Raw genomic sequence first — 57,671 nt, 5'->3', positions numbered from 1 at the left:
GAGCTGATGGAGGCGAGACGGCACCTGTACGAGGAGGTCGCCACGGCCGTCGTACCGACCGACGGCCGCACCCCCGAAGAGGTCACCCAAGCAGTCCTGGACGCACTGGAGTTGAAGGAAGCATGAGCGAGGCAGTCACCCGCATCCAGGTCTCCGGCACCGCGGGCACCGACCCGTACGAGGTGCTGGTCGGCCGGCAACTGCTCGGCGAACTGGCCGGGTTGGTCGGGCAGAGGGCCAAGCGGGTTGCGGTGATCCATCCCGAGGCGCTGGCCGGGACCGGTGACGCGCTCCGCGCCGACCTGGCCGAGCAGGGGTATGAGGCCGTGGCCATCCAGGTGCCCAACGCCGAGGAGGCCAAGACCGCCGAGGTCGCCGCCTACTGCTGGAAGGCGCTCGGCCAGTCGGGTTTCACCCGCACCGACGTGATCGTCGGGGTCGGCGGCGGCGCCACGACCGACCTCGCCGGTTTCGTGGCCGCGACCTGGCTGCGCGGGGTGCGCTGGGTCGCCATCCCGACGACCGTACTCGCGATGGTCGACGCGGCGGTCGGCGGAAAGACCGGTATCAACACCGCCGAGGGCAAGAACCTGGTGGGTGCCTTCCACCCGCCGGCCGGTGTGCTGTGCGACCTGGCCGCGCTGGACTCCCTGTCGGTGAACGACTACGTCTCCGGGCTCGCCGAGGTCATCAAGGCGGGCTTCATCGCCGACCCGGTGATCCTGGACCTGATCGAGCACGACCCGCAGGCTGCCCGGACGCCAGCGGGTCCGCACACGGCCGAGCTGATCGAACGCTCGATCCGGGTGAAGGCGGATGTGGTCTCCGCCGACCTGAAGGAGTCGGGCCTGCGGGAGATCCTCAACTACGGCCACACGCTCGGCCACGCCATCGAGAAGAACGAGCGCTACACGTGGCGGCACGGCGCGGCGGTGTCGGTCGGTATGCACTTCGCCGCCGAACTGGGCCGCCTGGCGGGCCGGCTGGACGACGCGACGGCGGATCGGCACCGCGCGATCCTGGACTCCGTGGGGCTGCCGCTGCACTACCGTCACGACCAGTGGCCCAGGCTGCTGGAGACGATGAGGGTGGACAAGAAGTCCCGTGGTGACGTGCTGCGCTTCATCGTGCTGGACGGCCTGGCCAAGCCGACCGTCCTGGAGGGCCCCGACCCGGCCGTCCTGCTCGCCGCGTACGGAGAAGTGAGCCAGTAGGACCCGGGCCGTCCCGAACAACCGTTGTTGCGTCATCCGAATTCCTTTGCCGGCCTGGCACTTCGGGCCGTTCCCGGCCGTTGCACCGAACGACGGTCCGGGACGGTACCGTTCCGGGGGCAGCGGGGCGATCGCCCCGCTGCCGGCACCATCTGCCTGTACGAGACGGAGTGGCAACGGATGCAGCACGCAGGGGGGTCTCCGCTGCCGCCGCCCCACCAGCCGGGGCAGGGGCCGCACGCCGGCCGGGCTTCCACCGCACAGCATCCGGGCCCGCCCCCGGGAGCCTCCCGGGGCACCGGCCCCGTTCCCCCGCCACCCCCGGTACCCGGCTTCCCGGCTCCGTCCGGCGGCCCGCTGCCGCCGGCACCCCAGCAACCTCCGCAACCTCCTGGGCCCCCGCACGCACCCGCCGTACCGGCCCCGGATACCACTGGCCACGTACCTCTGCCACCCGGAGGCCCGGTCGGTGTCCCGGCGACCGGTGTCCCGGCGACCGGGCCCGCCGCTGCCGCGGTCCCCGACCCTACGACCACCACCCTGGCCGTTCTGCTGATCGGCCCCGCCGGCGCGGGCAAGACCAGCGTCGCCAGGTACTGGGCGGACCACCGACACGTACCCACCGCCCACATCAGCTTGGACGACGTCCGTGAATGGGTCCGCTCGGGCTTTTCCGACCCCCGCTCCGGCTGGAACGAGAACTCCGAGGCCCAGTACCGCCTGGCCCGTCGCACCTGCGGTTTCGCCGCCCGCAACTTCCTCGCCAACGGCATCTCCTGCATCCTGGACGACGCCGTCTTCCCGGACCGTCCCGTCGTGGGCCTCGGCGGCTGGAAGCGTCACGTGGGTCCCGGTCTGCTCCCGGTCGTGCTGCTCCCGGGCCTGGACGTCGTCTTGGAACGCAATGCCGAACGCACCGGCAACCGCCGCCTCACCGACGAGGAGGTGGCCCGCATCCACGGACGCATGGCCGGCTGGTACGGCTCCGGTCTCCCGATCATCGACAACTCCCAGCTGGACGTCCCGGGCACGGCACAGGTCCTGGACGAAGTCCTGGCGAGGGCGATAGCGAGCCCACTGAGCTGGTAGCCGGCACCGCATCCACCCCACTCGGCCCTCACCAATCGGCACAAACCGGATAGACCTCCTAGGCTCATCACATGTCAGAGGTGTACGCGAACCGCCGATCCCGGCTGAGGGACCACTTCACCGCGGCCGGCGCCGCGGCAGCGCTCGTCACCCACCCCGCCAACGTGCGCTACCTCGCGGCTGCGGCCCCGCAGGGAGCTGCCCTGCTGCTGGGTGGATGCGAGGACCTCCTGGTGTGTGCGGGTCCGCTGGACGACCGGCCCGGTGAAGGCCGACCGGACGAGAGTCTGCGGGTGCACGCCCTGCCTGGCCCCGGAGCCGACCCGGCGGTCACCGCGGCCGGTCTCGCTGCGGCTCAGGGATCGGATTCCCTGGCCGTGGAGGAACACCACCTCACGGTCAGCCGGCACCGGGGCCTGGCCGCGGGCGCCCCGGCGCTCCGTCTCACCGACCTCGGCGGAGCGGTGGAGCAGCTCCGCGTGGTCAAGGACGAAGAGGAGATCTCCTGCCTCCGTATCGGGGCGGAGATCGGCGACCAGGCGCTCGGTGAACTGCTGGAGTCCATCCTGGTCGGTCGCACCGAGCGGCACCTCGCGCTGGAGCTGGAGCGACGTCTGGTCGACCACGGTGCCGACGGGCCGGCCTTCCCGACCTCGGTGGCCACCGGCCCGAACGCCGGCCGCCGTGGCCACCGGCCCACCGACCGGCGTGTGGAGGAGGGCGACTTCCTCTCCGTCTGTCTCGGTGCGACGTACCGCGGCTATCGCTGCGAGATCGGCCGTACCTTCGTCATCGGCACCTCGCCCGCGGACTGGCAGATCGAGCTGTACGACCTCGTCTTCGCTGCCCAGCGCGCCGGACGCGAGTCCCTGGCGCCGGGAGCCGCCTACCGTGACGTGGACCGTGCGGCGCGCCAGGTACTGGACTCCGCGGGCTATGCGCAGGCCCTGCCGCCGCTGAGCGGACACGGCGTCGGACTCGAAATCGATGAGGACCCGCAGTTGGCGCCCGCGGCAATGGGTAAACTGGACGCTTGCGTGCCGGTCACCGTCGAACCGGGGGTTCACCTCCCGGGCCGGGGCGGTGTCCGGATCGATGACACGCTCGTCGTGCGCCCCGAGGCGGACGGCGGACCCGAGCTACTCACCATCACGACCAAGGAGCTGCTCGCGCTGTAGCGCGTGATCCGGGGTCGTACGTCAGTCCAGGAGATTCCGCAACCGTGGCTTCCACGAACGACCTCAAGAACGGCATGGTGCTCAAGCTCGAAGGCGGCCAGCTCTGGTCCGTCGTCGAGTTCCAGCACGTCAAGCCCGGCAAGGGCCCGGCCTTCGTGCGCACCAAGCTCAAGAACGTGCTCTCCGGCAAGGTCGTCGACAAGACCTTCAACGCCGGTGTCAAGGTCGAGACGGCCACTGTCGACAAGCGCGACATGCAGTTCTCGTACATGGATGGCGACTACTTCGTCTTCATGGACATGGAGACCTACGACCAGCTGCACATCGACCGCAAGGTCGTCGGTAACGCGGCCAATTTCCTGGTCGAGGGCTTCGAGGCCACCGTCGCCCGACACGAGGGCGAGGTGCTCTTCGTGGAGCTGCCGGCCGCCGTCGAGCTGACGGTCGCCGAGACTGAGCCGGGCGTCCAGGGTGACCGCTCCACCGGTGGTACCAAGCCCGCCACCCTGGAGACCGGCCACCAGATCCAGGTCCCGCTCTTCATCACGACCGGCGAGAAGATCAAGGTTGACACCCGTACGAGCGACTACCTCGGCCGGGTGAACAGCTAACCGTGGCTGCCCGCAACACGGCTCGCAAGCGTGCCTTCCAGATCCTCTTCGAGGGCGACCAGCGCGGTGCCGACGTCCTGACGGTCCTCGCGGACTGGATCCGGCTCTCCCGTTCCGACACCCGGCAGCCCCCGGTCAGCGAGTACACGATGCAGCTGGTCGAGGGTTACGCGGAGCACGCGAGGCGGATCGACGAGCTGATCGCCCAGTACGCGGTGGGCTGGACGCTTGACCGCATGCCGGTCGTCGACCGCAACATCCTGCGGCTGGGTGCGTACGAGTTGATCTGGGTCGACGACACCCCGGACGCCGTCGTCCTGGACGAGATGGTGCAGCTGGCGAAGGAGTTCTCCACGGACGAGTCGCCCTCGTTCGTCAACGGCCTGCTGGGCCGGCTCAAGGAACTCAAGTCGACGCTGCGCCGGGACGAGGCGTAGCCGGCCGGTACGACATCGCCGGAGGGCCTGCAGCGCATTCGCTGCAGGCCCTCCGGCGCATGGGGGTGTCCCCGATGCCCCTCGATGCCCTTGGGGCTTTTCGGGACTCTCTTGGGGCTCTTGTGGGGCTTGTGAAAAGCCGCCGGGGTGGCCGGAACCGTAGAGTTCCGGCCACCCCGGCGGCACGTTTCTGCTAGGTCCTCCGCGTGTTCACGCCTCTTCGTGCGTGGCCACCGCCCGGCGCGCGTCCGCGTCCAGGACGCCCCAGCTGATCAGCTGCTCGGTGAGGACCGAGGGGGACTGGTCGTAGATCACGGCCAGCGTGCGCAGGTCGTCCTGGCGGATCGACAACACCTTGCCGTTGTAGTCACCGCGCTGGGACTGGATCGTCGCCGCGTAGCGCTGCAGGGGGCCCGCCTTCTCGGCCGGCACGGTGGCCAGCCGCTCCAGGTCCAGGACCAGCTTCGGCGGCGGCTCGGCGGCTCCGCCCGGCGTGGTGCCCGGCAGGAGCTCCTGCACGGGAACGCCATAGAAGTCGGCCAGCTCGGCGAGACGCTGCACGGTCACCGCGCGGTCGCCGCGCTCGTACGAACCGACCACCACGGCCTTCCAGCGCCCCTGGGACTTTTCCTCGACACCGTGGAGGGAAAGGCCCTGCTGGGTGCGGATGGCCCGGAGCTTGGCCCCGAGCTGTTTGGCGTATTCGCTGGACATATAGCTCCCCGGACACTGTGTCGACGCGGCCGACTGTGTTGCCCACCGCGCGTCTGGTAACTCACTGTGAGGTTACGCAGCGTGACTCTCGTGCGTCAAGCCGAATGGTCCACACCGACTCTTCCGTGGTGGCGGCGACCGATTAGACCAAGGGGGTGATCGAGGGGTTCCCCGATACCTGCTACGGTGGGTGGCGCAAACCCGACATCCTTTAAGGTCCGTCCCGTGAGGCGGAGAAGGAGGTCCGTTTCGTATGGACACGCACGCCAACGCACACACCAGCGATGCGCGGCCCGTTCTCGAAGGCCCTGACATCGCGCGGGTGCTGACCCGTATCGCCCATGAGATCGTCGAGCGTGCCAAGGGCGCCGACGACGTGGTGCTCCTCGGTATTCCGACCCGGGGCGTCTACCTCGCCCAGCGGCTCGCGGCCAAGCTGGCGCAGATCACCGACCGCAAGGTCCCCGTCGGCTCGCTCGACATCACCATGTACCGCGACGACCTGCGCATGCACCCGCCGCGCGCACTGGCCCGCACCGAGATCCCCGGTGACGGCATCGAGGGCAAGTTGGTCGTCCTCGTCGACGACGTGCTCTTCTCGGGCCGCACCATCCGCGCCGCCCTTGACGCCCTGAACGACATCGGGCGCCCGCGCGCGGTCCAGCTCGCGGTCCTGGTCGACCGCGGACACCGCGAACTGCCCATTCGCGCCGACTACGTCGGCAAGAACCTCCCCACGTCGCTGCGGGAGACGGTCAAGGTCCAGCTCGCCGAGGAGGACGGTCGTGACACCGTGCTGCTCGGTGTGAAGGCCGACCAGTAGCACGCCGGGCCCCCGGCCGCTGCGGCGTGCCGGCACATGCGCCCGTCTGCCCCAATTCTCCCGAATGAACTGCCTTACGGAGCCTGACAGATGCAGCGTCATCTCATCTCGGCCGCCGACCTCACCCGTGACGACGCCGTCCTGATCCTCGACACCGCCGAGGAGATGGCCCGGGTGGCCGACCGACCGATCAAGAAGCTGCCGACCCTGCGCGGCCGGACGATCGTCAACCTCTTCTTCGAGGACTCCACGCGTACACGGATCTCCTTCGAGGCCGCCGAGAAGCGCCTCTCCGCCGACGTCATCAACTTCTCCGCCAAGGGATCGAGCGTGTCCAAGGGCGAGTCCCTGAAGGACACCGCCCAGACCTTGGAAGCCATGGGCGTCGACGCCGTGGTCATCCGGCACGGCGCCTCCGGAGCTCCCTACCGCCTCGCCAACTCGGGCTGGATCGACGCGGCCGTCGTCAACGCCGGGGACGGTACCCACCAGCACCCCACCCAGGCTCTCCTGGACGCCTTCACCATGCGCCGCCGGCTGATCGGCTGCGACGCCGGCCTGGGCCAGGACCTGTCTGGCAAGCGCATCACCATCGTCGGTGACGTCCTGCACAGCCGGGTCGCCCGCTCCAACGTGGACCTGCTGCACACCCTCGGGGCCGAGGTCACCCTGGTCGCCCCGCCCACCCTGCTGCCGGTCGGGATCGAGTCCTGGCCGTGCGCGGTGTCGTACGACCTCGACAGCACACTGTCCAAGTGCGATGCCGTGATGATGCTGCGCGTCCAGCGTGAACGCATGCACGCCGCCTTCTTTCCCACCGAGCGCGAGTACTCGCGGCGCTACGGCCTCGACGGCGAGCGCATGGCAAAGCTGCCCGAGCACGCCATCGTCATGCACCCCGGCCCGATGGTCCGCGGCATGGAGATCACCGCCGAGGTCGCCGACTCCAGCCGCTGCACCGTCGTCGAACAGGTCGCCAACGGAGTCTCGATCCGGATGGCCGTGCTCTACCTACTCCTCGGCGGCAACGAGCCCGCCGCCGCCCACCCGTCGTCCACCGCCGCCGTTGCTCCGACGCACTCCGCGGCCGCCTCCGCATCCCGTACCGAGGAGAAGTAAGACCCATGAGCAAGATCTTGATCCGTGGTGCGAAGGTGCTCGGCGGCGAGCCGCAGGACGTGCTGATCGACGGCGAGACGATCGCCGAGGTGGGCGCGGACCTGAGGGCGGAGGGCGCCGAGGTCATCGAGGCCGACGGCAAGGTGCTGCTGCCCGGCCTGGTCGATCTGCACACCCACCTGCGCGAGCCCGGCCGCGAGGACTCCGAGACGGTCCTCACCGGCACCCGGGCGGCCGCATCCGGCGGTTACACGGCGGTCTTCGCCATGGCCAACACCTTCCCGGTCGCCGACACCGCCGGTGTGGTCGAGCAGGTCTGGCGACTCGGCCAGGAGCACGGCTACTGCGACGTCCAGCCCATTGGTGCCGTCACCGTCGGTCTGGAGGGCAGGAAGCTCGCCGAGCTGGGCGCCATGCACGAGTCCGCCGCCGGGGTCACCGTCTTCTCGGACGACGGCAAATGCGTGGACGACGCGGTGATCATGCGTCGCGCGCTGGAGTACGTGAAGGCGTTCGGCGGTGTCGTCGCCCAGCACGCGCAGGAACCGCGGCTCACCGAGGGTGCCCAGATGAACGAGGGCGTCGTCTCCGCCGAGCTGGGCTTGGGCGGCTGGCCGGCCGTCGCGGAGGAGTCGATCATCGCGCGGGACGTCCTGCTCGCCGAACACGTCGGCTCCCGCGTCCACATCTGCCACCTGTCGACCGCCGGAAGCGTGGAGATCGTCCGCTGGGCCAAGTCCCGCGGCATCCAGGTCACCGCCGAGGTCACCCCGCACCACCTGTTGCTCACCGACGAGCTGGTGCGGACGTACAACCCCGTCTACAAGGTCAACCCGCCGCTGCGCACCGAGCGCGACGTGCTCGCCCTGCGCGAGGCGCTCGCCGACGGCACGATCGACATCGTCGCCACCGACCACGCCCCGCACCCGCACGAGGACAAGGACTGCGAGTGGGCTGCTGCGGCCATGGGCATGGTCGGCCTGGAGACCGCGTTGGCGGTGGTGCAGGAGACCATGGTGAGCACGGGCCTGCTGGACTGGGCCGGCGTCGCCGACCGCATGTCCGTCAAGCCCGCGCAGATCGGACGGGCCACCGGGCACGGCCGTCCCGTCTCGGCCGGTGAGCCGGCCAACCTCACGCTCGTCGACACGGCCTACCGTGGCCAGGTAGATCCCGCGGGCTTCGCCTCGCGCAGCCGCAACACCCCGTACGAGGGGCGTGAGCTGCCGGGCCGTGTGACGCACACGTGGCTGCGGGGCAAGGCCACGCTCGTCGACGGGAAGCTCACGTGACACCTGTAATCCTGCTGGCCGAGGCCAAGAAATCGGCCGAGGTCACCGACTGGGGGGCGCGCATCGGCTGGCTCGTCGGCCTCGCCCTGTTCGTCCTGCTCGTCTACTGGCTGATGCGCGAGGGCTGGAAGTGGCGCGGCACCCTCCAGGGTGACCTGCCTGCGCTGCACAGCGCGCCGGAGGAGACCGGTCCGGCGAAACTGGTCTTGAGTGGCCGCTACCACGGCTCCACCACCGCCGGGCAGTGGCTGGACCGCATCGTGGCCCACGGCCTCGGCACCCGCAGCCGGGTCGAGTTGACGCTGACGGACCAAGGCCTGGAGGTCGAACGCCCCGGAGCGACCGACTTCTTCATCCCCGCCGCCGCACTGCGCGGCGCCCGGCTGGACAAGGGCATCGCGGGCAAGGTCCTCACCGAGGGCGGACTGCTGGTGGTGACCTGGGCGCACGGCGACAAGCTGATCGACTCCGGCTTCCGCTCCGACCACGCGGCCGAGCACACCGAGTGGGTCGGCACCTTGAACCAGATGATCAACGACACGGAAGGCGCACGATGACGACCTCCACCAGGGGAAGCTCCTCGCAGAGGACCAGGGCGCTTCCCGCCGTACTCGTCCTGGAGGACGGCCGCGCCTTCCGCGGCCGTGCCTACGGGGCCGTGGGGGAGACCTTCGGCGAGGCCGTGTTCTCCACCGGCATGACCGGCTACCAGGAGACCCTCACCGACCCGTCGTACGACCGCCAGATCGTCGTCGCGACGGCGCCGCAGATCGGCAACACCGGCTGGAACGACGAGGACGACGAGTCGAGCCGCATCTGGGTCTCCGGTTACGTCGTGCGCGATCCCGCACGCGTGCCGTCCAACTGGCGGGCCAAGCGCTCCCTGGACGACGAACTGGAACGGCAGGGCGTGGTCGGCATCTCCGGCATCGACACCCGGGCCCTCACCCGCCACCTGCGCGAGCGCGGCTCCATGCGGGCCGGGATCTTCTCCGGCGAGGCGATCGTGGCTGAGGCCGAACTCCTCACCCGTGTGCAGGCGCAGCCGCACATGAAGGGCGCGAGCCTCTACGAGGAGGTCGCCACGAAGGAGGCCTACGTGGTCCCGGCGATCGGCGAGAAGAAGTTCACCGTCGCCGCCATCGACCTCGGCATCAAGGGCATGACCCCGCACCGTATGGCCGAGCGCGGCATCGAGGTGCACGTACTGCCCGCCACCGCCACGGTCGACGACGTGTACGCCATCGAGCCGGACGGTGTGTTCTTCTCCAACGGCCCCGGCGACCCGGCGACCGCCGACGGCCCGGTCGCGCTCATGACCGCCGTGCTGGAGCGCAGGACGCCGCTGTTCGGCATCTGCTTCGGAAACCAGATCCTCGGCCGTGCGCTCGGCTTCGGCACCTACAAACTGAAGTACGGCCACCGCGGCATCAACCAGCCGGTCCAGGACCGTACGACCGGCAAGGTCGAGGTCACCGCCCACAACCACGGCTTCGCCGTGGACGCACCGCTCGACAAGACCAGCGAGACGAGGTTCGGCCGCGCCGAGGTCTCGCACGTCTGCCTGAACGACAACGTTGTGGAGGGGCTGCACCTGCTCGACCAGCCCGCCTTCTCCGTCCAGTACCACCCCGAAGCGGCAGCGGGCCCGCACGACGCCGCCTACCTGTTCGACCGCTTCGTCTCCCTGATGGAGGGCCAGCGTGCCTAAGCGCACCGATATCCAGTCCGTCCTGGTCATCGGCTCCGGCCCGATCGTCATTGGCCAGGCCGCCGAGTTCGACTACTCCGGCACCCAGGCGTGCCGCGTGCTCAAGTCGGAGGGCCTGCGTGTGGTCCTCGTCAACTCCAATCCGGCGACGATCATGACCGACCCGGAGATTGCCGACGCCACCTACGTCGAGCCGATCACCCCCGAGTTCGTCGAGAAGATCATCGCCAAGGAGCGCCCCGACGCCCTGCTGCCCACCCTGGGTGGCCAGACCGCCCTGAACACTGCCATCTCGCTGCACGACAGCGGTGCCCTCGCCAAGTACGGCGTCGAACTGATCGGTGCCAAGCCCGAGGCCATCCACAAGGGCGAGGACCGCGACCAGTTCAAGGAGGTCGTGGAGGAGGTCCGGCGCAAGACCGGGCACGGCGAGTCCGCCCGCTCGGTCATCTGCCACTCCATGGACGACGTCCTCAAGGGCGTGGACGAGCTCGGCGGCTACCCGGTCGTCGTCCGCCCGTCCTTCACCATGGGGGGAGCCGGCTCGGGCTTCGCCCACGACGAGGACGAACTGCGCCGCATCGCGGGCCAGGGCCTCACCCTCTCGCCGACCACCGAGGTGCTCCTGGAGGAGTCCATCCTCGGCTGGAAGGAGTACGAGCTGGAGCTGATGCGCGACAAGCACGACAACGTCGTGGTCGTCTGCTCCATCGAGAACTTCGACCCGATGGGCGTGCACACCGGTGACTCGATCACCGTCGCACCCGCGATGACGCTGACCGACCGCGAGTACCAGATCCTGCGGGACATCGGCATCGCCGTCATCCGCGAGGTCGGCGTCGACACCGGCGGCTGCAACATCCAGTTCGCGGTGAACCCGGCCGACGGCCGCGTCATCGTCATCGAGATGAACCCCCGCGTGTCGCGGTCCTCGGCGCTCGCGTCCAAGGCGACCGGTTTCCCGATCGCCAAGATCGCCGCGAAGCTGGCCGTCGGGTACACCCTCGACGAGATCCCGAACGACATCACGCAGGAGACTCCTGCCTCCTTCGAGCCCACGCTCGACTACGTGGTCGTCAAGGCCCCGCGGTTCGCCTTCGAGAAGTTCCCGCAGGCCGACTCCACACTGACCACCACCATGAAGTCGGTCGGTGAGGCCATGGCCATCGGCCGCAACTTCCCCGAGGCATTCCAGAAGGCGCTGCGCTCGCTGGAGAAGAAGGGCAGCCAATTCACCTTCGTCGGCGAGCCCGGGGACAAGGACGCGCTGCTGCGCGAGGCCGTGCGGCCCACCGACGGCCGGATCAACACCGTCATGCAGGCCATCCGCGCGGGCGCCACGCCCGAGGAGGTCTTCGCGCACACGAAGATCGACCCGTGGTTCGTGGACCAGCTCTTCCTGATCAAGGAGATCGCGGATGGACTGGCTGAGGCGCCCGAGCTGACCGGTGAACTGCTGGCCGAGGCCAAGCGGCACGGCTTCTCCGACCAGCAGGTCAGCGAGATCCGAGGCCTGCGCGAGGACGTGGTCCGCGAGGTCCGGCACGCGCTCGGCATCCGCCCGGTCTACAAGACGGTCGACACCTGCGCCGCCGAGTTCGCCGCGAGGACGCCGTACTTCTACTCCTCCTACGACGAGGAGTCCGAGGTCGCGCAGCGCGAGAAGCCCGCGGTGATCATCCTGGGCTCCGGCCCGAACCGCATCGGCCAGGGCATCGAGTTCGACTACTCGTGCGTCCACGCCTCCTTCGCCCTGTCCGATGCCGGGTACGAGACCGTGATGGTCAACTGCAACCCGGAGACCGTCTCCACCGACTACGACACCTCCGACCGCCTGTACTTCGAGCCGCTGACGCTGGAAGACGTGCTGGAGATCGTGCATGCGGAATCCCTCGCCGGCCCGATCGCCGGTGTCATCGTCCAACTGGGTGGCCAAACCCCGCTCGGCCTCTCGCAGGCACTGAAGGACAACGGAGTGCCGGTCGTCGGCACGTCCCCGGAGGCCATCCACGCGGCAGAGGACCGTGGCGCTTTCGGCCGTGTGCTGAAGGAGGCGGGCCTGCCGGCCCCGAAGCACGGTACGGCCACCACGTTCGGCGAGGCCAAGGCCATCGCGGACGAGATCGGCTACCCGGTCCTGGTTCGCCCCTCCTACGTCCTCGGCGGGCGCGGCATGGAGATCGTCTACGACGAGACCCGACTCGCCGCCTACATCGCCGAGTCGACCGAGATCAGTCCCTCCCGGCCGGTCCTGGTCGACCGCTTCCTGGACGACGCCATCGAGATCGACGTCGACGCCCTCTACGACGGCGAGGAGCTGTACCTCGGCGGTGTGATGGAGCACATCGAGGAAGCCGGCATCCACTCCGGCGACTCGGCCTGTGCCCTGCCCCCGATCACGCTCGGCGGCTTCGACATCAAGCGGCTGCGCGCCTCCACCGAGGCCATCGCCAAGGGCGTCGGCGTCCGCGGCCTGATCAACATCCAGTTCGCGATGGCGGGCGACATCCTCTACGTGCTGGAGGCGAACCCGCGCGCCTCGCGTACGGTGCCCTTCACCTCGAAGGCGACCGCGGTGCCGCTCGCGAAGGCCGCCGCCCGGATCTCGCTGGGCGCGACGATCGCCGAACTGCGCGCCGAAGGCATGCTGCCCGGGTCCGGTGACGGCGGTGAGCTGCCGCTGGACGCGCCGATCTCCGTCAAGGAGGCCGTCATGCCGTGGTCGCGGTTCCGCGACATCCAGGGCCGTGGCGTCGACACCGTCCTCGGCCCGGAGATGCGCTCCACGGGTGAGGTCATGGGCATCGACTCCGTCTTCGGCACGGCGTACGCCAAGTCGCAGGCGGGTGCCTACGGTCCGCTGCCCACCAAGGGCCGTGCCTTCATCTCGGTCGCCAACCGCGACAAGCGCTCGATGATCTTCCCGGCCCGGGAGCTGGTCGCCCACGGCTTCGAACTGTTGGCGACCTCCGGTACCGCAGAGGTCCTCAAGCGCAACGGCATCAACGCCAAGGTCGTGCGCAAACAGTCCGAGGGCACCGGCCCGAACGGTGAGAGGACCATCGTCCAGCTCATCCACGACGGCGAGGTCGACCTCATCGTGAACACCCCGTACGGCACCGGCGGCCGTCTCGACGGCTACGACATCCGCACGGCGGCGGTGGCGCGTTCGGTCCCGTGCCTGACGACCGTCCAGGCGCTCGCGGCGGCCGTCCAGGGCATCGATGCCCTCAACCACGGTGACGTGGGCGTCCGCTCGCTCCAGGAACACGCGGAACACCTGACCGCGGCCCGCGACTAGCAGCCGAAGAGGGGGACACCGGATACGGTGTCCCCCTCTTCGTGAGGACGGGCACCCGTCTTCACGAGGATCCCTGAGGACTTTCCGAGATGTACACACTCTTCTTCCGCCTGGTTTTCACCCGGATGGATCCGGAGCGGGCCCACCACCTGGCCTTCCGCTGGATCCGCCGCGCGGTCCGCGTCCCGGTGCTCCGCACCCTCGTCGCGGCCGTGCTCGCCCCCCGTCACAAGGAACTGCGCACGGAGGCCTTCGGGTTGCGCATGCACGGTCCCTTCGGGCTCGCCGCAGGCTTCGACAAGAACGCCGCCGCGATCGACGGGATGGCAATGCTGGGCTTCGACCACGTCGAGATCGGCACGGTGACGGGCGAGCCGCAGCCCGGCAACCCCAAGAAGCGGCTGTTCCGCCTCGTCGCGGACCGCGCGTTGATCAACCGCATGGGTTTCAACAACGACGGCTCGCTGGCCGTCGCGGCCCGCCTCGCCACCCGTGAACCGGTGTTCAGGACGATCGTGGGTGTCAACATCGGCAAGACGAAGGTCGTGCCGGAGGCGGAGGCCGCCGGCGACTACGTGAAGTCGGCCGAGCGCCTGGCGCCGTACGCCGACTACCTGGTCGTCAACGTCTCCTCGCCGAACACGCCCGGCCTGCGCAATCTGCAAGCGGTCGATCACCTGCGCCCGCTGCTGTCCGCCGTCCGCGAGGCCGCCGACCGCACGGTCGCGAGCCGGCGCGTCCCGCTCTTGGTGAAGATCGCCCCGGACCTCGCCGACGAGGACATCGACGCCGTGGCCGACCTGGCCGTGGAGCTCGGCCTGGACGGAATCATCGCCACCAACACCACCATCGCGCGTGAGGGCCTCGGCCTCAGGTCGGCCGCCTCGCTGGTGAAGGAGTCCGGTGGCCTGTCCGGTGCCCCGCTCAAGGAACGGTCTCTTGAGGTCCTGCGGCGCCTGTACGCGCGCGTGGGCGACCGGATCACCCTGGTGGGCGTCGGCGGCATCGAGACGGCTGAGGACGCCTGGCAGCGCATTCTGGCCGGTGCCACGCTCGTCCAGGGGTACAGCGCCTTCATCTACGAAGGCCCCTTCTGGTGCCGGGCCGTGCACCAGGGTCTCGCCGCCCGTCTGCGCACCAGTCCCTATGCCACCCTCGCCGACGCCGTCGGTGCCGACGTAAGGAAGTCCGCATGAGTGTCCTGGAACCGTTCGGTGCCCGTCTGCGCCGCGCCATGGACGAGCGCGGCCCGCTGTGCGTGGGCATCGACCCGCACGCCTCCCTGCTCGCCGCGTGGGGCCTGAACGACGATGTGGCCGGACTGGAGCGGTTCAGCCGCACCGTCGTGGAGGCGGTGGCCGACCGGGTCGCCGTCATGAAGCCGCAGAGCGCGTTCTACGAGCGGTTCGGCTCGCGCGGAATCGCCGTCCTGGAGAAGACGGTCGAGCAGGCGCGTGCGGCCGGTGCTCTGGTCGTGATGGACGCCAAGCGCGGTGACATCGGCTCGACCATGGCCGGGTATGCCGAGGCCTACCTGCGCAAGGGCGCCCCACTGTTCTCCGATGCCCTCACCGTCTCGCCGTACCTCGGTTACGGCTCGCTCAGTCCGGCCGTCGCGCTGGCGCGGGAGAGCGGTGCCGGGCTGTTCGTGCTGGCATTGACCTCGAACCCGGAGGGCCCCGAGGTGCAGCACGCGGTGCGCGCCGACGGCCGCTCGGTGGGCGCGACCGTGCTCGCCCACCTGGCCGTGGAGAACGCGGGCGAGGAACCGCTGGGTTCCTTCGGAGCGGTCGTCGGTGCGACGGTCGGTGACCTGTCGTCCCACGACCTCGACATCAACGGACCGCTCCTCGCGCCGGGTGTCGGGGCGCAGGGCGCGACGCCGGCCGATCTGCCCGGCCTCTTCGGTCCGGCGCTGCGCAACGTCGTCCCGAACGTCAGCCGTGGTGTGCTGCGTCACGGTCCCGAAGTCGGAGCGCTGCGTTCGGTCACGGAGCATTTCGCGGAGGAGATCCGGGCAGCCGTGGGCGGTGCCTGACCCCTCGGCGGCGGGCTCGGTGTGGGGTGTCGGAACAACTTGAACGTGAATACATCCTCAAATCGAGGGCAGTATGTCTGAAATGTCTGGCCTGATGGAGGCTGACCAGGACTTTTCCGCTGTTCTCGCTGACTCTGGCGCACTTGCCCGCTAGTCTCCGAGCAGAGTGAACGGGCGAAGCGTGTTGCTCGTGGCTCCCCAGGTGTGGGGCGACTAGGTTCCTCACCGGTCCGTATCCGACAGTTCGACATCCGAGGTGACGTAGGCGTGGCTCTTCCGCCCCTTACCCCTGAACAGCGCGCAGCCGCGCTCGAAAAGGCCGCCGCGGCTCGCCGGGAGCGGGCCGAGGTCAAGAATCGACTCAAGCACTCCGGCGCCTCCCTGCACGAGGTCATCAAGCAGGGCCAGGAGAACGACGTCATCGGCAAGATGAAGGTCTCCGCCCTCCTTGAGTCCCTGCCGGGCGTGGGCAAGGTCCGCGCCAAGCAGATCATGGAGCGTCTGGGCATCTCCGAGAGCCGCCGGGTGCGCGGCCTCGGTTCCAACCAGATCGCCTCCCTGGAGCGTGAGTTCGGCAGCACCGGCTCCTGAGGGGGCCTCCCGGCGCACTGACGGCCGGGCCGGGAGTCCCGGGCACTCCGGGATTGCTGGAATAATCGCTGCATGAGTGAACGTCCGCGGCTGACCGTGCTCTCCGGCCCCTCGGGGGTCGGCAAGAGCACGGTCGTCGCCCATATGCGCAAGGAACACCCCGACGTCTGGCTCTCGGTGTCGGCGACCACCCGCAAGCCGCGTCCCGGTGAGCAACACGGAGTCCACTACTTCTTCGTGACCGACGAGGAGATGGACAAGCTGATCGCCAACGGTGAGCTGCTGGAGTGGGCCGAGTTCGCCGGCAACCGCTACGGCACACCGCGCGCGGCCGTGCTGGAGCGGCTGGAGAAGGGCGAGCCCGTCCTGCTGGAGATCGACCTCCAGGGTGCTCGCCAGGTCCGGGAGTCGATGTCCGACGCCCGGCTGGTGTTTCTGGCTCCGCCCTCCTGGGAGGAGCTGGTGCGCAGGCTCACCGGCCGTGGGACCGAGCCGCCAGAAGTCATCGAGCGCCGTCTGGGGGCGGCCAGGACCGAGCTCGCGGCCGAACCGGAGTTCGATCTGACCTTGGTCAACACCTCCGTCGAGGACGTGGCCCGCGAGCTGCTAGCCTTGATGGACGTTGTGTGATCGTCTCTCGTGAGTGTGACTGCCCACAGTGACCGGTCGCACCGACTGAATTCTTTCCCACCCATCGGAAGGTAGAGCGTGTCCTCTTCCATCACCGCGCCCGAGGGCATCATCAACCCGCCGATCGACGAGCTCCTCGAGGCCACCGACTCGAAGTACAGCCTCGTGATCTACGCGGCCAAGCGTGCCCGCCAGATCAACGCGTACTACTCGCAGCTCGGCGAGGGCCTCCTGGAGTACGTCGGTCCGCTTGTCGACACCCACGTCCACGAGAAGCCGCTCTCGATCTCCCTGCGCGAGATCAACGCCGGTCTGCTGACCTCCGAGGCCATTGAGGGGCCGGCACAGTAGTACTTTCGGATTGCGGTTGACTTATCCACAGGCTCGGCAGTCACGCTGCCGGGCCTGTGGTGTGTCATGGGTGTTGCAGGGTTCCGAGTCCGGGGAGAAATCGTGGACAAGCCGAGGGTCGTTCTGGGGGTCAGCGGCGGCATCGCCGCGTACAAGGCCTGTGAGCTGCTGAGAAGGTTCACGGAGTCGGGCCATGACGTCCGCGTCGTGCCCACCGCCTCCGCGCTGCACTTCGTCGGTGCCGCCACCTGGTCCGCCCTGTCCGGCAAGCCGGTCGCCACCGAGGTCTGGGACGAGGTCCACGACGTCCCGCACGTCCGCATCGGCCAGCGCGCAGACCTGGTCATCGTCGCTCCGGCCACCGCCGACATGCTCGCCAAAGCCGCTCACGGCCTCGCGGACGACCTGCTGACCAACACGCTCCTCACGGCCCGCTGCCCGGTGGTCTTCGCTCCGGCGATGCACACCGAGATGTGGGAGCACCCCGCCACCCAGGCGAACGTGGCCACGCTGCGCCGCCGCGGTGCCGTCGTCATCGAGCCCGCAGTCGGCCGCCTCACCGGTGTCGACACCGGCAAGGGCCGGCTGCCCGACCCGGCAGAGATCTTCGAGGCGTGCCGCCGGGTGCTGGCCCGTGGGGCCACCGAGCCCGACCTCACGGGCCGGCACGTCATCGTGTCCGCCGGCGGCACCCGCGAACCCCTCGACCCGGTCCGCTTCCTCGGTAACCGCTCCTCCGGCAAGCAGGGCTACGCCCTCGCCCGCACCGCAGCGGCCCGTGGCGCCCGGGTGACGCTGATCGCGGCCAACACCGGCCTGCCCGACCCGGCTGGAGTGGACGTCGTCCAGGTCGGTACGGCCGTCCAACTGCGCGAGGCCGTACTCAAGGCCGCTGCGGACGCCGACGCGGTGGTCATGGCCGCCGCCGTCGCCGACTTCCGTCCGGCCGCCTACGCCGCCGGGAAGATCAAGAAGAGGGACGGCCAGGATCCTGATCCCGTCGGCCTGGTGCGAAATCCGGACATCCTCGCGGAGGTATCCACCGACCGGCCCCGCGCCGGTCAGGTGATCGTCGGCTTTGCCGCCGAGACCGACGACGTCCTTGCCAACGGCCGCGTCAAACTCGCCCGCAAGGGATGTGACCTGCTGGTGGTCAACGAGGTGGGGGAGCGCAAGACGTTCGGTTCCGAGGAGAACGAGGCCGTCGTGCTGGGCGCCGACGGGAGCGAGACGCCGGTCCCGTACGGACCCAAGGAAGCCCTGGCCGACACGGTCTGGGACCTGGTCGTACAGCGGCTGGTCTGACGCCCGGTTGCTCCGGGCCGACGTGGAGGCGAGGGTGACGGCGGGCACACGGACCACTTGAATTCCGGTGTGGCGGCCCTGGCCAACGCCGCCCCGCATTGTGCAGAATGCCCGTGCCGCAGGTCACAGCGCTCCCGAGAGGCGAGACGGTGGCCCACGGGCCGAGTGCGACCGATAAACTGTTCACGGACGACGCCGGGCGCTGCCTTGCGTCGTCTGCAAATGATCAGCCAGCAGCCGCTGCAACCACAGGGAGCGTTGTGTCCCGTCGCCTGTTCACCTCGGAGTCTGTCACCGAGGGCCACCCGGACAAGATCGCTGACCAGATCAGTGACACCATTCTCGACGCGCTGCTGCGCGAGGACCCGACCTCCCGGGTCGCCGTCGAGACGCTGATCACTACCGGCCTGGTGCACGTGGCCGGCGAGGTCACCACCAAGGCCTACGCGGACATCGCGACCCTCGTCCGCGAAAAGATCCTGGAGATCGGCTACGACTCCTCCAAGAAGGGCTTCGACGGCGCCTCCTGCGGAGTGTCGGTGTCCATCGGCGCACAGTCCCCGGACATCGCGCAGGGGGTCGACGCGGCGTACGAGGCCCGGGTCGAGAGTGCCGCAGCAGGCGAAGACGTGGACGAGCTGGACCGACAGGGCGCGGGCGACCAGGGCCTGATGTTCGGCTACGCGTCCGACGAGACGCCGACCCTGATGCCGCTGCCCGTCTTCCTGGCGCACCGTCTGTCCAAGCGCCTCTCCGAGGTCCGCAAGAACGGCACCATCCCCTACCTGCGCCCGGACGGCAAGACACAGGTCACCATCGAGTACGACGGCGACAAGGCGGTCCGCCTGGACACCGTGGTCGTCTCCTCCCAGCACGCCTCGGACATCGACTTGGAGTCGTTGCTCGCCCCCGACATCCGCGAATTCGTGGTGGAACCGGAGCTGAAGGCCCTGCTGGACGAGGGCATCAAGCTGGAGACCGAGAACTACCGGCTGCTGGTCAACCCGACCGGCCGCTTCGAGATCGGCGGCCCGATGGGCGACGCCGGCCTGACCGGCCGCAAGATCATCATCGACACGTACGGCGGTATGGCCCGCCATGGTGGGGGCGCCTTCTCGGGCAAGGACCCGTCCAAGGTCGACCGCTCGGCCGCCTACGCGATGCGCTGGGTCGCCAAGAACGTGGTCGCCGCAGGCCTGGCCTCCCGCTGCGAGGTGCAGGTCGCCTACGCCATCGGCAAGGCGGAGCCGGTGGGCCTGTTCGTGGAGACGTTCGGCACCCACAAGGTGGAGCCCGAGAAGATCGAGAAGGCGATCGAGGAGGTCTTCGACCTGCGTCCGGCCGCGATCATCCGGGACCTCGACCTGCTGCGCCCGATCTACGCCCAGACGGCGGCATACGGACACTTCGGCCGTGAGCTGCCGGACTTCACCTGGGAGCGCACCGACCGGGTGGACGCCCTGCGCGCCGCCACGGGGCTGTAGCCTCGCGCCCGTCCTCGCAACGCATCGAGGCCCGGCCGCCCTTCGGGAGGCCGGGCCTCGGCAGGTCCCGCCGCCCGGCGGGCCTGTGCCGGGCGCGTACCGCTGGCCGACTCCTGGGAGCCATTGGCCTTGGGAAGCTGCTTCGCGTGCGCGGGGTGAACGCGGGCGGGCATCGGCTGACGCCGCGCTGTCGGTGCCGTTTGGTAAGAATGCAAGCGTGAGCAGCGAGAACGGACGGGGGGACGGCGCCCAAGGGGCAGCGCCGGAGCAGCTCGCGCTCATCCGGGAGAGCGTGCGCAAGGCGAACACGCCCCGGGCCAAGCCGCGGACCTGGCGAGGGGCCGCGCTCGCCGCGCGGTTGCCCGTCGCACGGGTGTTGGTCGACAAGGGCGTCCTGCACTTGGACCGGTACTTCGACTACGCGGTTCCCGAGGAACTCGACGAGCAGGCGCAGCCCGGGGTCAGGGTGCGGGTGCGGTTCGGGGCCGGGCGGCACCGGGTGCGCGAGGGGCGCCGCGAGGGCGGCGGGCTGGTCGACGGCTTCCTCATCGAGCGACGGGCCGAGTCCGACTACTCCGGGCCGTTGGCCGCCCTGGCCCAGGTCGTCTCGCCGGAGCCGGTGCTGAGCGAGGAACTGCTGGGACTGGCGCGGGCCGTCGCCGACCGGTACGCGGGCAGCCTCGCCGACGTGCTCCAACTGGCCGTGCCGCCCCGCAGCGCGCGCGCCGAGCAGCGGCCCTCGCCTGCGGCGCTGCCACCACCGAGCGCACCGGACACCGGTTCCTGGGACCGTTACGAGCACGGGCACGCCTTCCTCGGGGCGCTGGCCTCAGGAAGAAGCCCCAGGGCCCTGTGGCACGCGCTACCGGGTCCGCTGTGGAGCGAGGAACTGGCCCGGGCCGTCGTCGCCACGCTCGCCTCGGGACGCGGCGCCCTCGTCGTCGTACCGGACGGGCGGTCCGCCACGCGGGTCGACCGTGCACTCACCGAGCTGCTGGGCGAGGGTGCCCATGCGCTGCTGACCGCCGACGCCGGACCCGAGAAGCGGTACGCGCAGTGGCTCGCCGTGCGGCGGGGGTCCGTGCGCGCCGTCGTCGGTACCCGGGCGGCCATGTTCGCCCCGGTGACGGATCTGGGCCTCGTCGCGATCTGGGACGACGGTGACGACAGCCACAGCGAGCAGCACGCGCCACAGCCCCATGCGCGGGACGTGCTGCTGCTGCGGGCAGCTTTGGACAAGTGCGCTTTTCTGGCTGGAAGTTGGAGCTGCACGGTGGAGGCCGCCCAGCTCGTCGAGAGTGGCTGGGCCCGACCGCTGGTCGCCGGGCGTGAGCAGGTGCGGCGGACCGCGCCTGTGGTTCGGACCGTCGGCGACGACGACCTCGCGCGCGACGAGGCCGCCCGTGCCGCCCGGCTGCCCAGCGTCGCCTGGCAGGTGGCCCGTGAGGGGCTGCGTCACGGGCCGGTGCTGGTCCAGGTGCCCCGGCGCGGATACGTCCCGCGCATGGCCTGCGCCCGGTGCCGGGCTCCCGCGCGGTGCCGGCACTGTGCGGGGCCGCTCGAAGGCAAGGACGGGGGCCTGCTGGGGTGCGGGTGGTGCGGGCGCGTGGAGAGCGGTTGGCACTGTCTGGAGTGCGGTGGTTTCCGGCTCCGAGCACAGGTCGTGGGTGCGCGGCGCACCGCCGAGGAGCTGGGGCGGGCCTTCCCCGCCGTACCCGTGCGCACCTCGGGGCGCGAGCAGGTGCTGGACACCGTCCCGGGCACGCCGGCGCTAGTGGTGAGCACACCGGGGGCCGAACCGGTCGCCGAGGGGGGGTATGCGGCGGCCCTGCTGTTGGACGGCTGGGCGATGCTGGGGCGGCCAGACCTGCGGGCCGGAGAGGAGGCGCTGCGCCGCTGGATCGCGGCGGCAGCGCTGGTGCGGCCACAGGAGCAGGGCGGGACGGTCGTAGTGGTGGCCGAGCCGACCTTGCGGCCGGTGCAGGCGCTGGTGCGCTGGGATCCGGTCGGGCACGCAGTACGGGAGTTGACCGAACGGGCCGAGCTGGGATTCCCGCCGGTGTCGCGGATGGCGGCCGTGTCCGGAACGGCTGCGGCCGTTGCCGAGTACCTGGCAGCCGTCGAGCTGCCGCCGGACGCCGAGGTGCTGGGGCCGGTACCGCTGCCGCCGACGCCGCCCGGCCGACCGCGCAGGCCCGGCGCGGCGCCGCCCGGCGAGCACTGGGAACGGGCACTCGTCCGGGTACCGCGGGGCAGCGGGGCCGCGCTGGCCTCCGCGCTCAAGACCGCGCAGGCCGCTCGCCTGGCCCGGGGGAGCGGGGCGCCGGTCCGGGTGCGGATCGATCCACCGGACATCGGGTGACGGGCACCTGGGTTGCGTATGCCCTCCCGGAGGACTCGCGGGAGTCTCCTAGGAGGGCGGTGTTCGGCGCGTCAGCCGTTGCGCGGTCCGGGGAAGGCCGACGGCCGGTTGTCCTCGCGCAGCGTCGGGCTGCCCGAGGTCGGCTGGCTGGGCATGGAACGGGCCGCCGGGACCGTCGGCAGGCCCGCGTTCGCGCTGACGGTGCGGGTGCCGGATGGCTCCGGCGTCCGCTCGCCCTCGGCGGGCGCCTGGGCCGACGCGCGGCGCGCGCCGTAGCGGCGGTGCACCGCCTGCTTGGTGACCCCGAGCGCCGAGCCCACCGCGTCCCACGAGAAGCCGAGCGAGCGGTCGAAGTCCACGGCGGCCGTGACCAGGGTTTCGACACTGTCCCGGAGCTCCTGGGCGAGGCGGACCGTCGGGGCGGGAGCACGTCCGTAGACGACAAAGCCCGTGGACGGGCCGGTGCGGCGCGGGCGGTAGACGTTGCCCAACTGGGCGGTGAGCGTGCGCAGCGCGTCCACCTGCCGGCGGACCCGCTCGATGTCCCGCACCAGCAAGTGCAGGCTGGCCCGGGCCTGGGCGTCGTGGGTTGCGTGGTCGGCCATGAACAAGCCTCTCGAACCGGCGTTGAAAGGATATTGGGCCGCGAACGCGGCCCGATGTGGTCAACTCTTTCTTGACCAACGCGCCTGTGGTCCGCTGGTCACGGGGTGGGGCGTACCGGCATATGCGTACGCCCGTCGCCCGCCCTTGCGCCGTTCGCTGCCGTGTGTTGCTGTTCACTGCTGGTCGGCCGGGGCAGCGGACGACGTGTCGGTGGAGGATCTCCGTCCACGGCTGTCCGGTCGTGGTCATTACACTGGTGTGCTGCCCGTCCGAACCCCGCCCGAGAGGCCCGATCCCGTCTATGAAGCTCGTCTTCGCCGGTACCCCCGAGGTCGCCGTTCCCGCTCTGGACGCCCTGATCGCCTCCGGGCGGCACGAGGTGGCCGCCGTCGTCACGCGGCCCGACGCGCCCGCCGGACGTGGGCGCAGGCTGGTGGCGTCGCCCGTGGCCCAGCGGGCGGAAGAAGCCGGGATCGAGGTGCTCAAGCCCCTGAAGCCGCGGGACCCGCAGTTCCTCGCGCGGCTGACGGAGATTGCGCCGGACTGCTGCCCGGTCGTGGCGTACGGTGCCCTGCTGCCGAAGGCCGCCCTTGACATCCCGGCACACGGTTGGGTCAACCTGCACTTCTCACTGCTGCCCGCCTGGCGCGGAGCCGCGCCGGTGCAGCACGCCCTCATGGCGGGTGACGAGATCACGGGCGCATCCACGTTCCTCATCGAGGAAGGCCTCGACTCCGGACCCGTCTACGGCACCGTGACGGAGCGGATCCGGCCCACCGACACCAGCGGGGACCTGCTCACCCGTCTCGCCTTCGCGGGCGCCGGTCTGCTCGCCGCCACCATGGATGGCGTCGAGGACGGCACCCTGAAGGCCATGCCGCAACCGTCCGACGGCATCACCCTCGCACCGAAGATCACCGTCGAGAACGCCCAGGTCGACTGGGCGGCGCCCGCACTGCGCATCGACCGGGTCGTCCGCGGATGCACCCCGGCGCCCGGCGCGTGGACCGCCTTCCGCGGCGAGCGGCTCAAACTCATTCAGGTCAGGCCGGTGCCCGAGCGGACCGGTCTGGTGGCCGGGCAGCTGGCGGTGGGCAAGAACAGCGTGCACGTGGGAACGGGGTCGTACGCCGTCGAACTGCTCTGGGTGCAGGCCCAGGGCAAGAAGCCCATGCGTGCGGCCGACTGGGCGCGGGGCGTCCGCATCGCGGACGGCGAGAGGCTCGGCGGCTAGTGCCGCGGTGAGCGACGTGTGTGCGACGGCGGTGAATGTCGCCTGACGCCACCAAGCCCCGGCGGTGCGGACGGCCCGGACCACGGGCGCGGTCGTGGCCCCGGACGGCGGGGGTGAGGGTGTGCCGACGTAGGCTTGAGGGCGCACCTCATTCTTCACATCCGGAGCACCTTTTTCGTGAGCGAGCAGTCCCGGCGACCCCGCAAGTCCGCCAAGCCCTACCGCCGTCCCCGCAAGGACCCCGTCCGCTTCCTGGCCTTCGAGGCTCTGCGCGCGGTCGACGAGCGGGACGCGTACGCCAACCTCGTGCTGCCGCCGCTGCTCAGGAAGGCGCGCGAGAGCGGCGACTTCGACGCCCGGGACGCTGCCCTCGCCACCGAGCTGGTGTACGGCACGCTGCGCTGGCAGGGCACGTACGACGCCGTCATCGCCGCCTGCACCGACCGGCCGCTGCGCGAGGTCGACCCGCCGGTGCTGGACGTGCTGAGCCTGGGGGTGCACCAGCTGCTCGGTACGCGGATCCCGGCGCACGCCGCCGTGTCCGCCACCGTCGAGTTGGCGCGGGTGGTCCTCGGGGACGGCCGGGCCAAGTTCGTCAACGCCGTGCTCCGCAAGGTCGCGCAGGACGATCTCCAGGGGTGGACCGACAGGGTCGCGCCGCCGTACGCGGAGGACCCCGAGGACCACCTCGCCGTCGTGCACTCGCACCCCCGCTGGGTCGTCTCCGCGCTCTGGGACTCCCTCGGCGGCGGGCGCGCCGGCATCGAGGACCTGCTGGCGGCCGACAACGAGCGCCCGGAGGTCACGCTGGTGGCGCGGCCGGGACGGGCCACCACCGAGGAACTCCTGCGTGAGGAGGCTGCCGTACCGGGACGCTGGTCCCCCTACGCGGTGCGACTGGCCGAGGGCGGTGAGCCGGGCGCGGTCCCGGCGGTGCGCGAGGGCCGCGCAGGCGTCCAGGACGAGGGGAGCCAGCTGGTCGCCCTCGCGCTGGCGAACGCTCCGGTCGACGGGTCCGACGAGAAGTGGCTCGACGGGTGTGCGGGGCCCGGTGGCAAGGCGGCGCTGCTGGCCGCCCTCGCGGCCGAACGCGGGGCCGAGCTGCTGGCCGCGGAGAAGCAGCCGCACCGGGCTGGCCTGGTGGCCAAGGCCCTGCACGGCAACCCCGGGCCGTACCAGGTCATCGCCGCCGACGGGACCCGGCCCCCGTGGCGGCCCGGTACCTTCGACCGGGTCCTGATGGACGTGCCGTGCACCGGGCTCGGCGCGCTGCGCCGGCGTCCGGAGGCACGCTGGCGGCGGCGCCCCGAGGACCTGGACAACTTCGCGCCGCTCCAGCGCGCCCTGCTGCGCACCGCACTCGACTCGGTGAGGGTGGGCGGGGTCGTCGGCTACGCCACCTGCTCGCCGCACCTCGCTGAGACCCGCGCGGTCGTCGCGGACGTGCTCAAGCAGTGCCCCGCCACCGAGCTGATCGATGCCCGCCCGTTGCTGCCGGGCGTCCCCGCACTCGGCGAGGGGCCGGACGTTCAGCTGTGGCCGCATCTGCATGGCACCGACGCGATGTACCTGGCCCTGATCCGCCGGACGGGCTGACTCCGACCCACAGAACAAGGCTTATGACCTGGTAAGTGTGATTAGTCGTCTCGCCTGTGGACCGGCGCGAACATCAGTGCCGCGGGCATGGCAGGCTTGGGTCATGGCCGTGCAGATCAACCCCAGCATCCTGTCCGCCGACTTCGCCCGCCTGGCGGAGGAGGCCAAGGCGGTCCGAGGCGCCGACTGGCTTCACGTCGATGTCATGGACAACCACTTCGTCCCGAACCTCACGCTCGGTGTGCCGGTCGTGGAGTCCCTGGCGCGTGCGACGGGTACCCCTCTGGACTGCCATCTGATGATCGAGGACCCGGATCGCTGGGCACCCCAGTACGTCGAGGCGGGTGCTTCGTCGGTCACCTTCCACGTGGAGGCCGCCGCAGCCCCGGTGCGGCTTGCCCGGGAGATCCGCGCCAAGGGCGCCCGCGCCTCGATGGCGCTCAAGCCGGCGACACCGATCGAGCCGTTCGAGGACCTGCTGCCGGAACTCGACATGCTGCTGATCATGACGGTCGAGCCGGGTTTCGGCGGCCAGGCGTTCCTCGACCTCATGCTGCCGAAGATCCGCCGCACCCGTGAGCTGATCGACAAGCACGGTCTGCAACTGTGGCTGCAGGTCGACGGCGGAGTCTCGGCCTCGACGATCGAGCAGTGCGCGGACGCGGGAGCGGACGTGTTCGTCGCCGGCTCGGCCGTGTACGGGGCGAAGGATCCCGAGGAAGCGGTCGATGCATTGCGTGCGCAGGCGGAAGCGGCCACCGCCAGGGCGTCCTGGGGATGCAACCACTGAGCCACAGATACATGAACGGTTAAGAGAACGGCGCCCTTCAGGGCGAATCAGTTGCGCCGAATCTGCAAGGATGAACGGCGAATCCAGAATGTGAACAGCAGTGAGGAGATCGCCGTGTCGGGTATGTCGGCGGGCCGGTCAGCCATGCGGATGGGACCCGCTGAGCTGGTCCAGGCGGCGGCCATGGCCCGCCGCTTCTACCTTGAGGGCAAGTCCAAGATCCAGATCGCGGAGGAGTTCGGCGTCAGCCGCTTCAAGGTGGCCCGGGTCCTGGAGACGGCCCTCGAACGGGATCTCGTACGCATCGAGATCCGTGTGCCGGCCGAGCTGGACGCGGAGCGCTCCGACGCGCTCCGTGCCCGCTACGGTCTGAGGCATGCCGTCGTGGTCGAATCCCCGGCCGATGCCGAGGAGACCCCCGACCCCGAGAACCTCGGTGAGGTGGCCGCCGACCTGCTCGGTGAGCTCGTCAACGAAGGTGACGTACTCGGTCTGGCCTGGGGCCGGTCCACCATCCATATGGCGGCGGCGCTCAACCGGCTGCCGCCGTGCACGGTGGTGCAGCTGACCGGCGTGTACGACGCCGGGACCGCCGAGCGCGGTTCCGTGGAGGCAGTCCGCAGGGCCGCCCAGGTGTCCGGCGGTGACGCGCACCCCATCTACGCGCCGATGCTGCTGCCGGACGAGGCCACCGCGGCGGCGCTGCGCAACCAAACGGGAATCGCCCGGGCCTTCGAGTACTTCGACAAGGTCACGGTCGCCTGCGTCTCCATCGGTTCCTGGGAACCGGGCATCTCGACCGTGCACGACATGCTCAGCGACGAGGAGCGCGCGCACTACGCCTCGCTCGGCGTCGCCGCCGAGATGTCCGCGCACCTCTTCGATGCCGACGGGCGACGGATCGGACGGGACCTGGGGGAGCGCTGCATCACCGTCAAGGCCGACCAGTTGCGTCGTATCCCGGAGGTCGTGGCGATCGCCGGCGGTCAGCGCAAGGCGGCTGCGATCGACGCGGTGCTGCGTTCCGGACTGGTCACCAGCCTGGTGACCGACACCTCAGCCGCCGACTACCTGATGACGGCGGGGTCGACGCCGAAGCCCGCACTCAGCCGGGCGGACCCGGACGGAGCCTGACGGGACCCTGTGACCCTCGGCGGCGCGGCCCCTTCCCACCAGGGCTGAAGGCCGGCTGGAAGGGGCCGGAGAGGGCTGGGCGTCGGGTGTGGCTCGGGCTGGGTCGCCGGTGGGCTTCGCTCCGGCCCGGTGGCGCTCGCGCTCTCCTCGACGAGGGCGGGCGCGTCTCCACGGCAGGGGCACTGGCGTCTTCGGGAACTTCGAGGAGCACCTGTCCGACCAGTGGTGGACCGCACTTCCGCCCTCGATGTCCTCCTGGCCCTGGGAGGAGCTATCCCGACTTGGAGGATCCTCCCAAGCGCCCTGCGGGCAGCCTGGATGTTCTGTCGGGGCATGTCAGGGGCTTCGGCATGGGAGAATGAAGTACGTGCTCTTTCCCCCTGGCACACCTGTCCGGGGGTCACCTCTGATCGACTGGGATGTGCAGCACGTGCGTTTCCTCAACGACATCCAGCCCGCGTACGACCTGACGTACGACGACGTGTTCATGGTGCCGAGCCGCTCCGCGGTGGGCTCGCGTCAGGGCGTGGACCTCAACTCGCCGGACGGCACGGGCACCACCATCCCGCTCGTCGTCGCCAACATGACTGCCATTGCCGGGCGCCGTATGGCCGAGACGGTGGCCCGCCGCGGCGGCCTGGTGGTCATCCCGCAGGACATCCCGATCGACGTCGTCACCGACGTCATCTCCTGGGTGAAGAGCCGTCACCTGGTTCTGGACACCCCGATCGTGTTGGCTCCGCACCAGACCGTCGCCGATGCCCTGGCGCTGCTGCCCAAGCGGGCGCACAACGCCGGTGTGGTCGTGGACGACGACCACCGGCCCGTCGGCGTCGTCACCGACGCCGACCTGAGCGGCGTTGACCGCTTCACCCAGCTCGAAGTGGTCATGTCCAAGGACCTGCTGCTCCTCGACGCGGACATCGACCCGCGCGAGGCCTTCAACACGCTGGACACCGCCAACCGCCGCTACGCCCCGGCCGTGGACGCCCATGGCAGGCTCGCGGGCATCCTCACCCGCAAGGGCGCCCTGCGTGCCACGCTCTACTCGCCGGCCACCGACGCGAACGGCAAGCTGCGCATCGCCGCCGCCGTCGGCATCAACGGTGATGTCGCGGGCAAGGCCAAGCAGCTGCTCGACGCCGGCGTGGACTCCCTCGTCATCGACACCGCGCACGGTCACCAGGAGTCGATGATCAGCGCCATCAAGCTGGTGCGTGCCCTCGACCCGCAGGTGCCGATCGCCGCCGGCAACATCGTCTCCGCCGAGGGTGTCAAGGACCTGATCGACGCTGGTGCGGACATCATCAAGGTCGGCGTCGGCCCCGGCGCCATGTGCACGACCCGCATGATGACCGGTGTGGGCCGGCCGCAGTTCTCCGCGGTGCTGGAGTGCGCCGCGGAGGCCAGGAAGTACGGCAAGCACGTGTGGGCCGACGGCGGTGTCCGCCACCCGCGCGACGTGGCCATGGCCCTTGCGGCCGGCGCGTCCAACGTGATGGTCGGCTCCTGGTTCGCCGGCACCTACGAGTCCCCGGGCGACCTCCAGCAGGACGCCGAGGGGCGCCTCTACAAGGAGTCGTTCGGCATGGCCTCCGCACGCGCGGTGCGTAACCGCACCTCCGAGGAGTCCGCGTACGATCGCGCTCGCAAGGCGCTGTTCGAGGAGGGCATCTCCACCTCCCGGATGTTCCTCGACCCGGCCCGCCCCGGCGTCGAGGACCTGATCGACTCGATCATCGCGGGCGTCCGTTCCTCCTGCACCTACGCCGGTGCCGGCTCCCTGGAGGAGTTCGCCGAGAAGGCCGTCGTCGGCATTCAGAGCGCCGCCGGATACGCCGAGGGCCAGCCGCTGCACGCCAGCTGGAACTGAGCGACCCTCCCGTACGGCCCCCGATCGAACCCGTGCCGGGATCGGTCCGGGGCCGTCGTGGTCCGCGCGCCCACACCCGCACCGCACCTGCCGCGGTCCGCTGCGGTGGTGCCCCCGCGCCGCCTCCCACTTCTGGCGGCGGGCGATGGGGCGGGCGGGTGACTCCGGGGGCGACTGCAGGCCGGCCCGACCACCGTGACCTGGCTCGTGTTCGTTGTCCGGACCGCCGCCGGGCTCGTGTTCTACTTCGTGTAGCGGCCATCGCCGTTCCCGCCTCGCGACCGATGACGACCCCGCGGCGGCGGCAGAGAGACGACCGACCGAAGAAGTGAACCACCCGTTGTGCTGAACGATCTCGACGAACGCATCGTGCACGCCCTCGCCGAGGACGCCCGTCGTTCCTACGCGGACATCGGGCAGATGGTCGGCTTGTCCGCGCCCGCGGTGAAGCGGCGCGTGGACCGGCTGCGTGCCACGGGGGCCATCACCGGATTCACCGTCCGGGTGGACCCGGCGGCGCTCGGCTGGGAGACCGAGGGATACATCGAGATCTACTGCCGGAGAAACACCTCCCCCGAGACCATCCAACGAGGCCTGGAGCGCTATCAGGAGGTCGTCGCCGCGTCGACCGTCACGGGTGATGCGGATGCGATCGCCCAGGTCTTCGCCTCCGACATGCGCCACTTCGAGCGGGTGCTGGAGCGTATCGCCGGCGAGCCGTTCGTGGAGCGGACCAAGTCGGTGCTGGTGCTGTCACCGCTGCTGCGGCGGTTCTCGTCGGGGGCGCCGGGGTAGGGCGCCGGCCGGCCGCCGCGCGGTGCTTCCTTGAGGGACAGCGCCGCGTCCGTCGGTCTCCGACCACGCGGTGCCCGTCTCGGGCAGGGCCGTTCCACCGGACCGCGACCGCCCGGTGGTGGGGGCGCCGGGCAACGGGCGGTTCAGTCGGAAGCCGCGACGGACCAGGGGCGCGAACTGCCGGCCTGCCTGTGCGCCGAGCCGCTCAGCGCCCACCCGGCGCAGGGCGGCGCGGTCGTCGAACTCCCTGCGGGGAGGGGTGCTCCGGGCCGGCCGACGGCCGGCCCGGACACCGTGCCGGGACCGTCGTTCACTCCGCCGTCTTGCGGGCCAGGGCGTTGTTCCCGATCGAATTGTGCACGCTGAAGCTCACCGCGTCCGAACGGTAGCGATCGTCCGACCACTCCACCGGCCGTCCTTCGCGGGTCGTGGTCACGCGGCGCACCCGCAGCAGCGGGCTGGTGCGGCGGATGCCGAGCAGTTCGGCGTCCTGGGCGCCCGCCGACACCGCGTCGATGACATGCTCGCCGTATGCGAAGACCAGCCCGGTGTCGTCGTACAGGCGCTGGGTGACCGAGGGGCAGTCGGTCTCGATCGCCTCGACCGCCGGGGCGATCCAGTCGGCGTACACCGTTCGTTCCAGCAGGACCGGCTCGCCGTCCAGACCGCGCACCCGCAGGACGTGCAGCACGGGCGTGCCGACCGGCAACTGGAGGCGTACGGCGTCCTCGGGTCCGGCCGGGCGGTGCTCCTGGGCCACGACGTGGCCGGTGGCCTCGCGGCCCATGGCCCGCGCCCACTGGGCGAAGCTGCGCAGTTCGGCGAAGCTCTGGCTGCGGCGGCTGGCGAGGACCACCCGGCGGGCGCCCTGGCGGGAGCCGATCAGGCCCTCGGTGGTGAGGGCGGCGACCGCCTGCCGGACCGTCCCGCGCGAGACACCGTAGCGGGTGGCCAACTCCGACTCCGAGGGCAGTCGGCTGCCGACCGTGTACTGCTCGCGGTCGATCGCCCGGCGCAGTTCGTCGGCGATCTCCTCGTGTCGCGCGGTCATGCTTCCCCTCTGCTCAGGTCGATGTGCACAGCGTGACCAGCCTAATCGAGGTCAGCGGTGATCCATGTCGATGACGAATGTATAAAGAATGGCGGGTCAGGGTTTGGCCAGAGTTTACGAGTGGGCCACCAGCGGAAGGCGTACTGAGGTCAACTTGTTCAGACAAGTTGCCCCTTAGTTCCTGTAGCTCCTGAACTTTCGCGCGTCCCCTGGAGAAGCTGTGACCGTGTCCCTGCCGAGACAGACCGTCCTGAGTGGTTCCCTTGCCGTCGTCGCCGCGCTCGCGCTGAGCGCCTGCGGCGCCGCCCCCGACAACTCATCGACCACCAAGGACGGCAAGAACACCGCTACCGCCACTTCGGCGGCCGACTTCGGCGGAATGTCCCAGCTCGTCGCCGCGGCCAAGAAGGAAGGCACGCTGCACGCCATCGCGCTGCCCCGTGACTGGGCCAACTACGGCGCCCTCATCGACGGCTTCCAGAAGAAGTACGGCATCAAGGTCGACGTCGAGAACCCCGACGGCTCCAGCCAGGACGAGATCAACGCGGTCACCTCGCGCCAGGGCCAGAACCGCGCCCCGGACGTCGTCGACCTCGGCAGCTCCTTCGCGCTCAGTGCCGCCCAGCAGGGCCTGCTGGCGCCGTACAAGGTCGCCGGCTTCGACGACATCCCGGCCACCCAGAAGGACGCCAAGGGCCGCTGGTACAACGACTACGGCGGCTACATCTCCATCGGCTGTGACGCCAAGCGGGTCAAGGTCTGCCCCAAGACCTTCAAGGACCTGCTCAAGCCGCAGTACAAGGACCAGGTCGCGCTCAACGGCAACCCCACCAAGTCCGGTTCGGCCTTCGCCGGGGTCTACGCGGCCTCCCTGGCCAACGGCGGCTCCTTCGACAACATCCAGCCCGGCATCGACTTCTTCGCCAAGCTGAAGAAGAGCGGGAACTTCACACCGGTGGAGTCCACCCCGGCCACCGTCGAGAAGGGCGAGACCCCGATCAGCATCGACTGGGACTACCTCAACGCCGGGTACGCCGACGAGTTCAAGTCCAAGGGTGTCGACTGGCAGGTCGCGGTGCCCACGGACGGACAGTTCTCCCAGTACTACTCCCAGGCCGTTAACAAGGACGCCCCGCACCCGGCGGCCGCCCGCCTGTGGGAGGAGTACGTCTACAGCGCCGAGGGCCAGAACCTGTGGCTGAAGGGCTACGCCCGCCCCGCCCGGATGAACGCCATGCAGAAGGACGGCACGCTCGACCAGGCCGCCGCCGCCAAGCTCCCGAAGGTCAGCGGCACGCCCGACTTCCCGACCGAGACGCAGCAGAGCAAGGCGAAGCAGGTCCTCGGCCAGAACTGGAGCAAGGCCATCTCCGGCTGAGGCCCCGGAGCTGCGTCACCGACATGACTCTCACATCCACTCCTGCGAACGCGCCCACCCGGGCCGGTGCCGCGACCGCCGCCTCCACGCGGCGGCGCGGCGCCGCCGGGTGGCTGCCCGTCGTTCCGCTGCTCGCTTTCACGGCGATCGCCTTCGGCATCCCCGTGGTCGCCCTGCTGAACGGCGCCTTCACGGTCAAGGACCCGGCCACCGGTGCCACCTCGTACACCACCGCCAACCTCGACGCCTCGCTGCACGGCGCCTACCTGACGGCTCTGATCGGCAGCGTCAAGCTGTCCGCGGTTTGTGCCGCGATCGGCACCGTATGCGGGCTGCTGCTCGCTCAGGCCGTGGTCACGTCGAGGTTCCGCGCGCTGCGCGAGGCCGTGCTGACCGCCTCCGGGGTACTGGCCAACTTCGGAGGTGTCCCGCTCGCCTTCGCCTTCGTCGCCACCCTCGGCAACTCCGGTGTGCTCACCCAGCACCTGCACCTGCGGGACAAGGGCTGGGACCTCTACAGCTTCTGGGGCCTGACGGTCGTCTACCTGTACTTCCTCATCCCGATGATGGTTCTCACCATCACGCCCGCGCTGGACGGCCTGCGCTCGCAGTGGCGTGAGGCCGCGCAGAACAACGGCGCCACGCACGCGCAGTACTGGCGGCACGTGGCGCTGCCGGTGCTCGCCCCGTCCCTGCTCGGCGGCTACGTGCTGCTGTTCGGCAGCGCTTTTGCCGCGTACGCCACCGCGGACGCCATCGTCGGCAGCTCGATCCCGCTGGTCACGCTGCAGATCGCCGACGCGCTCTCCGGCAACGTGCTGGTCGGCCAGGAGCACGTGGCGCTGGCCCTCAGCCTGGACATGGTCCTGGTCGCGGGCCTGGTGATGGCCGTGTACCTGCCCCTGCAACGACGGAGCGCACGATGGCTCGCCTGACCCACCGCATCCGGCCCGGTCGCGGGACCGTCCTGGTCGCTGCGGCCCTGTACTTCCTCGTCCCGCTCGCCTCGTCCGTGATCTTCACCGTCGATGTGCCGGGGCAGGGCATCAACTTCGACGCCTACACGCGGATCTTCTCCACCGACGGATTCCTGAGCAGCCTGGGGCTGTCACTGGAGCTGGCCGCCGCCACGATCGTCATCGACCTGCTGCTCATGGTCCCGGCCATGGTCGCGCTGCGACTCGGCGCGCCCAGGCTGCGGCCGGTGGTGGAAGTGGTCTGCTCGCTGCCGCTGGTCGTCCCTCCCATCGCGTTCGTGGTCGGTGTCAGCACGGTCCTGAAATGGGGGCCCGAGTACCTCTCGCGCACCCCGTTCTTCCAGACGTTGGTGGCGATCCAGAACCCCACGTTCCCGTTCGTCCTCGTCATGGCGTACGTCGTGATGGCGCTGCCGTTCGTCTACCGGGCTCTGGACGCCGGACTGCGCGCCGTCGACGTGCGCACCCTGGTGGAGGCCGCCCGCAGCTGCGGCGCGAGCTGGCCGGTGGCCCTGGTGCGGGCCGTGTTGCCGAACATGCGCGGCGCCCTGCTCAACGCCTCGTTCCTCACGCTCGCGTTGGTGCTCGGCGAGTTCACCGTCGCCCAGCTGCTGGGCTACCGCCCCTTCGCCGTGTGGATCGTCAACATCAGCGGCGCGCAGGCCCAGATGTCCGTCGCCGTCTCCGTGCTCAGCCTGCTCATGACCTGGCTGCTGCTGTTGGTTCTTGCCACCGCCGCCGGCCGCCGCCCCTCCCGTACCGCCCCTTAAGGGATACACCGCCATGACCCTCACCGCTGCAGAGAACGAGAAGACCGCACAGGCCGACGCCGCGACCGTCGAGTTCCGTGCCCTGCGCCGTGCCTTCGGGCACACCGTCGCCCTCGACGGGCTCGACCTGACCGTCCAGCCCGGCGAACTGCTGGCCCTGCTAGGCCCGTCCGGTTGCGGCAAGACCACCGCCCTGCGCATGCTCGCCGGGTTCGAGCACCCGGACTCCGGCGCAGTACTGGTCGGCGGCGAGGACGTCACACGAGTACCCGCCCATCGGCGCGATGCCGGTATGGTCTTCCAGTCCTACAGCCTCTTCCCGCACCTGACCGCGCTCGACAACGTCGCCTTTGGGCTGCGCATGCGCAAGGTGCGTACGGCCGAACGGCGTTCCCGTGCCGCCGAGTTGCTGGACCTGGTCGGCCTGGGTGACAAGGGGGAGCGCTACCCGCACCAGCTCTCCGGCGGGCAGCAGCAGCGCATCGCGCTCGCCCGGGCACTCGCCCTGCGCCCGCGGGTGCTGCTGCTCGACGAGCCGCTGTCCGCGCTGGACGCCAAGGTGCGCCTGACTCTGCGCGAGGAGATCCGCAGGATCCAGCAGGAACTCGGCATCACCACGCTGTTCGTCACCCACGACCAGGAAGAGGCCCTTTCGGTCGCCGACCGGGTCGCGGTCATGCGCGCCGGCCGCCTCGAACAGTGCGCCGGGCCCGCCGAACTGTACGGCCGTCCCGCCACCGCTTTCGTCGCCGAGTTCGTCGGCACCATGAGCCGGATACCGGGCGAGCTGAAGGACGGCACGGTCGAGGTACTCGGGCAGCGGCTGCCCGCGGACGGCGAAGCACCGGCCGTCACTGAGGTGGACGTGCTGGTGCGGCCCGAGGCCGTGCGGGTCCGGGCGGACGAGCAGGGCACCGGCCGGGTCGTCGCCACGTCCTTCTTGGGCGCCGTCGTCCGTGTCACCGTGCAGCTCGCCGACGGCACGGAGGTCAAGGCCGACCTGCCCGTCCACGATGCTGCCGGGCTTGGTATCTCAGCCGCCGTGACCGTGTCGCTGCCCGAGCGGCCGGTACTGGTGGCCGAACGTACGCAGAAATGAAGGAAGACATCCACGTGACCCCCCACACCCGACTCCCGCTCCAGGCCGTTCTCTTCGATATGGACGGCACGCTCGTGGACACCGAGCGCCTGTGGTGGGAGGCGGTCGAGCAGGTCGCCGGCCGCCCGCTGACCGAGGCCGACCAGCCGGACGTGCTAGGCCGTCCGGTCGAGTACACAGCCGTCTGGCTCAGCGCCGCAACCGGCCGGCCGGAGGCGGACCTCGCCGCCGAGCTGCACCGCGAGTTCACCGAACGGGTCCGCACCCAGATCGTGCCCCGGCCCGGCGCCCTGGACCTGTTGGCCGAGCTGGCCGCGTGCGGCGTCCCCACCGCCCTGGTCACCGCGTCCCCGCGTGCGGTCGCCGACGTCGTCCTCGACGCCCTGGGCGCCGGACGGTTCGCGGCCTCCGTCACCGCCGACGACACCGCCCGCACCAAACCCGCCCCCGATCCCTACCTCGCCGCGTGCCGTGCCCTCGGCGTCGACCCGGCGGCCTGCGTCGCGGTCGAGGACACCGAGACCGGGGTGGCCTCCGCCGAGGCCGCCGGGTGCGCCGTACTGGCCGTGCCGTCCCTCGCGCCGATCGGCGCGGCGCCCGGCCGGACCGTGCGGGAGAGCCTGGCCGGTGTCACGGCCGAGGACCTGCGGCAGCTGGTGGCACCCGAGCTCCGGGTGCTGAGCTGGAACCTTTGGCTCGGCGGCAGCCCGATCGACGACCACCGGACCAAGCAACTCAAGGTCATTCTGGACAGCGGCGCCGACGTCGTCGGACTGCAGGAGACCGGCGGCACCGCCGCGCAGGAGCTGGCCGAGGCACTCGGCTGGTACCACCACCGGGCCGGTGAGAACCTGGGCGTGCTCAGCCGTCACCCGATCACGGCCCGCTTCGGCGATCCGGACGTCGGCTTCTACGGTGCCGCGGGTGTCCGGATCTCCATGGCCCCGGGCCGTGAGGTCGACTTGTGGACCGCGCATCTGCACTACACGCCGTACGGGCCGTACGAAGCCGTCTTCGACGGGTTGCCGGCCGCTGTCCTGATCGCCCACGAGGAGCTGCGACTCACGCAGATGCGGGACGCGTTGCAGCGGATCGAGGAGTCCTCGGGCGAGGGCGTACCGGTCGTCCTCGTCGGTGACTTCAATTGCCCCTCGCACCTCGACTGGCCCGGGGTGGAGTGGCCGGTGACCCGGGCGGCCGAGCGGGCGGGGTTCGCCGACTCCTACCGCGAGGCGCACCCCGATCCCGTTGCCGAGCCCGGTCACACCTGGTCGCCGATCCACCCCGTGCACGAGGACGGCAGCGGCCGGCCCGAGCCGCAGGACCGGATCGACTACGTCCTGCACCGCGGCCTGACCGTGCTCGACTCGCGCACCCTGGTCACCGGAACCCCGTGTCCCTGGCCTGACGTGGCGGGCAACGACTGGCCCTCGGACCATGCTGCGGTCCTCACCACCTTCCGTATGCCCCAGAGATAACCCGGGGTTACCGCAGGTCACCATTGCGGTGCGGGGCGGCGATCCCGTAGGTTGTCCCGCACTTTGTACCGACTGGTAACCCCGGCAGGTTCCCCATGCGCTGGCCCCTCGGCCGTCCTCCCACCGTCCGTGCGCGGATCGTGGCGCTCGCGCTCGCCCCGGCCGTCGCCCTGATGGCCCTGTGGAGCTTCGCCATGGTGTCCGTCACCGCCGAACTGCGCGCGTTGGTCCGGCTCCAGGGGGTGTACGAGGACTTCGGCACCCCCGTGGACACCGCGATCGGGCAGATCCAGATCGAGCGCCGGATGTCCGCCGCGTACCTGGGTGCCAGCCTCGATACCGCCACCGCGGCGCGGCTGCTGGAGCAGCAGCGCCGCACCGACCGGGCTGTGGACGCCATGCGGCAGGCCATCCGGGGCGGCGACCGGGACCGGCTCACCGCACGGCAGCGGCAGGCCTTGGACGCCATGGTGACGGCCACCGGCACGCTGGACGGTCTGCGCGGGCGCGTGCTGTCTCGGGACATCACCTGGGACCGGGCTGTCGACGAGTACAGTGCGCTCGTGGAGCCGGGTTTCGACGTACAGTCCACGCTCACCGCCCTGCAGGCCGGGCAGCTCGCCCGTGAGGCACAGGTCGTCATCGAGCTGGTCCGGGTGCGGGAGTTCGTGTCCCGGGAGGACGCCCTGGTCGCCGGCGCCCGGGCGGCCGGCACCCTGACGGACCGGCAGTACGACACCCTGACCGCGACCATCGAGGACCGACGCGTGTTCGAACGGACGTACGTGCCGGATCTGCCCGCCGACTCCCGCGCTCTGTTCGAGCAGTTCCAACGGGACGACCTGTACCGTTCGTTGACGCGGGGCGAGGACGCGCTGCTGCGGGCCGGTGCGGGTGGAGCCGACCGGGCCGTCGCGGCGGACAGCTGGCGGTCGACCACTGACCGGGCCGTCAAACGCTACATGCAGTTGTGTTCCCGAGCCGCCGAGAACTCCGCCGCGCGCGGGCGGACCTTCGCCTACCGGGAACTGGCCAAGACGGCCGTCATCGGCGCCGTCGGCCTGGCTGCCGTGGCGCTGTCGCTATGGTTCGCGGTGCGCGGTGCGCGACGCATCTCCAGCCGTCTGGAGGCCCTGCGGGACGCCGCCGATCTGCTGACTTCCCGTCAGCTGCCCGACGTCATGGGCCGATTGAGTGCCGGCGAGGAGGTGGACGCGGTGACCGAGGCGCCGCCACTGGCCGCCGCCGACCTCCACGACGACGAGATCGGACAGGTCAGCCGGTCCTTCAACGCCGCGCGTCTGGCCGCCGTTGAAGCCGCCGTCCGACAGGCCACCCTGCGCCGGGGCCTGTTCGCCGTCCTGCTCAACATCGCACGGCGCAGCCAGGCGCTGGTGCACCGGCAGCTGAAACTCGTCGACACGCTGGAGCGCCGCACCGACGATCCGGACGTCCTGCGCGAACTGTTCCGTATCGACCACCTGACCACGCGCATGCGCCGGCACGCGGAGAGCCTGATCATCCTCTCCGGCGCTGCGCCCGGACGGCGCTGGCGCCGGCCGGTGCCCATCGCCGAAGTCGTCGCCTCGGCCGTCGGTGAGATCGAGGACTATGCACGCGTGGTGGTGCCGCCGATGGCGGAGGTCGGCGTCGCGGCGGACGCAGTCGCCGACGTGGTCCACCTGATCGCCGAACTGCTGGAGAACGCCACGGTGTTCTCGCCACCGCACACCCAGGTGACCCTGCGCACCGGGCAGGTCGGCAGCGGTTTCGTCCTGGAGATCGACGACAAGGGGCTCGGCCTCGACGCCGAACAGCGTGCCGGGGCCCACCGCACCCTCACCGACCCGGACAGCTTCGACCCCACCCGACACGACCGGCTCGGCCTGTACGTCGTGGGCCGTCTCGCCGCCCGGCACGGCATCGAGGTGAATCTCCGCGACTCGCCGTACGGGGGCACGACGGCAGTGGTGCTGCTCCCGGAGCGGGTCCTGGCGGTGCTGGAACCGGTGGCCGCGGCGGCCGGGACCGGAGCGCGTCGGCCCGCGGCGGCCGGGGCGCGGGAGACGGGGGCGACGGCGCACCCGCCGGCCGCCGAGATGACGGCCGAGGTCCGGGAGCTGCCGGTGAGGAGGCGCTCCGCCGCGTCCGCCGGGCCGGGGCCGAACGCACCGCAGCCGCCGGCGAGCACGCGCCCGACGTCCGTTTCCGGACCGGAGGCCGGCGCGGCGCTGCCGACCCGGATCCGCCAGACCTCCCTCGTGCCCGAGTTGCGGGACGAGGCACCCCCACCGGAGACGGCAGCCGGGCGAGAGGCCGACGCCGACGAGATGCGCGCGATCTTCGGTGCCTTCCAGCGCGGCCTCGACCGGGGCCGCAGGGGCCTGCCTGCGACCGGTGACGTCCCGACCGGCTCGGGCGTCCCGACCACTCACGCCGACGAAGGGACGGACACCGATCATGCCCGGTGACGACCAGACCCCCGAGCAGTTCCCCACGCCCGCCGGGGCACCCGGCACGGACCTCGGCTGGTTGCTGGACGACCTCGTGGCCCGCACCGACCACGTCCGGCAGGCCGTGCTGCTCACCGCCGACGGCCTTCCGCTCAGCAGCTCGGACGGCATGAGTCGGCGCGACATCGAACACCTGGCCGCCGTCTGCTCCGGCTTCCACAGCTTGGCCGGGTCCGTGGGGGAGCGGTTCGCCGCGGGCAGGGTGCGGCAGACCATGGTGATGCTGGACGACGCCTACCTCTTCATCACCCCGGCCGGGCACGGCAGCCGGCTCGCTGTCCTCAGCGAGGCAGGCACCGATGTCGGACAGCTCGCCCACGAGATGGCCCTGCTCGTCCGTCGCCTCGGACGCCACCTGGACGCTGCCGCCCGCGCCACCCCATGATCACCCGGTGAGCGAAGAGCACTGGTACGAGGACGAGACCGGGTCGATGGTGCGCCCCTACACGGTGACCCGGGGCCGTACCCGGCCCGAGGGCGGGTACGCCATCGACCTGATGTCCCGGGTCACCGCGCTGGAGATCGATGGCCCGGGACCCGGTCTCGACCATGCTCGTGCCGCCCTGCTCGATCTCGTCCGGCGGGGCCCGCGTCCGGTGGCCGAGCTGGCCGCGGACGCGGACCTGCCCCTGACCGTGGTCCGCGTCCTCCTGGCCGATCTGGCCGAGGAGGATCTGATCCGGATCGACGCACCCCACCGGGTACTGCCCACCGGTCCGTCCGCCGATCCCGGGCTGCTGCGGGAGATCGTGGCGCGGTTGCGGGAGATCTAGGGTCGCACCCGCGCACGCCGTCCCGGCCCTGGGCGGGAGGCGGCTGCTCCCACGAGCGACCCTCTCCTGCCCAGGGCGCGGGTACGGGTACGCGCCCCGTGCCCCTCGGAGAGCGGTGCCGGCCTCCTCGCACGCGCAACGAATCACCGCCGGAGCCCCGGTCCGCGCAATGAACCGCGCACCGGCGCGCAACGGCTCCTGCTTGTCCGGCCGAGCGCGCCGGCCGTACCGTCTAACTGTCCCCCGAACCCCCTCCGTACCGGTGAGGATCACGCATGCGCACCGCCCTGCTCCAGAGCTCCGGCTGCCCCGGCTCAGTCGTCGAGAACCTCAAGGTCCTTGACGAGGCCGCGGGCCGTGCGGCCGCCGCGGGCGCCGGGCTGCTGGCCGTGCCGGAGATGTTCCTCACCGGGTACGCGATCGGTGACGACATCGCCCGACTCGCCGAGCCCGCCGACGGTGACTCCGCCGATGCGGTGGCCGAGACCGCGGTCCGGCACGGACTCGCCATCGCCTACGGCTACCCGGAGCGGGATGGCGGGACCGTCTACAACTCCGCCCAGCTGATCTCCGCCGACGGCACCCGGCTGGCGAACTACCGCAAGACACACCTCTTCGGCTGCTTTGAGCGCGACCACTTCACCCCGGGGGAGGGGCCGGTCGTCCAGGCCGAGCTGAACGGTCTGACCGTGGGCCTGATGATCTGCTACGACGTCGAGTTCCCGGAGAACGTCCGCGCCCACGCCCTGGCCGGCACCGACCTCCTCGTCGTCCCGACCGCGCAGATGCACCCGTTCCAGTTCGTCGCCGAGTCGGTGATCCCGGTGCGGGCCTTCGAGAACCAGATGTACGTCGCCTACGTGAACCGGGTCGGTGAGGAACGGGAGTTCGAGTTCGTCGGGCTCTCCACCCTCGCTGGCCCCGATGGCATCGCCCGCACTCGTGCCGGCCGTGCCGAGCAGTTGGTGTTCGCCGACGTCGACCCCGCCTTCCTGGCCGCCTCCCGGGAGACCAACCCGTACCTGAAGGACCGTCGTCCCGGTCTGTACGCGTCCCTGGTCTGAGCGGCCGGACCAGCTACCACCAGTTCCACCTCGTGCAAGGAGTCCGTACCCCATGACGTCCACGGTGCCCAACGCCGTCGAGCACACAGACGAGCAGCAGCCGCCGATCACCATGTTCGGCCCGGACTTCCCCTACGCCTACGACGACTTCCTGGCCCATCCGGCTGGCCTCGGCCAGATACCCGCCACCGAGCACGGCACCGAAGTCGCGATCATCGGTGGCGGCCTGTCCGGCATCGTTGCCGCGTACGAGCTGATGAAGATGGGCCTCAAGCCCGTCGTCTACGAAGCCGACCAGATCGGTGGCCGGCTACGCACGGTCGGCTTCGAGGGCTGCGACGAGTCGCTGACGGCCGAGATGGGCGCGATGCGCTTCCCGCCGTCCTCCACCGCCCTCCAGCACTACATCGACCTGGTCGGGCTCCAGACGCGCCCCTTCCCCAACCCGCTCGCCGAAGCGACCCCGTCGACCGTGGTCGACCTCAAGGGCGAGTCGCACTACGCCGTCTCCGTCGACGACCTGCCCCAGGTGTACCGGGACGTCGCCGATGCCTGGAACAGGTGCCTGGAAGAGGGCGCCGACTTCTCCGACATGAACCGCGCCATGCGCGAGCGGGACGTGCCGCGCATCCGTCAGATCTGGGCGAAGCTGGTCGAGAAGCTCGACAACCAGACCTTCTACGGCTTCCTCTGCGGCTCCGAGGCCTTCAAGTCCTTCCGGCACCGCGAGATCTTCGGCCAGGTCGGTTTCGGTACCGGCGGTTGGGACACCGACTTCCCGAACTCCATCCTGGAGATCCTGCGGGTCGTCTACACCGAGGCCGATGATCACCACCGCGGCATCGTCGGCGGCTCCCAGCAGTTGCCCCTGCGCCTGTGGGAGCGAGAGCCGGCGAAGATCGTCCACTGGCCCCACGGCACCTCGTTGGAGTCCCTGCACGCGGACGGCACGCCCCGCCCGGCCGTGACCCGGCTGCACCGCACCGCGGGCAACCGGATCACCGTGACGGACGCGGGCGGCGACATCCGCACCTACAAGGCGGCCATCTTCACCGCCCAGTCCTGGATGCTGCTGTCCAAGATCGACTGCGACGACTCGCTCTTCCCGATCGACCACTGGACCGCGATCGAGCGCACCCACTACATGGAGTCCTCGAAGCTCTTCGTCCCAGTCGACCGGCCGTTCTGGCTGGATGAGGCCGTCGACGACGAAGGGAACCCGACCGGTCGGGACGTCATGTCGATGACACTGACCGACCGGATGACCCGGGGCACCTATCTATTGGACGACGGGCCGGACAAGCCCGCCGTGATCTGCCTGTCCTACACCTGGTGCGACGACAGCCTGAAGTGGCTGCCGCTGTCCGCGAACGAGCGGATGGAGGTCATGCTGAAGTCGCTCGGTGAGATCTACCCGAACGTCGACATCCGCAAGCACATCATCGGCAACCCCGTGACGGTCTCCTGGGAGAACGAGCCCTACTTCATGGGCGCGTTCAAGGCCAACCTGCCCGGCCACTACCGCTACCAGCGGCGTCTGTTCACGCACTTCATGCAGGACCGGCTGCCCGCTGACAAGCGGGGTGTCTTCCTGGCCGGCGACGACATCTCCTGGACGGCCGGCTGGGCCGAGGGCGCCGTCCAGACCGCGCTGAACGCGGTCTGGGGCGTCATGCACCACTTCGGCGGTGAGACCGACGCGGCGAACCCGGGACCGGGCGACGCGTATGACGACATCGCGCCGGTGGAGCTTCCCGAGGACTGACCGGGGCAGTACCAAGGCGCGGACGGCCGGCCGCAGACGCCGGCCGTCCGCGCCTTTTCAGGCGTCCGTGACGCGAAGACGCCCTCCGGGCGTTCCGGGCACCGTACCAGCGGGGCGGACGACCCGGATCAGCCGGTGAGCGGCGTCAGCAGCACCCGTCCGGCGAATCCCACCGCAGAGTCCAGCCGTTCGGTGAACTCCTCGGCGACGTCCTCGCAGTCGCGCAGTGCCCACAGCGCCCGCGCCGCCGCCCAAGCCGCGTCCCGGGCCCGGTCCAGGCTCCAGGAACCCAGCAGGTGGGTGAGCGGGTCGGCGATCTGGAGCAGGTCGGGGCCCGGCATCAGATCCTCGCGGATGCGTTCCTCCAGCGCGACGAGGAGATCGCCCACCTGGTCGAACTCGTCCTCCAGCTCGGCTGGTTCGCAGTCGAGCGAGCGGCAGGTGTCCACCACGGCGAGCGCCAGGTCATGGCCGATGTGCGCGTTGATGCCCGCCAGGGCGAACTGCAGTGGTCGCACGCCGGGATGCCGCCGGAACTGGAACACCGGCCGCCAGCAGGCGGGCGGACGACGGTCCGCGGCCGCGGCGTCGACCGCCGCCAGGTAGCGCTCGGCGAACCGGACGTCCAGGGCGATCGCCGCCTTCGGATCCGCGAAGTCTCCGGCGTCCAGGCGCCGGTCGATCTCCTCCGTGACGGTGAGGTAGACGCGGTTGAACACGGCGACCCCGTCCCGTTCCGGTAAATCCGCGTCCAGCGCGCGCATACGGGAGATGACCGCGTCGACGGGGGCGGTGAACTGTTCCAGCTGCGTCATGGGGGAAGCGTGCCAGCACCGGACCCACCGGTGCGCCGCCGACCTCGGTGCTTCCCCGGAACGGGGGAACGCTGCCCGAGCGCTGGGGCACCGGGTCGTGTGGATGATCCGCTTCCCGAAGCGCTTCCCGTCGGACCTCCACCAGGAACGGCACCGTGTCGGCGACGAGGACGTTCCTGATCCGGCCAGGGCTTACCGGCCAAACGCGCTGAGCGGTCGCTTAGTATGGGGCGTGCCCGGGGGCGTGACCGCCCCGCCAGTGATGCTCAGGAGTCCCTCCCGTGACCGCCACCGCCCCGATCGCACCCGTCGTCACCTACGGCCGGCTGATTCCCGTCACCGTTCACTTCGACGACCTGGACGCGCTCGGGCTGCTCCACAACGCGCGCTACCCGCTCATGGTCGAGCGGGCCTGGACCCGGCTGTGGAACGAGCACGGCGTGCGGTTCGACGGCGACTGGGAGGCCGCCGGAGACGCCTGCAACGCGGTCCGCGAACTGCGCATCGGCTACGAGGCTCCGGTGACCCGCCCCGGTGCCTACGCCGTCCACCTCTGGTTGGAGCGGCTCGGCACCACCGGTCTGACCTACGGTTTCCGCTTCTGCTCGGTCGACGGGACCAAGACGTACGCGCGGGGCGCCCGGGTCCTGGTCCGGCTGGACGCGACGACCCTGCGCCCCACCCCGTGGAGTGACGCCTTCAGGGCCGCGGGTCGGGCACTGCTGCGGCCCGCGGACTGATCTGGTTCCGGCTGTCGCGCTCGGCGGTGCGCAGAACCCCCGCGAACACCGCCACCCCGCACGCCAGCGCCGTCACTGCACAGAACGACACCACCAGGTTGGTCGCCTGGGCGAGACCGCCGATCAGGCTCGGCGCGATCAGGCCCGAGGTATAGGTGATGGTCGCCACGCCCGCGATGGCCTGGCTCGGGTTGGGCCCAGCGCGCCCGGCCGCCGCGAAGCACAGGGGTACGACCACCGCGATGCCGAGGCCCATGAGCGCGAACCCGGTCACCGCCACCGCCGGATGCCCGGCGGTGATGACGAGCAGCCCGCCCAATGTGCCCAGCATCCCACCGGCCCGGACCGTGCGGACGGCACCGAACCGGTCCACCGCGGCGTCCCCGCTGATCCTGGCAACCGCCATGGTCAGCATGAAACCGGTCGTCGAGGCCGCGGCCAGACCGGCCGAGCTGTCCAACCGGTTCCGCAGGAACACCGCTGACCAGTCCAGACTCGCACCCTCCGCGAAGACAGCGCAGAAGCCGACGGTGCCGATCAGCAGGGCCGAGCGGGGCGGAAGGGTGAATCGTGGGGGTGGCCCCTCGTTCCTCGGGGGCCGTACGTCCAGTACCCAGGCACACGCCAGCACGCCGAGTGTGGTCAGGGCGGCCGAGGCGAGGGCGAAGTGCAGACGCGCGTCCGAGCCGAGGTGCGCCGCAAGCGTGCCGGCTGCCGAGCCGGTCAGGGCGCCCGCGCTCCACATACCGTGCAGCCCCGACATGATGGACCTGTTGAGCCGCCGCTCGACCTCCACGCCGAGCGCGTTCATCGCCACGTCAGCCATGCCCGCACTCGCGCCGTAGATGAACATCGCCAGACACAGTGTGTACAGGTCTGGTGCGAGGGCCGGCAGCGTCAGGGACAGCGTCCACAGCGCGATCAGTCCGCGCAGCGCCGTACGCGTGCCGAAGGTGTGGCTGATCCGGGCGGCCAGCGGCATCGAGCAGGAGGCACCGAATGCCGTGCAGGCCAGGGCGATCCCTAGGCGGCCCGCATTGAGCGAGGCGTGGTCCTGGAGCCAGGGCACCCGGGTCGCGAAGGAACCCGTCACGGCGCCGTGCACGGCGAACACGGCCGCCACGGCGTACCGGGCGCGCCCGGCCCCGTCCCGTGCGTGGTCCAGGTCGCTCACGTCCCTCCCCCGTGGGGAGTTCCCCGCCCGAACCGCCGCGCCAAGTGCTCCTCGAAGGTGACCTTGCCGATCGTCCGCTCCGGCGCCAGGTGGTGGCCCGCGCGCAGAGCACCATAGACCCGGCCGAAGAGCGGCACGTTCGCCACCGGACGACGCCGGCCCGTCGCTCGTAGATAGGCGCGGGCCAGTGAGTCGAACGAACGGACCTCCGGACCACCCATGTCCGCCACCCGTCCCGCCGGCCCCCGGAGCGCCAGCTCGGCCAGGCGGTCGGCCACTTCGGCAACCTCCACCGGTTGGTCCGGCACCCCCGCTGGGACCGCCATCACCGGCGACCGGGCCATCCTCCCGAACAGCGTGACCAGCAGATCGTGGAACTGCGTTGCCCGCAGCACGGTCCAGCCGAGTCCCGACTCCTCGATCTCCCGCTCTGCCACGAGCTTGCTCCTGTAGTAGCCGAGCGGCACCCGGTCGACGCCGACGATCGAGATGTAGACGAGGTGGCATGTTCCGGCCCGTCTGGCTGCCGCGATCAGCTTCCGGGTCGCCTGCTCGTCGCCGCCCCGGGGGGTGGTCGCACAATGGACGACCGTCTCCGCGCCGTCCAGGGCCGCATCGAGCCCCGGTCCGCCCTCGCGCAGGTCGACGGCGTAAGGCTCGGCATGCCGGCTGAGGACCCGCACCTCGTGTCCCTCGGTCCGCAGCCGCTCGGCGACCCGCCGGCCGAGGGTTCCGGTTCCGCCGGTCACCTGGATCACGGTCAAGCTGTTCTCCGTTCTTCCGGACGCTGGGGCGCACTCCGTTGGGACACCCTCCGACGACTGAGACCGGGCAACTACCCGGAACTGTGACATGCCCGCCCGGCGGACGGGTCTCACGAAAGAATCCGAAGGAGCGGTCTTCAGGGGCGGGCGCCTCGGGAGAGGGTTCCGGGGAGCGGACTCGCGCGGCGGGGGTGCCCGGGGCCCGTCGGTGAGTGGTGCGGGCTTCAGACCCGCACCGCCGGTATCCCGCGTCCAGCCCGCGGGCGTCCGGACGGCCCGGCGGCGGGCAAGGGCCGTCGTCACCGCCGCCGGGCCCGCTCGCACCATAAAAGGACTAGACCAATGTGGTCAATGGGTCGGGAGTGAGGTCAACGCTCGCCGAGGAGGCCCCGGTTGGTGGGAGCGGCTGCGCCGTGCAAGTCCAGAGGCACGCACTGTGAGCGAACCCACAGCCCCCACCTGTATGGGCGAGCCGTGGGCGTGGCACACTGGCCCTGTACCAGAAGCAGCGCACTCCGGGGTCGGTGAAAGTCCGAACCGGCGGTTACAGTCCGCGACCCGGTCGCTTCCAGCGGCCGGTTGACCAGGTGAAATTCCTGGACCGACGGTTAAAGTCCGGATGGGAGGCAGTGCGCGGCGGGCGGGCACACATGCGTGCGCGTCGCCGTATCTGGGCTCGTCCGTGCGGGACGGGTCCGTTTCGGCGTCGCCCCGGTGTGCTCACCCGTAGATGCTGTCGTCATCGACAGGCCCCGGAGTCCGTGCCCGAAGAGGCAGGAGGACCCGGGAAGTGTTCACCGGAATCGTCGAAGAGCTGGGTGAAGTCACCGCCGTCGAAACCCTCGGCGACGCCTCCCGTTTCCGGCTCCGCGGCGCCGTCGTGACCGAGGGCGCCCAGCACGGCGATTCCATCGCCGTGAACGGGGTCTGCCTCACCGTCGTGGAGCACGAGGGTGACGAGTTCACCGCGGACGTCATGGCCGAGACGCTGAACCGCTCCAGCCTCGGTGCGCTCGCCGTCGGCTCCCGCGTCAACCTGGAGCGCCCCACCGCCGTGGGCGCCCGCCTCGGCGGGCACATCGTGCAGGGCCACGTCGACGGAACCGGCGAGATCCTGGAGCGCAAGCCCTCCGACAACTGGGAGATCGTGAAGATCTCCCTTCCCACGGGCCTCTCCCGCTACGTGGTGGAGAAGGGCTCGATCACCGTCGACGGCATCAGCCTCACGGTCGTGGACGCGGAACCCGACCACTTCACCGTCAGCCTCATCCCGACCACCCTCGCCCTGACCACCCTCGGTGTGAAACAGGCCGGCGATCCGGTCAACCTCGAAGTGGACGTCATCGCCAAGTACGTGGAGCGGCTACTCGCGGCCGGTCAGGGGGCCGACCGGTGAACTGGCTCAACTCCGAGGCATTCACCCTCTTCGGCCAGCGGATCATTTGGTCGGACATGGCCGGCAACGTCCTCGGCCTGATCACCCTGGCCCTCGGCTGGCGCCGCTCGCTGTGGACCTGGCCGGTGCAGTTCCTGTCCGGCCTGGTCCTCTTCGCCGCCTTCTACGGCCACCTCACCGGCAGCGCCGGCAAACAGGCTGTCGTCATGGCCGTCGCGCTGTACGGATGGTGGCAGTGGCAGCGGGACAAAGACCGGTCGGCGGACGGCCACATCGCCCCCCGCTTCGCCACTTGGCGCGAGCGTGCGGCCATGGCCGCCGGCGCCGCCGCCGGCACGGTCGCGGTCGCTCTGCTCTTCACCGTGTTCCCGAACCTGTCCTGGGACCCCTGGCCGGACGCCTACATCTTCGTCGGCACCATCGTCGCCATGTACGCCCAAGCCAAGGGCATGGTCGAGTTCTGGTTCGCCTGGCTGCTCGTCGACCTCGTCGGCGTGCCCCTCAACTTCGCCAACGGCTACGCCTTCTCCGGTTTCGTCTACGTCATCTATGGCGCACTCGTCCTGTGGGGCATGCGCGACTGGTGGCTGCGCTCGCGCAAGAGCCTGCAGCCCGTCCTGGAAGGAGCGCCGGCATGACCTCGGCACCACTGCTGTACGACACCCCTCCGATCGACGACTTCACGCTCGACCCGGTCGAGCGGGCCATCGCCGACATCGCCGCCGGGCGTCCGGTTGTCGTCGTGGACGACGAGGACCGGGAGAACGAGGGGGACCTGGTCATCGCCGCCGAGATGGTGACCCCCGAGATCGTCGCGTTCATGATGAGCGAGTGCCGGGGCCTGATCTGCGCTCCCATGGAAGGCGAAGAACTGGACCGGCTGCGGCTGCCGCAGATGGTCCAGGACAACACCGAGTCGATGAAGACCGCGTTCACCGTGTCCGTGGACGCATCCGCCGCGCACGGAGTGAGCACCGGCATCTCGGCGTCCGACCGCGCGACGACCCTTCAGCTCCTGGCGAGCGGCACCGCCGAGCCCACCGACTTCGTACGCCCCGGCCATGTCTTCCCGCTGCGCGCCAAGCCGGGCGGGGTGCTCGTCCGCAACGGCCACACCGAGGCCGCCGTCGACCTCGCTCGGCTCGCGGGTCTGCGCCCGGCCGGCGCCATCGTGGAGATCGCTGGTGAGGACGGCCGTATGCTGCGCCTGGCCGAGCTGATCCCGTTCGCCCGCAAGCACGGCCTGGCGATCATCTCCATCGAGGACCTGATCGCCTACCGCCGCGGCAGCGAGCCCACTGTCCGCCGTGAGGCCGAGACCCGTCTGCCCACTCGGCACGGCACCTTCACCGCCTACGGCTACCGTTCCGCGGTCGACGGCGTCGAACACATCGCCCTCCTCCACGGCGACATCGGAGACGGCGAGGGCGTCCTGGTCCGGGTCCATTCCGAATGCCTCACCGGCGACGTGTTCGGCTCCCTGCGCTGTGACTGCGGGCCCCAGCTGGACACCGCGCTGGAGCGCATCCAGCACGAGGGCCGGGGGATCGTCGTCTACCTGCGCGGACACGAGGGGCGCGGCATCGGCCTGCTGTCCAAGCTGCGTGCCTACGCGCTGCAGGAACAGGGCCACGACACGCTGGACGCGAACCTCGAACTCGGCCTGCCCGCAGACGCCCGCGACTATGGCGCCGGCGCGCAGATCCTCGCCGACCTCGGCGTGCGCAGCGTTCGGCTGATGACCAACAATCCCGAAAAGAGCCAAGCGCTGCTGCGCCACGGTCTGGAGGTCACCGGCCGCGAGCCGATGCCGGTCCAGGCGGGCGAGCACAACCTCCGCTACCTGCGGACCAAGCGCGACCGGATGGGGCACGATCTGCCCTGGCTGGACACGCCGGCTGCGGTCGCCTCGGCGACCGGGGCCGCGCCAGCCTCCGTGGCCGCGTCCGCAGCCACCTGCGGCAACCAGTAAGAACAAAGGCACTGAGGAGAGACGTGAGCGGCAAGGGTGCACCGGAGCTGTCCGTACGCAATGCGAGTGACCTCAGGGTCGCCGTCATCGCGGCGCAGTGGCACGAGAAGGTGATGGACGGTCTGGTGAACGGCGCTCTGCGCGCCCTGCACGAACTCGGAATCGACGAGCCGACCCTGATCCGGGTCCCGGGCAGCTTCGAACTGCCGGTCGCCGCCAAGGCCCTCGCGGGCCGCGGCTACGACGCGGTGGTCGCCCTCGGCGTCGTCATCCGCGGCGGCACCCCCCACTTCGACTACGTGTGCCAGGGCGTGACCCAGGGGCTCACCCAGGTCTCGGTCGAGACCGGTGTCCCGGTCGGCTTCGGCGTCCTCACGTGCGACACGGAGGAACAGGCCCTGGACCGGGCGGGCCTGGAAGGGTCCCACGAGGACAAGGGGCACGAGGCGGTGACCGCGGCGGTCTCGACCGCGGTCACGCTCCGTTCAGTATCCGAACCCTGGCACTGACGAGCCGCCCGTACCGCGTAGGGTGGGCACCACCATGTCCAAGAAGACGTTCGAGGAGCTCTTCACCGAGCTCCAGCACAAGGCCGCCCACGGCGATCCCGCCACTTCCCGTACCGCAGAGCTGGTCGGCAAGGGCGTCCATGCCATTGGCAAGAAGGTCGTCGAGGAGGCCGCAGAGGTCTGGATGGCGGCCGAGCACGAGGGCAAGGACGCAGCCGCCGAGGAAATCTCGCAGCTGCTTTACCACATCCAGGTGATGATGGTCGCCCGCGGGATCTCCCTGGACGACGTCTACGCCCACCTGTAAACCGCTGCCGACAGAGCCGTACCCACCCCCTTCACGCAAAGGAAGCCGACCTCATGCTGCGCATCGCCGTCCCGAACAAGGGTTCACTGTCCGGCCCTGCGGCGGAGATGCTGCATGAGGCGGGCTACCAGCAGCGCCGCGAGTCCAAGGAGTTGCGGATCGTCGACCCGGAGAACGAGGTCGAGTTCTTCTACCTCCGCCCCCGCGACATCGCGATCTACGTCTCCTCCGGCCGTCTCGACATCGGCATCACCGGGCGTGACCTGCTGATCGACTCCGGTGCTGACGCCGAGGAGATCCTGCCGCTGGGCTTCGCACGGTCCACCTTCCGATTCGCCGCCAAACCCGGCACCGCGGACGGCATCGAGGATCTCAAGGGCAAGACGGTCGCCACCTCGTACGAGGGGATCGTCGCGGGACACCTCGCGGACAGCGCCGTCGACGCCTCCGTCGTCCACCTGGACGGTGCCGTGGAGACCGCGATCGAGCTGGGCGTCGCCGAGGTCATCGCCGACGTCGTGGAGACCGGTACCTCGCTGCGCAACGCGGGCCTTGAGGTCTTCGGCGATCCGATTATGGAGTCCGAGGCGATTGTCATCCGCCGCACCGGCACAAACGGCGAGGAGCCAAAGGTCCAGCAGTTCCTGCGCCGCCTCCAGGGCGTCCTGGTCGCCCGGACGTACGTGATGATGGATTACGACTGCCGCGTCGAGCAGCTGGAGAAGGCCGTCGCACTGACCCCGGGCCTGGAGTCCCCGACCGTCTCCCCGCTGCACAATGAGGGCTGGGTCGCGGTCCGCGCCATGGTCCCGGCCAAGGAGGCGCAGCGCATCATGGACGACCTGTACGCCATCGGCGCCCGCGCCATCCTGACCACGGCCATCCACGCCTGCCGTCTCTAAGGGATGAGTTCGCAGATGCCCGACGCTCCCGCCCTCCCCGTCACCTTCCGACCGGGATCCACCCGAGTGATCCTGCTCACCGCCGGTGTGGTGATCTTCCTGGTGATCTTCGGGATCGCGATGCTGCTGGAGCAGCTCGGCCCGGGGGAGCGGCTCACCTTCGTCATCACCGGAGCACTGATCTTCTGGGCTCTGGCCCGGTTCGCCCGGGTGAAGGTCGTCGCCGACGAGTCCGGTGTCACCGTCGTCAACATCGCCAGCAGACGGCATCTGGACTGGGCGGAGATCCTCCAGGTGAACCTCCGTCCGGGCGACCCCTGGGTGTACCTCAACCTCAGTGACGGAACCAGCCTGCCCGCGCTGGGCATTCAGCCCGGCATCGCCAGACAGCGCGCCATCGCCGACGCGCAGGCCCTCCGGGCCCTCGCTGAGGCCCGCTCGACGGCCCGCGCGACGGAAGACCGGGTCTGACTGCGGAGCGCCCACCCTGCCCGTGCGGCCCATGTCTTGATTAATCTGGTGGCGGAGGTGTTTTCGCTGCGCCTCCGCCCCTGCCGCGCCGCGCCCGGCGTACAGGGGCTTCCTGCTAACCGAGGAGTGACCCCCTCCGGCGATGGACGGATCGTCCTGTAGTACCTGCGCCGCCCCGCCCCGATATGACGGGGAGGCGGCGGCATCGTGACCATCCCCCTGCTGCTCCTGGGAGCGGCGTTCCTGTTGATTCTCGCCAACGGTTTCTTCGTTGCGGCCGAGTTCGGCCTGGTGACCGTTGAGCGTCCCGAGGCCGAGGAGGCCGCCGCCGACGGCGACAAACGCGCCCGTACGGTCGTGCAGTCGCTGAAGGAGCTCTCTTTCCAGCTCTCCGGCACCCAGCTCGGCATCACCATCACCTCCCTGGTCGTCGGCATGCTGGCCGAACCGGCCCTGACCGAGCTGCTGCACGGCCCGCTCGCCGCACTCGGCCTCCCTGAGGAGGCCGCCTCCGGCATCGCCGTGGTCGTCGGCATGCTGCTGGCCTCCGCGATCCAGATGGTGATCGGTGAACTCGTACCCAAGAACTGGGCGGTGTCCAAGCCGCTGCAGGTCGCGCGCTTCGTCGCAGGGCCCCAGCACCACTTCTCCCGGCTGTTCCGGCCGGTGATTGCGGCACTCAACACGGTCGCCAACCGGTTGGTCCGCGCGCTGGGTGTCGAGCCCGCCGAGGAACTGGCCTCCGCCCGCACCCCTGGTGAACTGGTGTCCCTGGCCCGCCACTCCGCCCAGGCCGGCGCGCTGGAACAGGACACGGCCGACTTGTTCGTCCGCACCCTGTCCCTGGGCGAGCTGACTGCACAGCACGTCATGACTCCCCGGGTGAAGGTCAGCGCCCTGCAGGCCTCAGCCACCACGGAGGACGTCGTCAACCTCACCCGGGCCACCGGCCTGTCCCGGTTCCCCGTCTACCGGGAGAAGATCGACGAGATCGTCGGTATGGCCCACCTCAAGGACGCCCTCGCCGTCCCCGCGTACGAGCGGCTGCGCACCCCGGTCGGCCGCATCGCCCGCAAGGCGCTCCTCGTGCCCGAGACCCTGCCGGTCCAACCGCTCCTCGCCCGGTTGCGCAGCGGGCAGCCGATCGCCGTCGTCGTCGACGAGTACGGTGGCACGGCCGGAGTGGTGACCCTGGAGGACATCGTCGAGGAACTCGTCGGAGAGGTCCGTGACGAGCACGACGGCCAGGACGTGCCCGAGCTGGCCCCCGCCCCACCCGAGGACGGTAGGCCTGCCTGGGACGTCGACGGCAGCTGCCGTGTCGACATCCTGCAGCGCATAGGCCTGCGCGTGCCCGAGGGGCCGTACGAGACGGTCGCCGGCCTGGTCGCTGACCTGCTCGGCCGGATCCCCGCCCCCGGGGACCGGGCCGAGCTGCCGGGCTGGCGGCTCTCGGTCCGCCAGGTCGGCCACTACCGTGCCGAACGGGTCCGCCTGGTCAGGACCGCTCCGTCGGTGAACATGGCGGAGGCAGTCCGATGAGTGTGCTCCAACTGTTCTTCGCCGCGCTGCTCGTGCTTGCCAACGGATTCTTCGTCGGTGCCGAGTTCTCGCTCGTCTCCGTCCGCCGCAGCCAGATCGAACCGCTGGGCACCGCACGGGCCCGCCAGGTGCTGTACGGCCTGGAGCGGCTGCCGCAGATGATGGCCGCCGCGCAGTTCGGCATCACCGTGTGTTCCCTGACTCTGGGCGCGGTCGCCGAGCCGACGGTGGCGCACCTGCTGGAGCCGGTGTTCGCGTGGATCCGTCTCCCGGACGGCCTCGTCCACCCGCTGGGCTACGTCATCGCCCTCGCCGCCGTGGTCTTCTTCCACCTCGTCATCGGCGAGATGGTGCCGAAGAACCTCGCCATGGCGGCCCCGGAGAGGGCCGCGCTGTGGCTCAGTCCTGGCCTGGTCTACTTCGCCCGGCTCTGCCGGCCGATCACGGTGTCCCTCGGCGCCTGTGCCCAGGGCATCCTGCGACTCTTCCGCGTCGAGCCCAAGGACGAGGTCGAGGCCGTCGTCACCAGCGAGCAGCTCAACCGTCTGCTGGAGGACTCGGGCCAGGCGGGCCTTCTCGACCCCGAGGAGCGGGAGCGTCTGGAGGACGCACTGGAACTCGGCTCCCGCCCCGTGACAGACGTCCTGCTGCGGCGGGAGTCCTTGGTCACGGTGACCCCTGCCGTCACACCGGGGGAGATCGTCGAGTTGACCGCCCGTACGGGCTACTCCCGTTTCCCGGTCGCGGCGACGGAGAAGGGGCCCTTCATGGGGTACGTCCATGTGAAGGACGTGCTGGACCTGGAGGATTCCGACCGTGCCGTTCCCCAGCACGTCTGGCGCCCCATGGCCACCCTCCGCGCTGAGCTCCCCCTGGACGACGCTCTGACGGTCATGCGTCGGGCAGCGACCCACTTGGCCCAGGTCGCGGACGCGTCCGGCAGGGTACTGGGCCTGGTCGCCCTGGAGGACGTACTGGAACTCCTGGTGGGTGAGGTGCGCGATCCGGCACACCGGGAGACCCCCGACGTCAAGCTCACGGAGCCGAGGACGAGCGGGGAACCGGAGGAGGCACTGACGGGCTGAGATCGCCGTCGGCGCGCGGTGCCGGCCCGGTGGGCGGCTGGGGTCCGGCAACCGGGCCCCGCGCGACCCGGAAGGGAACGGAGCCCCGCGGCGTGAGCCGCGGGATCCCAGAGCCGTCCGCCGGCTGCGGGGCCGCCATGGACGGCGGCACCGGTTCCTCCGGAGCACCCGGTGCGCGGGCGGGGCCGGCCCCTACACGGGCGGCGGATCCTGCGGCCCGCGCCCCGACAGCACTTCCCCGTACGCCTGCATCAAGTCGGGCAACCGCAGTGTCGCCAGATCCTCCCGGGACAGCGTCCCCGCATACGTCGACAAGCGCAGATCCCGGTACGCACAGCTCTTCTCGTACAGCGTGCGCAGGAACCGCCCGTTCCCCAACTCGTCCAGCCACCCCTGTTCGACCACGTGTCCGGCGATCGACCGCAGCTCCTCCAGCGCCTCCTCGTCCCACCGGTCCCCGTTCTCCGCGGCGAGCACCTTCCCGATCTCGGTGAGCTCCGCGGGCCGGTAGGAGGGGAAGTCGACTCGGGTGGTGAAGCGGGACGACAACCCGGGGTTCGCGGCGAGCAGCCGGTCCATGCCCTCGGGATAGCCGGCCAGGATCACCACCAGGTGGTCCCGGTTGTCCTCGGCCCGCTTCAGCAGCACCTGAAGGGCCTCGTCGCCGTACGCGTCCCCCTTGCCGTATCCGGAGTTGGACAGCGAGTAGGCCTCGTCCACGAACAGTACCCCGCCGATCGCGGAGTCGATCAGCTCGTTCGCCTTCACCGCCGTCTGCCCCAGGTACTCGCCGACCAGGTCGGCTCGCTGGGCTTCGACGAGGTGGTCACCGCCGAGAAGCCCCAGTGCGTAGAAGACCCGGCCGAGAATGCGTGCCACCGTCGTCTTCCCGGTCCCGGACGGCCCTGAGAAGACGAAGTGTCTTTTCGGCGGTTGCACCGGCAGCCCCTGCTCGACTCGCAGCCGGGCCATGTTCAACTGCGCCGACAGAGCCTTGACCTGGCGTTTGACCGGCTCCAACCCCACCATGCGCTCCAGTTCGGCGAGCGCCTCCTCCAGGAGCACGGGATCGGTCGGCCCGGCCGGGATCGCCGAGGAAGGGACACCGGTCTTCAGCCGTGCGACCGGATCGCCGGACGATGGCAGCGGCCCGGTCGGCGGATCGGGCTCTGACAGCCGCAGATCCCGCCCCTCCATGCCGAACAACGGATCGAACCCGTCCGGCCCGTCCACGGTGTCCTGACCGGCGCCGGTCAGGGTGATCGCGGCGAAGTCGGCGATGTCCTCCTCGTACCCGTCGCCCTCGGCGATCGCGGCGAGCCGTGCCGAGGTGTCCATGAAGGCCGGGTCGACCCGGTGCACCGCGCGGTACAACGGGAGCGCGGCGGCCGAACGGCCGGTGCCCTCGTGGGCGCGCGCCAGCCAGTACCGCAGTTCCTTGCGCTGCGGTTGTTCGCTGCGGCAGCGCATCAGGGCCGCCGAGAGGAGGGGATCGGCGTGGCCGTACATCTCCAGGCGGACCCGGGCCATACCCCCGAACAGGCCGGCCTCGATGCCGAGCACGGGATCGTCCAGCAGCGGGTCGGTGTGCCGGACCAGCTGTTCCCAGTCCTTGACCAGGTACGCGCGGCAGGCGTGCAGGAAGCGCACCTGTGGGTCGGTGTCGACCGGTGGCAGCCCGGCCAGGGCGCGGTCCAACTCGGGGACGTGCCGGCCGTCCAGCCAGTGGGAGGCGTGTGCGAGCAGCAGATCGCGTGGGCTCTCCAGCACCGGTTGCACCCACCAGCCCAGCCAGTACCAGGAGTTGAGAGTGCGGCGATGTCGGGTGCGCTGTTCGCCGTAGCGGTCGCGGTGCCGGACCATTCTGAGGAGTGCGGTCGTCGTGTCGACCCGCAGTGCGTGCAGCCCGAGCCAGGCGTCCGCCATGCCAGGGTCGATCCGCACCGCGGTGCGGAACTCCTCCTCCGCCTGCGGATAGGCACCCATCGTGTAGGCGTCCACCCCTCGCAGCCAGGCGAGGTCGGCCGGGGCCTCGGGGCCCTGCGTGCCGAAGTCCATCACGTCCCCCCACAGACCGTGCCCCGTGGTTCACCACCGGACAGTCGTCCGATCGTCGCCGCGGCCGAACCGCCGTGCCGCGGACCGGAGTTGCAGGTGCGCGAGGCAGCTGCTCGAAGGTCGCACCGAGGGCATCGTACCCGCGGGGCGACCAGGTGCCGAAGGGTGTCGCACTGGCCGTTCGAGGAGGTGGGAGCAGACGGGGCGCATCCGGTTTCGTGACCGAGAGTGAGCGGGCCGGTGCTCGCGACGCCCCGAAGGCTGGTCGCGCGCAGAACGAAGCCCCCGATCACGGGGGAACAACCGGGGGCTTCGCGTCTGAGGCGGCTCCGCAGGGCCGCACATTGAGAACGTAAGTCCTGTCCGGGTCCTCGGTCAAGAACGGTTGAGACACTCCGAGGAGTTCCCCGAAGGGTATTTCACAGGCTCACCACACTGCCGATGGTCCATCACTCCGGGTGACGTCATCGTCCGGGGTGCGGGGTGCTTCGGGCCCTGGCAGCACCTCGTACCCCGCCGGTGTCTGGAGCACCAGGAGATCGGCATGGGGGCGCGAGGGATCGGCAGCGAAGTGCGCGTGCTCCGCCTCGATCCAGCCCTCCCAGAACTCCTGCTGCTCCGCCCCGTCCCGCTCGCGACCACGTCTCCAGGACTCCTCGGGGGACAGCTCCATCCACAGCAGCCGCGCCAGATGCGGCCGCAGCGTCCGGCGTCCGGCGCCGACGCCCTCGACCAGGATCACGGGAGCTGGAGGCAGCGGGCGGGGCGGGGCGAAGGCGCGGGAGTACCA

Annotated in this window: 53 protein-coding genes, 1 pseudogene and 1 riboswitch (2 of these 55 cut by a window edge); of the genes and pseudogenes, 46 read left to right on the top strand and 8 right to left on the bottom strand. The window is 70.5% G+C overall.

The window, feature by feature from the left end; all coding sequences use genetic code 11:
* From LK06_RS04170 to nusB, 6 genes are all read left to right on the top strand, one after another.
* On the top strand, window positions 1–126 hold the end of the coding sequence (locus tag LK06_RS04170; protein WP_086083641.1) for a shikimate kinase. Its footprint begins 357 nt before the window's first position; 126 of the gene's 483 nt are visible here — the last part of the coding sequence; its start codon lies beyond the left edge, outside the window; its stop codon occupies window positions 124–126.
* Entirely contained in the window at window positions 123–1,214 is a 1,092-nt protein-coding gene (aroB, locus tag LK06_RS04165) for a 3-dehydroquinate synthase (RefSeq protein ID WP_039648986.1), read from the top strand. The genes LK06_RS04170 and aroB overlap by 4 nt, the downstream gene beginning before the upstream one ends.
* A gap of 180 nt (window positions 1,215–1,394) precedes the next feature.
* Window positions 1,395–2,303, top strand: coding sequence for a Pro-rich N-terminal domain-containing protein (locus LK06_RS04160; RefSeq protein WP_043409491.1), 909 nt, complete (start codon window positions 1,395–1,397; stop codon window positions 2,301–2,303).
* A gap of 71 nt (window positions 2,304–2,374) precedes the next feature.
* Window positions 2,375–3,481, top strand: a complete 1,107-nt coding sequence (locus tag LK06_RS04155; protein ID WP_039648991.1) for an aminopeptidase P family protein — start codon at window positions 2,375–2,377, stop codon at window positions 3,479–3,481.
* Window positions 3,482–3,525: 44 nt separating this feature from the next.
* Window positions 3,526–4,092 carry an elongation factor P gene (gene efp, locus LK06_RS04150; RefSeq protein WP_039648992.1) on the top strand — a complete coding sequence of 189 codons (567 nt, stop codon included), beginning with the start codon at window positions 3,526–3,528 and terminating at the stop codon, window positions 4,090–4,092.
* Between the two features lie 2 nt (window positions 4,093–4,094).
* A complete protein-coding gene (gene nusB / locus LK06_RS04145) occupies window positions 4,095–4,529 on the top strand; it encodes a transcription antitermination factor NusB (RefSeq protein ID WP_039648993.1) in 435 nt (144 codons plus the stop codon).
* A gap of 210 nt (window positions 4,530–4,739) precedes the next feature.
* Here nusB and bldD read toward each other — a convergent pair whose 3' ends face one another.
* Window positions 4,740–5,243 (bottom strand): transcriptional regulator BldD, encoded by a 504-nt coding sequence (bldD, locus tag LK06_RS04140; RefSeq protein ID WP_014671524.1) that lies wholly within the window; start codon window positions 5,241–5,243, stop codon window positions 4,740–4,742.
* 253 nt (window positions 5,244–5,496) lie between these two features.
* Between bldD and pyrR the strand changes: the two genes are divergently transcribed.
* The 14 genes and pseudogenes from pyrR to LK06_RS04070 all read left to right on the top strand — a co-directional run bounded on the left by pyrR (window position 5,497) and on the right by LK06_RS04070 (window position 22,250).
* Entirely contained in the window at window positions 5,497–6,066 is a 570-nt protein-coding gene (pyrR, locus tag LK06_RS04135; protein ID WP_039648997.1) for a bifunctional pyr operon transcriptional regulator/uracil phosphoribosyltransferase PyrR, read from the top strand.
* Between the two features lie 90 nt (window positions 6,067–6,156).
* Entirely contained in the window at window positions 6,157–7,185 is a 1,029-nt protein-coding gene (locus tag LK06_RS04130; protein WP_052269729.1) for an aspartate carbamoyltransferase catalytic subunit, read from the top strand.
* A gap of 5 nt (window positions 7,186–7,190) precedes the next feature.
* Window positions 7,191–8,477 carry a dihydroorotase gene (locus tag LK06_RS04125; RefSeq protein WP_039648999.1) on the top strand — a complete coding sequence of 429 codons (1,287 nt, stop codon included), beginning with the start codon at window positions 7,191–7,193 and terminating at the stop codon, window positions 8,475–8,477.
* A complete protein-coding gene (locus tag LK06_RS04120; RefSeq protein WP_039649001.1) occupies window positions 8,474–9,034 on the top strand; it encodes a PH-like domain-containing protein in 561 nt (186 codons plus the stop codon). The genes LK06_RS04125 and LK06_RS04120 overlap by 4 nt, the downstream gene beginning before the upstream one ends.
* Complete coding sequence (gene carA / locus LK06_RS04115; protein WP_039649003.1) at window positions 9,031–10,188, top strand: glutamine-hydrolyzing carbamoyl-phosphate synthase small subunit; 1,158 nt, start codon at window positions 9,031–9,033, stop codon at window positions 10,186–10,188. The genes LK06_RS04120 and carA overlap by 4 nt, the downstream gene beginning before the upstream one ends.
* Window positions 10,181–13,489 (top strand): carbamoyl-phosphate synthase large subunit, encoded by a 3,309-nt coding sequence (gene carB / locus LK06_RS04110; RefSeq protein WP_039649004.1) that lies wholly within the window; start codon window positions 10,181–10,183, stop codon window positions 13,487–13,489. The genes carA and carB overlap by 8 nt, the downstream gene beginning before the upstream one ends.
* Window positions 13,490–13,578: 89 nt before the next feature.
* Window positions 13,579–14,685 carry a quinone-dependent dihydroorotate dehydrogenase gene (locus LK06_RS04105; protein WP_039649006.1) on the top strand — a complete coding sequence of 369 codons (1,107 nt, stop codon included), beginning with the start codon at window positions 13,579–13,581 and terminating at the stop codon, window positions 14,683–14,685.
* The gene (gene pyrF, locus LK06_RS04100; RefSeq protein WP_039649008.1) at window positions 14,682–15,527 is read left to right on the top strand and encodes an orotidine-5'-phosphate decarboxylase; all 846 of its coding nucleotides are present in this window, start codon (window positions 14,682–14,684) and stop codon (window positions 15,525–15,527) included. The genes LK06_RS04105 and pyrF overlap by 4 nt, the downstream gene beginning before the upstream one ends.
* 267 nt (window positions 15,528–15,794) lie before the next feature.
* Complete coding sequence (locus LK06_RS04095; RefSeq protein ID WP_003977346.1) at window positions 15,795–16,118, top strand: integration host factor; 324 nt, start codon at window positions 15,795–15,797, stop codon at window positions 16,116–16,118.
* Window positions 16,119–16,160: 42 nt separating this feature from the next.
* Window positions 16,161–16,748, top strand: a pseudogene (gene gmk, locus LK06_RS04090) (guanylate kinase); the annotation flags it as partial.
* A gap of 78 nt (window positions 16,749–16,826) precedes the next feature.
* Window positions 16,827–17,099 (top strand): DNA-directed RNA polymerase subunit omega, encoded by a 273-nt coding sequence (gene rpoZ / locus LK06_RS04085; RefSeq protein ID WP_039649019.1) that lies wholly within the window; start codon window positions 16,827–16,829, stop codon window positions 17,097–17,099.
* Between the two features lie 102 nt (window positions 17,100–17,201).
* Complete coding sequence (gene coaBC, locus LK06_RS04080; RefSeq protein WP_043434080.1) at window positions 17,202–18,404, top strand: bifunctional phosphopantothenoylcysteine decarboxylase/phosphopantothenate--cysteine ligase CoaBC; 1,203 nt, start codon at window positions 17,202–17,204, stop codon at window positions 18,402–18,404.
* Between the two features lie 260 nt (window positions 18,405–18,664).
* Window positions 18,665–19,888, top strand: a complete 1,224-nt coding sequence (gene metK / locus LK06_RS04075) for a methionine adenosyltransferase (RefSeq protein ID WP_039649023.1) — start codon at window positions 18,665–18,667, stop codon at window positions 19,886–19,888.
* 217 nt (window positions 19,889–20,105) lie between these two features.
* Entirely contained in the window at window positions 20,106–22,250 is a 2,145-nt protein-coding gene (locus LK06_RS04070; protein ID WP_039649025.1) for a primosomal protein N', read from the top strand.
* A gap of 71 nt (window positions 22,251–22,321) precedes the next feature.
* Here the strand turns inward: LK06_RS04070 and LK06_RS04065 are convergent, their stop codons facing one another.
* Window positions 22,322–22,855, bottom strand: coding sequence for a hypothetical protein (locus LK06_RS04065; protein ID WP_039649026.1), 534 nt, complete (start codon window positions 22,853–22,855; stop codon window positions 22,322–22,324).
* A 302-nt stretch (window positions 22,856–23,157) separates the two neighbouring features.
* On the opposite strand from LK06_RS04065, the gene fmt reads away from it, so the two are divergent.
* The 6 genes from fmt (at window position 23,158) to LK06_RS04035 (ending at window position 30,278) form a co-directional block, all read left to right on the top strand.
* Window positions 23,158–24,090: a methionyl-tRNA formyltransferase gene (fmt, locus tag LK06_RS04060; RefSeq protein WP_043434083.1), complete on the top strand. Its 933-nt coding sequence runs from the start codon at window positions 23,158–23,160 to the stop codon at window positions 24,088–24,090.
* A 177-nt stretch (window positions 24,091–24,267) separates the two neighbouring features.
* On the top strand, window positions 24,268–25,686 hold the full coding sequence (locus LK06_RS04055) for an RsmB/NOP family class I SAM-dependent RNA methyltransferase (protein WP_039649030.1): 1,419 nt from the start codon (window positions 24,268–24,270) through the stop codon (window positions 25,684–25,686).
* Between the two features lie 103 nt (window positions 25,687–25,789).
* Entirely contained in the window at window positions 25,790–26,476 is a 687-nt protein-coding gene (gene rpe / locus LK06_RS04050) for a ribulose-phosphate 3-epimerase (protein ID WP_039649032.1), read from the top strand.
* Window positions 26,477–26,566: 90 nt separating this feature from the next.
* Window positions 26,567–27,610: a sugar-binding transcriptional regulator gene (locus LK06_RS04045; protein ID WP_039649034.1), complete on the top strand. Its 1,044-nt coding sequence runs from the start codon at window positions 26,567–26,569 to the stop codon at window positions 27,608–27,610.
* A 430-nt stretch (window positions 27,611–28,040) separates the two neighbouring features.
* Window positions 28,041–29,483 (top strand): GuaB1 family IMP dehydrogenase-related protein, encoded by a 1,443-nt coding sequence (locus LK06_RS04040; protein ID WP_039649140.1) that lies wholly within the window; start codon window positions 28,041–28,043, stop codon window positions 29,481–29,483.
* A 342-nt stretch (window positions 29,484–29,825) separates the two neighbouring features.
* Window positions 29,826–30,278, top strand: a complete 453-nt coding sequence (locus LK06_RS04035) for an Lrp/AsnC family transcriptional regulator (protein ID WP_030343799.1) — start codon at window positions 29,826–29,828, stop codon at window positions 30,276–30,278.
* 310 nt (window positions 30,279–30,588) lie between these two features.
* Here LK06_RS04035 and LK06_RS04030 read toward each other — a convergent pair whose 3' ends face one another.
* Window positions 30,589–31,329, bottom strand: coding sequence for a GntR family transcriptional regulator (locus LK06_RS04030; RefSeq protein ID WP_043409498.1), 741 nt, complete (start codon window positions 31,327–31,329; stop codon window positions 30,589–30,591).
* A gap of 220 nt (window positions 31,330–31,549) precedes the next feature.
* Between LK06_RS04030 and LK06_RS04025 the strand changes: the two genes are divergently transcribed.
* The 10 genes from LK06_RS04025 (at window position 31,550) to LK06_RS03980 (ending at window position 43,146) form a co-directional block, all read left to right on the top strand.
* Window positions 31,550–32,707: an ABC transporter substrate-binding protein gene (locus LK06_RS04025; RefSeq protein WP_043434086.1), complete on the top strand. Its 1,158-nt coding sequence runs from the start codon at window positions 31,550–31,552 to the stop codon at window positions 32,705–32,707.
* A 23-nt stretch (window positions 32,708–32,730) separates the two neighbouring features.
* On the top strand, window positions 32,731–33,642 hold the full coding sequence (locus LK06_RS04020) for an ABC transporter permease (protein ID WP_039649042.1): 912 nt from the start codon (window positions 32,731–32,733) through the stop codon (window positions 33,640–33,642).
* Window positions 33,630–34,454 (top strand): ABC transporter permease, encoded by an 825-nt coding sequence (locus LK06_RS04015; RefSeq protein WP_052269730.1) that lies wholly within the window; start codon window positions 33,630–33,632, stop codon window positions 34,452–34,454. The genes LK06_RS04020 and LK06_RS04015 overlap by 13 nt, the downstream gene beginning before the upstream one ends.
* Window positions 34,455–34,467: 13 nt before the next feature.
* On the top strand, window positions 34,468–35,553 hold the full coding sequence (locus LK06_RS04010) for an ABC transporter ATP-binding protein (protein WP_039649044.1): 1,086 nt from the start codon (window positions 34,468–34,470) through the stop codon (window positions 35,551–35,553).
* 14 nt (window positions 35,554–35,567) lie between these two features.
* A complete protein-coding gene (locus tag LK06_RS04005) occupies window positions 35,568–37,031 on the top strand; it encodes an HAD-IA family hydrolase (RefSeq protein ID WP_039649144.1) in 1,464 nt (487 codons plus the stop codon).
* A 95-nt stretch (window positions 37,032–37,126) separates the two neighbouring features.
* On the top strand, window positions 37,127–39,502 hold the full coding sequence (locus LK06_RS04000) for a sensor histidine kinase (protein WP_078858937.1): 2,376 nt from the start codon (window positions 37,127–37,129) through the stop codon (window positions 39,500–39,502).
* On the top strand, window positions 39,492–39,929 hold the full coding sequence (locus LK06_RS03995; protein WP_039649046.1) for a roadblock/LC7 domain-containing protein: 438 nt from the start codon (window positions 39,492–39,494) through the stop codon (window positions 39,927–39,929). The genes LK06_RS04000 and LK06_RS03995 overlap by 11 nt, the downstream gene beginning before the upstream one ends.
* A gap of 7 nt (window positions 39,930–39,936) precedes the next feature.
* Entirely contained in the window at window positions 39,937–40,317 is a 381-nt protein-coding gene (locus LK06_RS03990; protein WP_039649048.1) for a DUF742 domain-containing protein, read from the top strand.
* Between the two features lie 275 nt (window positions 40,318–40,592).
* The gene (locus LK06_RS03985; RefSeq protein ID WP_039649050.1) at window positions 40,593–41,381 is read left to right on the top strand and encodes a carbon-nitrogen hydrolase family protein; all 789 of its coding nucleotides are present in this window, start codon (window positions 40,593–40,595) and stop codon (window positions 41,379–41,381) included.
* 52 nt (window positions 41,382–41,433) lie between these two features.
* On the top strand, window positions 41,434–43,146 hold the full coding sequence (locus LK06_RS03980; protein ID WP_039649052.1) for a flavin monoamine oxidase family protein: 1,713 nt from the start codon (window positions 41,434–41,436) through the stop codon (window positions 43,144–43,146).
* Between the two features lie 128 nt (window positions 43,147–43,274).
* Here LK06_RS03980 and LK06_RS03975 read toward each other — a convergent pair whose 3' ends face one another.
* The gene (locus LK06_RS03975) at window positions 43,275–43,961 is read right to left on the bottom strand and encodes a DUF5995 family protein (protein ID WP_039649054.1); all 687 of its coding nucleotides are present in this window, start codon (window positions 43,959–43,961) and stop codon (window positions 43,275–43,277) included.
* A gap of 281 nt (window positions 43,962–44,242) precedes the next feature.
* On the opposite strand from LK06_RS03975, the gene LK06_RS03970 reads away from it, so the two are divergent.
* The gene (locus tag LK06_RS03970; RefSeq protein WP_039649056.1) at window positions 44,243–44,701 is read left to right on the top strand and encodes an acyl-CoA thioesterase; all 459 of its coding nucleotides are present in this window, start codon (window positions 44,243–44,245) and stop codon (window positions 44,699–44,701) included.
* On the opposite strand, the gene LK06_RS03965 is transcribed toward LK06_RS03970, so the two are convergent.
* Together LK06_RS03965 and LK06_RS03960 are read right to left on the bottom strand one after the other, a co-directional pair.
* Entirely contained in the window at window positions 44,661–45,875 is a 1,215-nt protein-coding gene (locus LK06_RS03965; RefSeq protein ID WP_039649058.1) for an MFS transporter, read from the bottom strand. The genes LK06_RS03970 and LK06_RS03965 overlap by 41 nt on opposite strands.
* Window positions 45,872–46,639 carry an SDR family oxidoreductase gene (locus LK06_RS03960; RefSeq protein WP_039649060.1) on the bottom strand — a complete coding sequence of 256 codons (768 nt, stop codon included), beginning with the start codon at window positions 46,637–46,639 and terminating at the stop codon, window positions 45,872–45,874. Before LK06_RS03960 ends, LK06_RS03965 begins: the two co-directional genes overlap by 4 nt.
* Window positions 46,640–47,145: 506 nt before the next feature.
* A riboswitch (FMN riboswitch) is annotated at window positions 47,146–47,276 on the top strand.
* Window positions 47,277–47,429: 153 nt separating this feature from the next.
* On the opposite strand from LK06_RS03960, the gene LK06_RS03955 reads away from it, so the two are divergent.
* From LK06_RS03955 to LK06_RS03915, 9 genes are all read left to right on the top strand, one after another.
* Window positions 47,430–48,035, top strand: a complete 606-nt coding sequence (locus LK06_RS03955) for a riboflavin synthase (RefSeq protein WP_039649062.1) — start codon at window positions 47,430–47,432, stop codon at window positions 48,033–48,035.
* Window positions 48,032–48,673, top strand: coding sequence for a nicotinamide mononucleotide transporter family protein (locus LK06_RS03950; RefSeq protein WP_039649064.1), 642 nt, complete (start codon window positions 48,032–48,034; stop codon window positions 48,671–48,673). Before LK06_RS03955 ends, LK06_RS03950 begins: the two co-directional genes overlap by 4 nt.
* Window positions 48,670–50,007, top strand: coding sequence for a bifunctional 3,4-dihydroxy-2-butanone-4-phosphate synthase/GTP cyclohydrolase II (locus LK06_RS03945; RefSeq protein ID WP_043434089.1), 1,338 nt, complete (start codon window positions 48,670–48,672; stop codon window positions 50,005–50,007). Before LK06_RS03950 ends, LK06_RS03945 begins: the two co-directional genes overlap by 4 nt.
* 23 nt (window positions 50,008–50,030) lie before the next feature.
* Entirely contained in the window at window positions 50,031–50,516 is a 486-nt protein-coding gene (gene ribH / locus LK06_RS03940; RefSeq protein ID WP_039649068.1) for a 6,7-dimethyl-8-ribityllumazine synthase, read from the top strand.
* A gap of 34 nt (window positions 50,517–50,550) precedes the next feature.
* Entirely contained in the window at window positions 50,551–50,823 is a 273-nt protein-coding gene (locus LK06_RS03935) for a phosphoribosyl-ATP diphosphatase (RefSeq protein WP_039649149.1), read from the top strand.
* 53 nt (window positions 50,824–50,876) lie between these two features.
* A complete protein-coding gene (gene hisG, locus LK06_RS03930; protein ID WP_039649070.1) occupies window positions 50,877–51,725 on the top strand; it encodes an ATP phosphoribosyltransferase in 849 nt (282 codons plus the stop codon).
* Window positions 51,726–51,740: 15 nt separating this feature from the next.
* The gene (locus tag LK06_RS03925) at window positions 51,741–52,196 is read left to right on the top strand and encodes a PH domain-containing protein (RefSeq protein WP_043434090.1); all 456 of its coding nucleotides are present in this window, start codon (window positions 51,741–51,743) and stop codon (window positions 52,194–52,196) included.
* 207 nt (window positions 52,197–52,403) lie between these two features.
* Window positions 52,404–53,738 (top strand): hemolysin family protein, encoded by a 1,335-nt coding sequence (locus LK06_RS03920; RefSeq protein WP_039649074.1) that lies wholly within the window; start codon window positions 52,404–52,406, stop codon window positions 53,736–53,738.
* Complete coding sequence (locus LK06_RS03915) at window positions 53,735–54,823, top strand: hemolysin family protein (protein ID WP_039649076.1); 1,089 nt, start codon at window positions 53,735–53,737, stop codon at window positions 54,821–54,823. Before LK06_RS03920 ends, LK06_RS03915 begins: the two co-directional genes overlap by 4 nt.
* Before the next feature lie 192 nt (window positions 54,824–55,015).
* On the opposite strand, the gene LK06_RS03910 is transcribed toward LK06_RS03915, so the two are convergent.
* Together LK06_RS03910 and LK06_RS03905 are read right to left on the bottom strand one after the other, a co-directional pair.
* Window positions 55,016–56,881 carry an AAA family ATPase gene (locus LK06_RS03910; RefSeq protein WP_039649078.1) on the bottom strand — a complete coding sequence of 622 codons (1,866 nt, stop codon included), beginning with the start codon at window positions 56,879–56,881 and terminating at the stop codon, window positions 55,016–55,018.
* Between the two features lie 427 nt (window positions 56,882–57,308).
* Window positions 57,309–57,671 carry the 3' portion of a uridine kinase family protein gene (locus tag LK06_RS03905; protein WP_078858941.1) on the bottom strand. It continues 258 nt past the right edge of the window, so 363 of the gene's 621 nt are visible here — the last part of the coding sequence; its start codon lies beyond the right edge, outside the window; the stop codon is at window positions 57,309–57,311.

It is taken from the genome of Streptomyces pluripotens (assembly GCF_000802245.2).
Taxonomy (GTDB): Bacteria; Actinomycetota; Actinomycetes; order Streptomycetales; family Streptomycetaceae; genus Streptomyces; species Streptomyces pluripotens.
This window is presented reverse-complemented; position numbering and strand designations above follow the sequence as displayed.

What these genes read in the sequence shown, in the direction of transcription:
- LK06_RS04160 (WP_043409491.1), top strand. Translation starts at nt 1,395, where the DNA reads ATGCAGCACGCAGGGGGGTCTCCGCTGCCGCCGCCCCACCAGCCGGGG.
- LK06_RS04105 (WP_039649006.1), top strand. Translation starts at nt 13,579, where the DNA reads ATGTACACACTCTTCTTCCGCCTGGTTTTCACCCGGATGGATCCGGAG.
- LK06_RS04000 (WP_078858937.1), top strand. Translation starts at nt 37,127, where the DNA reads ATGCGCTGGCCCCTCGGCCGTCCTCCCACCGTCCGTGCGCGGATCGTG.
- LK06_RS03935 (WP_039649149.1), top strand. Translation starts at nt 50,551, where the DNA reads ATGTCCAAGAAGACGTTCGAGGAGCTCTTCACCGAGCTCCAGCACAAG.
- LK06_RS03985 (WP_039649050.1), top strand. Translation starts at nt 40,593, where the DNA reads ATGCGCACCGCCCTGCTCCAGAGCTCCGGCTGCCCCGGCTCAGTCGTC.
- LK06_RS04030 (WP_043409498.1), bottom strand. Translation starts at nt 31,329, where the DNA reads ATGACCGCGCGACACGAGGAGATCGCCGACGAACTGCGCCGGGCGATC.
- LK06_RS04155 (WP_039648991.1), top strand. Translation starts at nt 2,375, where the DNA reads ATGTCAGAGGTGTACGCGAACCGCCGATCCCGGCTGAGGGACCACTTC.
- LK06_RS03910 (WP_039649078.1), bottom strand. Translation starts at nt 56,881, where the DNA reads ATGGACTTCGGCACGCAGGGCCCCGAGGCCCCGGCCGACCTCGCCTGG.
- LK06_RS04130 (WP_052269729.1), top strand. Translation starts at nt 6,157, where the DNA reads ATGCAGCGTCATCTCATCTCGGCCGCCGACCTCACCCGTGACGACGCC.
- LK06_RS04015 (WP_052269730.1), top strand. Translation starts at nt 33,630, where the DNA reads ATGGCTCGCCTGACCCACCGCATCCGGCCCGGTCGCGGGACCGTCCTG.
- rpe (WP_039649032.1), top strand. Translation starts at nt 25,790, where the DNA reads ATGGCCGTGCAGATCAACCCCAGCATCCTGTCCGCCGACTTCGCCCGC.
- LK06_RS03995 (WP_039649046.1), top strand. Translation starts at nt 39,492, where the DNA reads ATGCCCGGTGACGACCAGACCCCCGAGCAGTTCCCCACGCCCGCCGGG.
- carA (WP_039649003.1), top strand. Translation starts at nt 9,031, where the DNA reads ATGACGACCTCCACCAGGGGAAGCTCCTCGCAGAGGACCAGGGCGCTT.
- LK06_RS03945 (WP_043434089.1), top strand. Translation starts at nt 48,670, where the DNA reads ATGACCTCGGCACCACTGCTGTACGACACCCCTCCGATCGACGACTTC.
- bldD (WP_014671524.1), bottom strand. Translation starts at nt 5,243, where the DNA reads ATGTCCAGCGAATACGCCAAACAGCTCGGGGCCAAGCTCCGGGCCATC.
- LK06_RS04020 (WP_039649042.1), top strand. Translation starts at nt 32,731, where the DNA reads ATGACTCTCACATCCACTCCTGCGAACGCGCCCACCCGGGCCGGTGCC.
- LK06_RS04010 (WP_039649044.1), top strand. Translation starts at nt 34,468, where the DNA reads ATGACCCTCACCGCTGCAGAGAACGAGAAGACCGCACAGGCCGACGCC.
- LK06_RS03925 (WP_043434090.1), top strand. Translation starts at nt 51,741, where the DNA reads ATGCCCGACGCTCCCGCCCTCCCCGTCACCTTCCGACCGGGATCCACC.
- pyrF (WP_039649008.1), top strand. Translation starts at nt 14,682, where the DNA reads ATGAGTGTCCTGGAACCGTTCGGTGCCCGTCTGCGCCGCGCCATGGAC.
- LK06_RS03980 (WP_039649052.1), top strand. Translation starts at nt 41,434, where the DNA reads ATGACGTCCACGGTGCCCAACGCCGTCGAGCACACAGACGAGCAGCAG.
- pyrR (WP_039648997.1), top strand. Translation starts at nt 5,497, where the DNA reads ATGGACACGCACGCCAACGCACACACCAGCGATGCGCGGCCCGTTCTC.
- aroB (WP_039648986.1), top strand. Translation starts at nt 123, where the DNA reads ATGAGCGAGGCAGTCACCCGCATCCAGGTCTCCGGCACCGCGGGCACC.
- LK06_RS03915 (WP_039649076.1), top strand. Translation starts at nt 53,735, where the DNA reads ATGAGTGTGCTCCAACTGTTCTTCGCCGCGCTGCTCGTGCTTGCCAAC.
- fmt (WP_043434083.1), top strand. Translation starts at nt 23,158, where the DNA reads ATGAAGCTCGTCTTCGCCGGTACCCCCGAGGTCGCCGTTCCCGCTCTG.
- hisG (WP_039649070.1), top strand. Translation starts at nt 50,877, where the DNA reads ATGCTGCGCATCGCCGTCCCGAACAAGGGTTCACTGTCCGGCCCTGCG.
- LK06_RS04125 (WP_039648999.1), top strand. Translation starts at nt 7,191, where the DNA reads ATGAGCAAGATCTTGATCCGTGGTGCGAAGGTGCTCGGCGGCGAGCCG.
- LK06_RS03975 (WP_039649054.1), bottom strand. Translation starts at nt 43,961, where the DNA reads ATGACGCAGCTGGAACAGTTCACCGCCCCCGTCGACGCGGTCATCTCC.
- LK06_RS04065 (WP_039649026.1), bottom strand. Translation starts at nt 22,855, where the DNA reads ATGGCCGACCACGCAACCCACGACGCCCAGGCCCGGGCCAGCCTGCAC.